Origin of the sequence: Methyloversatilis sp. XJ19-49, assembly GCF_024580145.1 — a bacterium.
Lineage (GTDB): Bacteria > Pseudomonadota > Gammaproteobacteria > Burkholderiales > Rhodocyclaceae > Methyloversatilis.
Window position 1 is genome coordinate 56,531 of sequence record NZ_JANINI010000009.1, and the last position, 52,830, is coordinate 109,360.

Genomic DNA, 52,830 nt, shown 5'->3' on the forward strand with positions numbered 1-52,830 from the left:
CAAGCTCGCCGCCATCACCACGCAGTTGCTCGATGCGCTGAAGGCGCGCTCCGAACTGACCGGCATGAACAGCTTCTTCCGCGTGTCCTCGCCGCAGCTCAGCGTCGAGGTGGACGAGGCGAAGGCGATCGCGCTCGGCATTCCGATCGACGCGCTGTATTCGACGTTGCAGGCGACGATGGGCACGCTGTACGTGAATGACTTCAATCGCTCGGGCAAGACCTACAAGGTGCAGCTTGGCGCCGATGCCGCCTACCGCATGAAGCCGGAAGATCTGGGCAAACCGTATGTGCGGGCGACCACCGGCGCAATGATTCCGCTGTCGGCGGTGATCACCGTGAAGTCCGTCGTCGGTCCGGAGATGGTCGAGCGCTTCAATGGCTTCATCGCCGCCAAGATCCTCGGCAATTCGGCACCGGGTCGCAGTTCGGGCGAAGCCATACAGATCGTGGAGGAGGTGGCGCGCGACATCCTGCCGGCGGGCTACGCGCTGGAATGGACCGGTCAGGCGTATCAGGAAAAACGCACCGGCCTGACGTCGGTCATCGCCATGGCTTTCGGCATCATCATGGTGTTCCTGATCCTCGCTGCGCAATACGAACGCTGGTCGCTGCCGCTGGCGGTCATCCTTGCGATTCCGTTCGCCATCCTGGGTGCGCTGCTGGCAGTGTGGGTGCGCGGCATGCCGAATGACATCTACTTCCAGATCGGTCTGGTGGTGCTGGTCGGGCTGGCCGCGAAGAACGCCATCCTGATAGTCGAATTCGCCGCGCAGAAGCAGGCCGAGGGCATGAGCGCCATCGAGGCGTCGCTCGAGGCGGCGCGGCTGCGCTTCCGCCCGATCTGCATGACCGCGCTCGCCTTCATTCTCGGGGTCGTGCCGCTGGTGATCGCCACCGGCGCCGGTGCGTCGGCCCGGCGTTCGATGGGTACCGGCGTGTTCGGCGGCATGCTGGCGGCAACTTTTGTCGCTACGATCTTCATCCCGCTCTTCTTCAGCTGGCTGAGCGGCCGCAAGACGGCAGCGCGCAACACGGAAACGCCGGAGGCCGTGCAATGAAGAGTGCATTCCGCTCGCCGGCCCTGACTGCGCTCGCGGCGTTGCTGCTGTCCGGCTGCATGGTGGGCCCGGATTACGTACGACCGGAACTGGCGCTGCCCGCGCGCTTTGCGGCGTCGGCCGACGGTCAGCCCCAGGTTGCGGTGGCGCGCGGCTGGTGGAAGCTGTTCAACGACGACACGCTGAACGCGCTTGTCGACCGCGCACTGACCGACAACAGCGACGTGCAACGTGCCGTTGCGCGTATCGAACAGGCGGACGCCGTGCTGCGCGAAGTCGGTGCGGCCCTGTTTCCGGACGTCGGTGTGGGGGCGGCCGCGAGCCGCTCACGCATCAGCGGCGTGGCGACGCCGATTCCGGCGGGGGCGCCGCTGTATCGCAACAATTTCCAGGCTGCGATCTCGACTTCGTTCGAGATCGACTTCTGGGGCAAGCTGCGCCGCGCCAGCGAGGCGGCACGCGCGCAGGCGCTCGGTACCCGTTACGCGAAGGATACGGTGGAGCTGACACTGGTGAGCCAGCTGGTCGGCAGCTATCTGAACCTGCGCGCGCTGGACGCCCAGCTCGCGCTGTCGCGCGACACGCTGACGACACGGCGCGACAACGCCACCATCCTGCGTACGCGCGCCGAACGTGGCCTGACCAATGATCTCGAACTGCAGCAGGCGCTGGGCGCGGTGTCGGTCATCGAGGCGCAGATCGCCGATCTGACGCGCAGTCGTGCGATTGCCGAAAACCAGCTCGGTCTGCTCAGTGGCCAGCTCGATCTGGCGATCGCCCCGGGCGACCTGCGCTCGCTGCCCCTTCCGTTGCAGCCGCCGGCCGGCTTGCCGTCGTCGCTGCTCGACGCGCGGCCGGACATCCGTCAGGCGGAAGCCGAACTGGCCGCGGCCAGCGCGCAGATCGGTGTGGCGAAGGCTGCGCTGTACCCGTCGATTTCACTGACCGGCAACTACGGCTCGCAAAGTCGCGAACTGTCCGATCTGTTCAGCGGACCGGCCAATATCTGGTCGCTGGGCGTGGGGCTGGATCTGCCGCTGTTCGACGCCGGCCGGCGCAGCGCGCGCGTCGATCAGGCCAGTGCGCAGCAGAAGCAGGCGCTGGCGAGCTATGTGTCGGCCGTGCGCAGTGCCTTCACCGATGTGCGCGATGCGCTGGTGGCGGGCGAGCAGTACGCGCAGAGTGTGGTTGCGCTGCAGGCGCAGTTCGACGCCGCAGCACGCAGTCTTGAGCTTGCGCAGAAGCGTTACGACGCGGGCTATTCGCGCTACCTTGAAGTGCTCGATGCGCAGCGAAGCGCGAATGACGCATCGCTCGCCCTGGTGCGCGCTCGCCAGTCGCAACTGGCCGAAGTGGTGAATCTGTATGTCGCGCTTGGCGGCGGGTGGGCCGACGCGATGGCGGAGCAGGGCGAGGCCGCAGCGGCCGCACCCTGACCTCCGGTTCATCCGGCTTGTCGTTTCAGCCCGCGAGCGCGCTCAGTACCCGGCGCTCGTCGGTCGGCAGCTCCTTTGCCGGCCGCGAAGCGTCCTTGCCTGCGGCGGTCAGCGATTTCACGTCGCCCGATATTTCTCCGCCTTCCTCGATCAGGATCGAGCCGTAGCGGATCTTGCCGCTGACCCGGCCGGTCGCATGGACGATGAGCCGCTGGCGAGCGGTCAGTTCGCCATCGAAATGACCGTGGATTTCCGCGATGTCGATGCCCACCGTGCCCGAGTACGCGCCGTGCTCGGCAATGCGGATGACCCGGCTGTCCATCGTCGCCTCGACGCGGCCTTCCACCACCAGCGTGTCGCAGTCGAGAATTTCCGCGCCCTTGAGCTTCACATCCGGCCCGACGATGAGGCGACTGCCCTGCTCGGTCGAGCCCGCGATCGCCGCATCACGCGCGGCGGGCGTGGCGGCAAGGGCGGCGGGCGTGTCGCCAGGAAGCGACACTGGCGGCGCATTGCTTGGCTGCGTGGCCGACAGGCCACCTGACAGGGACGATTGTCCGCCCGGCCGCAAGGTACGGCCAGTCTGGCTTTCGGCGGGTTTCGGAAATGGACCGGGTTTGCTGTTGAACATGCGTTCTCCTTGAATGATCGGGCCATCGAAGCGGTGCCCGACGGTACTGAGCAATGCTCGTGCCGGCAAAAATAAGTTCATTATTTCAATTGGTTGGGCGTGCGTCGAGCAAGCGGACACCCGAAATCCCGCGTTGACTGTCGCCGCGGCACGACACACCGTCGGCGAACGGGATGGTGGACATGCAATGGTCATTTACTTTATTTTGCATTTGCTTACGACGGCTTACCGCACGGGCTTTTCGTCCTCCCTAGACTCGCGCCTTCATCTTGGCCGTACTTCGTCCGCGCATGCCGCACCTTTCCTTCCGCAGCACCCTTCTCATCGCTGTGCTGCTGATCGCCGGCGCGCTCGGCGCAGCGGCCGGCAGTGGCTGGGTGATGATGCAGGACTTCGCGCTCGCCAGTCGGCAGGCAGGCTCCAGTGCCCTCAAGCTGTCGGCTGCGATGCAACAGATCGACGAACGCAGCGCCGACATGGAGCGCAGTGCGCGTCAGTACGCAGTGCTGCAGGCACCCGCGCTGCGCGAACGCTTTGACGAAGCTTCCGAGCAGGCGAAGACTGCGCTTGTCGACATCGAAGCTGAATTGCCTGCCTCAGCCGTCGCGACGCAATGGCGCGAACATGCCAGTCGGCTTGCTGCCGGATTCGATCAGACGGCGCCCCCGGCGGATGCGGTCGACGCAGATTCGGCTCTGGCCAGCGTCAACGACAGGCTGGCGGCCGCAGTCCGCAGCCACATCGACCTGCGCAACACCACGCTGCTCGATACGCTGGAACGCAGTCGCGACCGGCTCGCCCTGCAGATGCTGGCCGCCGTCGCGCTCGCGATGTTGCTGGCGCTGGCCATCGGCTGGTGGATATTGCGACCACTGAAGCACGTCGAACGCGCGATCACGCGACTGGGCGAAGGTAGCTTTGCCGCACCTGTGGTGGTCGGCGGACCCGCTGACCTGCGCCAGCTCGGTGACCGGCTGGAATGGCTGCGTCAGCGCATGGCCGAACTCGAGGCGCACCGCAACCGGGTGCTGCGCCATGTTTCGCACGAACTGAAGACGCCGCTCGCGTCGTTGCGTGAGGGCATCGCGTTGATGCAGGACGGTGTGCTCGGCGGCCTCAATGCGGAACAGCTCGAGGTGAGCCGCATTCTCGACACCAATGCGCGCGCGCTGCAGGAACGCATCGAGCAGCTGATCGGCTACAACGCGACGCAATTCGACGCGCAGCACCTCGATCTGCGGCCGACCGCGTTGCGCGCGCTCGTGCGCGACGTCACCGCCGACCTCAAGCTGCAGGCCAAGGTGAAGGACGTCCAGATCAACGTGTCGGGCTACGCGCCGCCAGTGCGCGGCGACGCCGCCAAGCTGCGCATCGCGCTGATCAACCTGGTCAGCAATGGCATTGCATTCAGCCCGCACGGTGGAACGGTCCGGCTTGAGTTGAGCGCCGATGAACAGACCGCCCGCATCGACTGCATCGACGAAGGGCCGGGCGTTGCGCCGGACGAAGTCGATCGCATCTTCGAACCGTTTTTCCGTGGCAGCCGACGCGCACCGCGACCGGACAAAGGCAACGGCCTCGGCCTGGCCATCGTGCGCGAATTCATCGCCGCCCACGGCGGCACGGCCATCGTGATGCCGGCCGAACGCGGCGCCCATTTCAGGATAGAACTGCCTCATGCCCCTCAAGCCGTCTGATTTCGCCCACAGCGCTCCGCGTTCCCCATACAGGCTTGTGTGTTTGCTCACCCTCGTCGCGTTTTTGTTCGGCTGTGCTGCAACACCGGAAGTACCTGCCGATGACGAGGAGATCGGGCTGAGACCTGTGTGCTGCCAGCAGCCGCTCGAGTCATCACCGCTGAGTCAGGTTTTGCCGGCTGCGCACCCGCGCACCGGCAACGCGGCACGCGCGAAGGCGTTGCTCGAAACCCTTCTGGCGGCAACGGATGACGCGTCGCGTGCGCAACATCCCTATGCGCGCACCTTGCTTGATCAGATCAACGAGCGACAGCGGCTCGATGCGGCTAATCAGCGACTTCTCCTGCAGGCCGAACGACATGCGCGGCAATTGAAGGACAGCCAGCTGCGCACAGACGAGCTGCAGCGCAAGATCGATGCGCTGGCCGACATCGAACGCACGCCGCCGTCCCGCACCCCGAAGCGGGCGCTGGCACGATGAGCGGCGCGCACCGGCTGCTACTTGTTGACGACGATACGGGTCTGTTGCGTCTGCTGTCGATGCGGCTAAAGGCCAGCGGCTATGCGGTCAGCACCGCCGAAACAGCCGAGGCAGCTTTGTTGCGGCTCGCGGTTGAACGCTTCAGTCTCGTTGTGTGCGATGTGCGTCTGCCGGATCGCGATGGTCTGTCGCTGTTCGGCGACATCCGGCATCAACATCCGGCGCTGCCGGTCATCCTGCTGACTGCACACGGCACGATTCCGGACGCAGTCGAAGCGACTTCGCAGGGCGTCGCCGGCTATCTGACCAAACCTTTCGACAGTGCGGTGCTGCTGGCGCAGATATCGCGCGCACTCGAGCACGCGACACCACCCGGCGCGAGCGCCGCCATCGACGACGCCTGGCGCGCTGACCTGATCAGCCACAGTGCGCGCATGAACACGCTGCTCGATGAAGCCCGGCTGATCGCGGCGTCCGACGCCAGCGTGCTGATCCGCGGCCAGAGCGGCACCGGCAAGGAGTTGCTGGCGCGTGCCATCCATCGCGCCAGCCCGCGCGCGGCAGAACCTTTCGTTGCGATCAACTGCGGTGCGATTCCCGAAGCGCTGCTCGAATCCGAACTGTTCGGCCATGAGCGGGGCGCCTTCACCGGCGCGACCGGGCGCCATACCGGCCTGTTCCGTGCGGCGCACGGCGGTACGCTGTTTCTCGACGAAATCGGGGACATGCCGCTGGCGCTGCAGGTGAAGCTGCTGCGTGTGCTGCAGGAACGCGCAGTGCGCCCGGTGGGTGCGACGCAGGCTGAGCCGATCGACGTGCGCATCGTGTCGGCAACCCATTGCGACCTCGACGCCGCGCTCGATCAGGGCCAGTTCCGCGAAGACCTCTATTACCGCATCAATGTCGTCAGCCTGATGCTGCCGTCGCTCGACGAGCGGCGGGAAGACATCCCGCTGCTCGCCGATCACTTCCTGCGCACGCTGGCGAAGAAGTACGGCAAACCTCTATACGGCTTCGCACCCGATGCGCTCGAAGCGCTGGCAACGGCCAGTTGGGCCGGCAATGTGCGCCAGCTGCAGAACGTGGTCGAACAGGCGTGCGCACTGGCCACCACGTCACTTGTACCGCGTGCGCTGGTCGACCGAGCGTTGCGCGTGAAGCCTATGGAAGCGCTTGGCTATGCCGAAGCCAAACAGCGCTTCGAACGCAACTATCTGGTGCAGTTGCTCAAGCTCACGGCCGGCAACGTGAGCGATGCGGCGCGCATTGCCGGGCGCAACCGCACCGAGTTCTACCGGCTGCTGCAGCGCTGCGGACTTGATCCGGTTCTGTTCCGCAACGATGCCGCGGACGCGGCACTCGGCCGCCACGGCTGACCGCTGCGGTGTCGCCTCAGAGCGACGCCGCAGTCGCAACCCGCAGTGGCAATTTACTGATCAAAAAAGGAAAAGCGTGTTGGCGCGACATCTGCTTGAGGGTCAGGCAGGCGTTCCAGCTACACGACCCGACTACAAGGAGGAGACCTCATGATCACCCGACAGCGCATCGTCACCGTACTGACCACCACGGCCATCGCCTATTCGATCTGCTCGCCGACCCAGGCTGCCGGTCTGGTGGGTGCCGCGCGCCTGCAGGCGCGCGAGCCGACCACCGAAGATGTCGATCACTCCTTGCAGAAGGCGATCCAGGTGGCTTTTCGTGCCGATCACGCGCTCGACGGCATTGATGTTGCAGTGTCTTCGCACGCCGGTGATGTGACCCTGTCCGGTACCGTGCGTAATGCCGCGCAACTCGCCCGCGTACTGCAGACGGCCCTGTCAGTCGCCGGCGTGAGGCGGATCGACAATGCGCTGGCCGTGGCAGAAGAACGCCCTGGCGACTCGGCGTGAGAGCGACTTCTTTCCCTTCGCCGGAAACGAAAAAGCCCCAGCCGCGCAAGGCTGGGGCTTTTGTGTCTGGTGGGCCCCCCGAGAGTCGAACTCGGCACCAACGGATTATGAGTCCGGGCCGCTTTGCTCAGCCGATCAATCGGTTACGTTCGATCCTTACGCACTATCACGACAAATTGAGTCACGGTTCTCTGCGGGTTTGCCGGCGTCCACTGAACGAATAGTGAGCGCTCTTTCGGCGCTGCTCTCTCCCCCGTCTTTCAGTCGCGCGAAGTCGCCAGTCGGCGCGGTCTTCGCGCGCCTCGGTCGACCGAACCCCACTCAGGCGCAGCGGATTAGCGCCGGCGAAAGATCCAGGAGCGGGCGGACTGGATTGACGGGCTGTCGAATGCGGCTCAGAGATAAAGAAATACGACGTATCCCAAAGACGTAGTTTCCGCGCGCCCGCGTCATTCTATGGACGGTTTGCCGTGCAATAGCGCAGCGCGCCGTCGCTATCGACCGCACAGCTAGACAGCATGCGGCCGACATCCACGCAAGTTGCCTGTCAAGGCTATTGCGGCGTGAAAGGACATGATTCAATACTTGCCAGCACGTTCGAAAACGCATTGATGTTGAATGGCTTTCAAAAAAGCCATCCACAAGTAATCCACAGCTTGTTGTCTTGTGCGGAAAAAAAGCGCGTTTAGAATGTGTTTCATGCCTACCGCCACTAAATATGGTGTTCGCCGCGCAGGTTTGCCCTGCCGGTAGTGGTCGGATGGATGGGTGGCAGCCGAGACGTAAGTCCCGGCCGCCTGAGCCGTTTGCACAGCTCGCCTTGGAAAGTGGATTGTGCGCCGGGTCTGCCTATGTCGACAACCCCTTCAATGGGAGATGGCTATGCCTCCGCCACCACGATGCGGGTGACTGAGTAGTCACCCCCCGGGCAGCTTGCTGCCCGGGTCATTTGCCTGTGAAAGGACGATATATCAACCCACTACCCACTATGGTTTTTGTCGACGGCACGAACTTGCTCGTGGAGTTGATCAATCGTTACAGCCTTGAAGAGCGAGCCGAGACGCCCTCCGATGAAGTCATCAATTTGGCCTCTAAGTTGATCAGCCAAGCGTTGAGCGGATCTCTGGGAACGATTGGCGCATGTCGAGTCGTGAGGAAGTATTGGTTTGGATCCCGCCAGGGGAGTGATGAAGACATTCAGACGCTTCGGATTCTCTTGAAGCGGTATGGCTACGACTCAAGTATTTATCCGAAGAGGAAGGGTCGGAACGAGAAAGGCGTTGATCTGGCGGTCGCACGCGAGATGTTGATGCAGGCCTTCCATCGGAATTATGAGGTGGCCGTTCTGGTAGGCGGTGATGCGGACTATGTAGGGCTTGTTGAAGACGTGAAACGGCTCGGCCGAACATGTGTTGGTGTATTCCCAAACGGGAATTCGATGTCGGACAAGCTGCTCATCAGTTTGGATCGTTACTTCGAGATTGCTGGACCTGCGGAGGTTTTGACGTACCAGCTCGCCAAGGCTCGCGCGCAGTCAGCAGACTGATCAACGTCCGACACAACCCCATAAGCATTACTGCGATCCGTCGCCAAGTGTTGCGATCGGAGCGCAGTCGCGCGCACTCAGTGCAGGCGGGCGGCCGATTCATTCAGGACGTCGTACGCTCGTTCGCAGGCCCGTCCCGCTATTCCTCTGCGGTCAGTTTCTTCAGCCAGTTCTCGACCCGCGATCTCCATTTCGCCGAGCACGTCGGCGAGCAGATCGGGATCGCTTCGGGTTGCCTCGCCTGCAACGGCAGATCCGGGATCGTCGGGGCTTCGACGACAACCGGCGGTGATTGCGGCGACACGCTGGCGCAGCCGCCCAGCAACATCAGATGCAGCAGCAGCGTCAGCACGAACGGCTTCGAGTTGGGTTTGCGTGGCATTGGTGATCTCCCATAGGGCGGTAAAGCGGCGAGCGTCTTCTGCGCGTGCATCGGTCTCGGCTTCGCGACCGGTGCGTTCGAGGGTGGCCATCTGCTGCGCGTGGTCGCGCTGCGTGCGGGCGTGTGCGGTTTGTTCGCTGGCCAGCCGGTAGGTCTGCAGGCCGGCGAGCGCGAGCGCGCCGAGCAGCAGCCACGGGACGCTCCGAGTCAGGATTTTCGAGAGCATCAGCGCGCTCCCTTCGTCGTCTCGATCAGCAGCTGGTGCTCGCCGAGGCGCAACACTCCGCGCAGATCCCCCAGGGCGATCTGACTTGAGATCACGACCGACTCGCCACTCTGGGTGCCGTGCTTACGGCCGACGGCAATGCAGCCGATCACGTCGCTGACGCGGTTGCCGGCGTGGATAAGCACTGCCGATCGGCCCCAGCCTTGCGCGCGCGGTACGTCATGCGGCTGGTACCACACGCCCAGCGCCGGGTTGATCAGCGCCCAGACGCTGGGAAACCGCTCGCTGCTGTGCTGGATCAGCCGGTACTCGCCGTCCGGTACGCACGAGATGCGCGGCTTTCCACCCGGGCCCGCCGGGTTGGGCACCCATGGCCGCTCAATCGTGGCCAGCTCAAGATCGCCAGCGACGAGGCGGCCGAGCGTGCATGTGTGGTGGTACGCGAAGCGGGTGAGGACGATGTTCATTGTTTGTCACCCACACCGAAGATGCGATCGCGAAAGCGCTCGTACTGTCCGAGCGCGCGCGTTCCCATATGCGCACTGATCGCCACCAGCAGGGAGCGCGTCATGCCGTCCATGCCTGCTGTCTCGCACATCATGTGTGTGATGAGGCCGACGAATGTGCAGACAATCAGATCCAGCAAGGCATTGCGCGGGCTCCACGGCTCCCCTGCACGAATCTTCTGCGCGACTTGCGCGGCGGTCGCGAGCGAAGAGAGAAACAACGTCGAGAGCCACGGCAAGACGGGGCGCAGCACGTCGAGTAGCGAAGCGAGAAATGCGGAGGTGTCTCTGTCGTGCATTGGCGTTCCTTTCAGACGTAGCAGACGGGTGTGCTGTAGGTGGTGCTGATGGCACCGGTCAGCGGGTTGATCGCGCGCCACCAGGTAGTCGGCCCGCCGACAAGGCGGCCTGCGCCGTCAGACGTCCAGCCACCGGAGGCGGCGGCCTGTGCTGCGGCGCTGGAGTCAGGTGAGTAGGCCGACGTCCACGTGACGACGCCGGCGCGGCTGATGCTGAACAGGCCGATGAGCTTCTTCGAATACAGCCAGAGCCCGGTCTGGGTGCGATCACGGGAAATGACCAGCAGAGCAGCCTCGGTCGGATCGGCGTAGCTGGTGATGGGGTAGAGGCCGTCGACGTTCCAGGTCAGGTTTGTGCCGCCCTGGTAATAGACCTCCGGGATTCCGCTTTCGAGTTCGACGCTGTCGGCCGGGAACGGGTCATGCGCGATCGACACGGAGGCGACTTCGGTCCCGTCGCGGCTCAGCGTGTAGGTGATGTCACGCGTGGTCTCTTCGTCCCTTCGCGCGAAGAATGTCGTCCCAAAGCCCGGCACGCTGATGTTGAATTCCCCGAAGTCGCGCACCAGCTCGAAGTCAAACGTGTAGCCGATGGTGAATTCCTTCGGCACATCGGATTCACCGAAGTACATCGAGACGATGCGGTCGCTGACTGCATCGTTGCCGCTGAGCGTGACCGTGCCCGTGCGGAATCCCTCGACCGTCGGCAGGTCTTCCCAATCGCCGGCCGGCACACGCGATCTGGTGCCGGAGACGGTCCCGAGCGTTGCGCGGTGGTTGCGCAACGTCGTCAGTGCGATCGACGGTGTTGGCGAGCCGTCGCTTACCTCGATGATCAGAAAACCCAGTGCTGACTCGACCGGTGCGGGCACTACGAATTCGGATCCGTAGCGGGGCCTGTAGCTGGTGCGCCGTGGATCTGCGAAAAGCCCGACGATTACTTTCGATCCGCTGGAATTGATGTCGCAGATCCGAAGCAGCGTGTCGGTCAGTTCGGTGTTGTTCGTCGTCGCCAGCGAAAGCGCAATTGCGCCGTCATCGACGGTGTGCGACAGGTCGGTATCGACGGCCGTGAAAGCAGGTTCGCCGATCCGGCCGAACTTGCGGGCGCGCACCCGAATCGATGTCTGGTAAGTCGCCAGACGAGGCAGCGAAAACTGCCAGCACACTCCGGCGCTGTCACGCCAGATCCAAGCGGGCGCATCGCCGGTCAGCCGCTTGCCATAGACCTGCGTCGCGGCGCCGGATATCACGAGCTGCTGAAGCCACTGATGGCCAGCCGCATCGTCCTGGAGAAGTTCGTCTTCGGTGCGCTCAACGGCGGGCACGCCTGCAAGCGTCACCGCCCAGGCGTCTGCGCTGTTCGGCTGCAGGTATGCGCGGGTCGTGCTGTTCGGCAGCGTCAGCTGCGATAGCGACACGGGGCCGTGAAAAGGATGTCCGAAGGAACCGAACTTCGCGAGTGGACCGAACGGCGTGGTGAAAGAGTCGATCGTCACGGCGTCGGGTCCGCGAAGTCAATCCAGTTGCCTCCCTGCAGCGAAACACGTCGGATCGGCTTCACGATCCAGGTGAACGCGCCGTCGGTGCTGGTCACCGTTTCGTCTGGCCAATACGTACGCGACGCGAACGACGTCTCCACGAGCACGTCACCGCTGCCGCCGCTTGCAGCGGGCGTGCGCCCACGGCCGATGGCGGGAGGCTTTGCGCCCTGCACTGGTTTGGGTTCGAACGGAGGGCGAGAGCCCTGCGTCATGCCGCCGCCTGCCAGCTCGCGAGCACCGATTCTCATCAGGGCCTTGCTGATGTCACCCATGATCAGACATCCGTCTCTGCCGTATTCGGCACGTCGAGGCCGAGATCGGTGTATGTGGTTCCGACCGTCCCTGCGCTGGCGTCGATCCGAATATGCACAGGCTTCGCGTTGCCTGCGCCTGACAGGACCGTGTGGCCGATCGCCAGAGCAGTGCCACCCGTAGCGCCAGCGAGGCCGCCGTTCGTGGCCGCGAGCTTGATTGCTGCGGCTGCCAGGCCACTGCCGCCAGCGCTGTCTGTCACGACGATTTGCAGATTCGTCACTCCCGGGTTCGTCGCGTCCTGCAATTGCTTGCCTGCGGCTGGCGAGCCGAAATAGATCAGCCGGTCACCTTGCGTGCTCAGGTGCCGGGTCGACGCGCCGAGCGGTATCGAAAGGCCGGCATCGGCGAAGAATCCGAAAGTCATAGCGCTGTGATCTCCAGTAGATCTTGAGGGATGGCGACCGCGTAGCTGGCCGCCTGCGTCAGCGTGATGGGGTCACGCACAGCCGCCTCGATCTCCGGCGCCTGGACACTCAGGGCGTAGGGGTAGGCGGGCGCACCGGCGTCGAATTCAGATCCGGCTCGCGCGTTGGTGCTGAATCCGATCATCAGCGCCTCGTCGAACTCGGGCGCGCCGGACACCTGACCGACATACATGTCGCAGATGCACCCGTAGGCGGCAGATCCGGGCGCGGGCGTCGGATCAGTGGGCGCGGCAGGCGCGTCCGGTTCGTCGTCGTCCTGTAGCCCGACCGCCGAGAATCCTGAAATGGCGACGGCGAACTCCGTGTCGTGCTCGCCGGCGTCGATGTCCATCCGGTGCGTCAAGCCGATCACCTTCCCGAGCGCGCTCAGGCGCGGCGTATCGATCTCGATCCGCTGATTCAGGTCGATGCCAGCGTGCAGTGGCGTCATCGCAGAGACGTGCGTGTCTCGATGCGACGACAGGATCTCGTTGCGCGCTTGAGCGACCAGTGTCGCCGCCGCGTTCTGTGCAGCAGCTCGATCGGTTCGGCCATCGCCACCGTAATCGAGGCTCACGTCACCTGTGGTCGGCAGCGTCAAGGCGGGCTCGGCATCGGATTCGAAAAGCCACGCGCCGTCGTCGAACTCGGCATCGAGTACTGCACCGTCGAACGTAGCGCGCGAGAGTCCCAGCGCATCGATCGACGCCTGGGCAGCGACGTTCAGTCGGTATTCCTCGGTCACCCATTGAACCCAGCGATTCGAGAACCGCGCCGCGAACCCGAGCGCCAGCTGCGGCGCGTCAGTGGCGCTGATCACCGTGTAGACGGTCCCGCCGCTGCCGCTCGACTCGTAGCTGCCGGGATCGACAGGGACGATGTTGATGTCGCCGCGCAGTTGCCAGCCGCTCATGCCGGACAGTGCTTGCTCGATCATCGCGCGGTTCGGAATGTCCAACCCCTGCGACGTGTATTGGTTGATCGTTCGTTCGAAATTGACGGACACGACACGGGCGCGCAGCCGCGGAAAGCGGTACTGCAGAACCGTCTCGACCTCGTTACGGATGTTGGCCCGGCCCGCGAGCTCGACGCGCAGCGATCCATCGATGATCGAGCTCTCGGTCAGCGTCAGGATGGCGGCGCTGTCGATGGCCCACGGTGTGACGCGTGCCGACTGGTACGGATCGAGATCCAGCGACGCGGGGACGCTGGCCAGCCGCGCATCCGCGTACTGCAGCGTGTCGACAGGCTCGCCGCTGACCGCCTCGCTGTAGAAGCCGCCCACATTGGTATCGATCCACTCGCGGGGCAGACTGCGGACAACCTGCTGCAGCTGATCGGTGCATTCGAACGCGACGAGCTGCTCAGCCACGTCGAGATCCGGGACGTCGACAACGCCGGTGAAGAGGCGGCGCGCGTCGACAGCATTGCCGATCGAGTCCTGTTGCGCGATGTCGATGGTGACCGCCGCGCCGGTCCAGTCAGGCAGCGTCAGCGGACCCGGTGCGGGCCGCATGATGAAGCTCGCCGTGCGTGCCTCTCCCTCGTCCGCATCGATGCGGATCTCGCCAGTTATGCGCTGGCTGACGTCGACACCGGCGAGCGTGACGACGGGCTGCCACTTCTGCGGGCTGGTGATGGTCGCGGACTGCACGGTGATGTCGATCGATAGGCCAATGTCCAGCGCCTCGATCGCAACGATTCGAAACCCGAGCGAGATATCGGCGGCCTCGAGGACGACGACGTCGAAGCCGAGTGCGATATCCGCTGCTTCCACGACGACGATCTCGAAGCCCAGCGACACGGACGCACCCGAGGGCGGTGCGGGCTCAGGTGATCCTGGAGCCGCGCCGTAGGGTGTGGTCCCGTAGGGTGCTGCGCCGTACATCAGGCGCCTCTTTGCTCAGTCGCGCGCACGGTCGCGGCCCAATACCAGGTTTCCCCGCTCGCCGCGCCCTGGGCGTTGACCTGAATCGTGTTGCTCACGACGGACAGGCTGCAGTCGCAGGTCAGGCCGCCGGAAATGTCGGTCTTCGCCTGTCCGATGATGGTCGGGGCACCGGCGCCGCTGCGCAGCACAAGTGCGCGGATCGTCGCGCCGTAGGCGCCGGCAGAGGGCGCGGTGCGCCGGCCGACTACCTGCACCTCAAGCACATACGCCGAAGATGCCGCGGGCGCGAAGCTGCCGGCGCCGTTCGTCACGGCGACCGATGTGGTGCCGGCGGAGGTGTTGCTGCCGGTGAAGTCGAGGGCGTGGCCGCGCGGGTTGCCGGTCTTGCCGTCGCCGCTGGTCACGGCGCCTGCTACCTGCGCAACGGTTCGTGCGCCGAGCGCGGTCGAGAAACTGGCGGAAGCGTTTGCTTGGCAGCCGAGCGCGGTCGAATACACGCTTCCCGCGGTGGCGGCCGCGCCTGCGGCAAGCGCGCCGTAAACTTCGGTTGTGATTTCAGGGCCGACGGAGTAGTTCGCGACGTCCGTTGCTGCAGTGGCCAGGATGGACGAAACCGCGAACGGCACGCAAAACAGTAGCCCCGTTCCTTCAGCGTCGATGTCGATACGGCTGCCGGCATTGCTGCTGCGGATAACCAGGCGGCGGTCAAATATGTCGCCGATGCCGATATCCGTTGTTACGTCGCCGATGCCCTGTTCCCATTGTCCCAGCGCGTCGGTTATCAGGTAGGGCATTTCAAAAATGTCAGCCACTCCGGCGGCGGCGCGGTAGGTTTGCAGACCGGCCAGCGCCGCGCCGAGTGCCATCACGCGGTCAGTTCCTGCACTGTCTATCGCCTGGCCGACTCGATCGAATATTCGCATGTCACTTTTCCTCGGTGTTCAAGGCCCATCCCGATACGCCGCTGGCACTGTCCGTTGTGTGCTCAGGCGGGTCAGCAATGACGACCAGCTGCGGGAAGTAGATGACGCTGTAGCCCACAGCACCGGCCACGGCGACGAGCGTTGCCGTGTGCGAGGCGATCGAAATCGATGTCTGGACCTCGTTGCCGTTGGCCAGGTGAGCGCGTGCCGTCGGGAGGTACGGCGCATCGGTTCGGCGCGCGACCGGCAGTGCGATGACGTTGCTGTTGCTCAGCACCGAGTGCGGCTCGCCGCACTTCAGGACAAGGCCGGCCGGGTTGTCCCAGTCAAGGGCATCGACGCCCAGCGGGCACCAGCCCTCGCCGGACAGCTGAACAGCCAGCTTTCGGTAGTGGGTCTGCTTTAGGGCGTCGCCGTTCATCATCCGGCGCAGCGAAGAGCCGCCAGGCAGAGGAGCGATGCGCTGCTGGATGTCGCCGGCCACGGTGTATGGCACCGCGATTCCGCCGAGCTCGAATGCGATTCCGTTCATCGGCCGGTCTTTCTCGCTTCGCGACGCAGCTCGCGCGCAAGCGTCGCCGCGGTGCGCCGCTCGACACGCGCCGTGACTGGTGTCATGCCGGGGAAGTTGAAGGTCGCAGACACCGTGCCGGGCGAGTCATTCGCAGCGGCGCGGATGCCAGGCGTAACTGGCCCGCCGTCGGCGAATCGAGGCAGCTGCATCGAGTTGAGCCGGTGCATGAAGTCGTCGCCGTAGTGGCGTGAGGCCTTGGCGTTGACCATCCATTCGCCCGGGCTACCCCACAGCAGCAGGTTGTCGCTTCGATCGCTACCCGGGCCGCTCAGCTTGCCGCCAGATGCGAAGGCAGGAAGTGCGGCGGTCGCTTCGGCAGGCGTACCGGTGGCCGCGACCGTCTGAACCGTGACGGTGACAGTCTTGTCCGGTATGGCAGCGAGCCTTTCGGTCAGAAGCTGGATCTGCTTCTCGGCTTCGGCGATATCCGTCTGCAGGGACACCGGCTTCGCAAGCTCCGCTTTCACTGCGGTAATGCGTTCCTCAGCCAGCTTGATCTGTTGCTGGATCGAGACGGCAATGGCTTCAAGGTCAGCTGCTTCGCGCTCTTTGGCCTGCGCCTGCGCTTCGCTGATCGTCTCCTGCACACGAGACAGGTCTTCCAGGGCACGCGCTGCGTCGTCGTCGTCCTGAATGGCATCGGCTGCCCGCTCGGCTCGCTCGGCCAACTTCGCGGCATCGGCCGCCAGCCGTGCCGCTTTCTTCAGGTCGCCATCCCGTGCCGCTGACTGTGCACGGCCTGCTGTGAGCGTCGCCTGCGACGTCAGGCTGCTCGCGTTCCGTCGGTTCAGGTCTTCGCGTTCGCTGTCGGACAGGCCACGCGCGCGGCGAGATACCGCGCGATCGCGCAGGTCGGTGCCGGCGTTCGCGCCCTCGGATCGGATGCTTGCAGCTTCCTCTCGCGCCTTGCGCGCATCGTCGATCGTCTTCAAGTAGGCGTCGCGCAGCTTGTCGGCGCCGGCCTCCTCCGCCTTGAGCCGCTCTTTCAGCGCCTGCTCGGCGATCTTGTTGCGCTCCTCGGCGAGCTGCTTCTCGCCCTTCAGGATGTCGGCTGAGGCCTCGCCGGCTGCCACCTTGCGGAGGTTCTCCAGCTTGGCGCGCTTCTCGGCCAGATCCTGCTCGATCTCGACACGCGCGTTGCCGTTGTCGCGTGCGTTGCGAAGGCGGTTTCGCTGAGCCGACAAGGGCTCATCGAGGATGGCGCGTACTTGTTCGTCGATCGCACGGTATGTCGCCAACGCGCCGTCGAGATCACCGGTCAGCGCCTGTTGAATGGCGAGCGTGTAGCCGGCAATCCCGGAGCCGACGACCCTGAACAGTCGCGATATCCCGTCGATCGAATCGACGGTGAACTGGATCAGCGGAACGAGCGTGTCGGTCAGGAAAGGCTGCAGGCGCTCCAGTCCGTCTGCCAGCTCGACAATTGCTCCAGCCAAGTCGGCTGACGCGCCGGACGCTTCGTCGGTGCGGCCGACGAACAGCAGCAGGCTGTTCGATGCCACGTTGCCCGCCTGAGCGACCGTGAGATTGATCTCGGCAAAGTCGGCAGCGACGCTGTCCTTGACCTTCTCCATCGCCCGCGCGAACTGCTCGGCCGTGATCTCGCCGGCTTGCGCAAGCTCCTTAAGCTTACCGACAGGCACGCCGAGACCATCAGCCAATGCCACTGCCAGCGGGCGCGCCTGCTCGAGAATGCTGTTCAGCTCTTCGCCGCGAAGCTCGTTCGCGCCGAGACCTTGCGCGAGCTGCTGCAGGGCGGCGCTGGTCGCTTGCGCCGATGAGCCACTGGTCGCCAGGGCCTGCGACACGACGCGAAGAACGCCGACCGTGCGTTCGCTACCGATTCCGACGGCGTTCAGGCTCGGCGCAACGCTGGCGTACAGATCGACGATGTCATTGAGCGGCGCACGTGTCTCGCGCGCCAGTGCAATCAGCTGGGTTTGTACCTGCCGGAAGTCGCCTGTGTCCTTCGTCGCGACTCGCAACCGTCCCGAAAGCTGCGAGTACGAGTCAGCGAGCGTAACCAGTTCGCGGACGCCCAGCGCACCCACCGTCGCACCGAAGATGTTCCTGACGCTCGCGCGAAGGCCGTCGAGCTGCTTCGTCAGGCTGCCGACACCGATGTCGCTGAGGCCGCGCCGGCCTTCTTCCGCGGTCTTCTTCAGATCCGAACGTAGGCCCTGGAGCTCGTTGCGCAGCGTGGCAACGCCCGCATCGCCGAATGAAGCCTGCGCATTGCGGCCGGCCTGCTGAAAGTCGGTTCGAAGACCCTGCAGCGCTGACCGGATCTCCGCCAGGTCGGCGGACACCTTGAACGAGATATCACCGGCCATTTGCGGCGTTCTCCAGGTCCGAGGTGAAGCGGCGCCAAGCGTCCTTGTTGCCGTTCGTCGCAATACGAATCGCGGTTCCGATCCGTAGCGCACGCCGCGCTTCCTCGCGAGCAATCGCGCGCCTGTAGCCTTCGACTTGAGCCAGGGTGTAGTTCATGGCGTCTGCCCGGGTGTGTCCGTTGTTGAGCAGTGACTGGATTACGTCGAACCAGTCCGGCTCCCGGCCAGGTGCGCGACGCGCGCCAGCAGTTCCGGGTTCATCCGGCGCGCGAAAAAATCCCGGTTCACGCCGATGACGGCGGCGATCACTGCGATGAACTCGTCGGGAGGAAGTGCAGCGATGCTCTTCGCGTCCTGACGGGTGGCCACGGCGCACGCTTCGATGATGGCGTCGCCGTGCTCCGCGATATGGAACAGCATCGAGTCGGGATCCGTGCCGTCGGCCACCGCGAGCAGCAGGCCGCCGCACTGTCGGATTGCGCGGGCGAATGCCGGCAGTTGTCCGATGCGCAGCGGCTCGACAGTGATGTCTCCGGCCGATGTCGGAACGGTGCGGATGTCGCTCGGCTCGATCGCCTCCAGCGGCTTCTGCTCGGTGTTGTTCATGTTGGGGTCCGGTGAAAAAAGGGGCCGGCGCCGTGGTCAGCAGCGCCGGCAGAATTCCGCGGGGTCCAATCCGCGGCAGGAGGTTTCCGTCAGCGCTCGATGTCGGCCTTGAAGTACTGCGAGATACCGACGCCGGTCTTCGTGGTGTCCTTCAGGAGCTTTCCGGTCACGTCGAGCGCGGCGTATTCGTCGCTGAGCAGTCCGACGGCCTGGGCGACGCCCGGCTTGTAGCGGAAGGCTTCCAGGCGCGTGCGCTTGCCGCTTCGCGCCTCGTTGAGGCCGTCGAATACGACTTCGTACTCTTCGCCGCTGGTCACCAGTGCCTGCACGACGTCCGTGTCGACGCTGGTGTAGGCAGCGGTCCACGTCTCGCCGGCCACAACACGACCATCGAGCACGATGATTCCGCCCGGACGGATGTCGTAGTCGGTGCCGGCCACCAACGTTGCGCGGCTCACGCAGGTCAGCACGGCAGTACCGTCAGTCACGGTTTCGCCGATCGCCGTCGGGAAGGTCGGAGCGCTTCCGCCGGTGGTGCCGGCCGTGGTGACCTTGTAGAGGAAGCCATTCGGCGTTGCCGGGACGATGTACTCACCCAGCGTGACCGGATCGGTCGTTGCGTGTGTCGTGCTTGCAGGCGGTGCGATGGTCGGCGCAGGCGACGAAGCCGGCAGATGTGAGAAGGGGCTGTACTGGCCGGGCCCGACTGCAATCGATTCGCCGGTGATCGCCTCGCCTTCGTAAGCGCTCGTCGCGCCGTACAGCGCACGCGCCAGATTCTCGGGGCTCAGCTCAGCAGCAATGATCTGAAGCGCGCACGACTCGATCCGGCGCACTTCGTTGAAGGTTCCGCCGCCCGGCTGCGTGCGGTCGGGCTTGGTGATCTCCTGCTCGGTCGTGTTGATGTTCACGCCATCGCAGTTGCCTACTTCGATGAATCCGCCGGTGCTGCCGATCTTGCGCAGGTAGATTCGGCCGGAGCCGATGTAGCTGTAATCCATCGTCGTGTCCTCTCAGGTGTCATGGTCGCCACGCATCGTGGCCGTGTGGGTGAAGATCAGCGGTAACCAGCAGTACCCCGATTCAAACTCAGGGCCGGGTGACTCAGACAGCTGCAGATATTTGCCTTGGCCAAGATGGAAGCCAGCCAAGGCGCAGATGACGCTCGCTGCAAGGCGGCCGGCTTCGACCTTCGCCGCATGGTTGTCGCCGGCGCCGATCGCGGACTCGGCTGAGCACACGATCACCCACTCGTGACGGACCTGAACTACACGTCCGTTCTGTGATCCCTCGCCTGTTGGGGTGAGGCCGTCATAGGCGACGAAGACTGCTGGCGACAGCTGACGCAGTTCAGGCTTCTGGTCTGCCTGGTCGAGTGCGAGAACGTGAACACCGTCGGCAAGCTTGCTGCGCAGTCGCGCGAGGATGGTCTGTTCGTGTTCGGCAAACATCAGCTGGCCTTTCTGAGTAGGAACGCTCGAATGCGGGCAACGATGCTGGTCACCCAGGAGGTGGGCAGCGCGAGGATTCCGGTCTTATCGAGGGGCAGGAACGCGCGGCGTGGAATGACTGACTTCTTGGCGAAGATCAGTGCACCGTTCGGCCCGGGGAAGATCAGGTACTTGCCCTTCTTCGGCAGGATCACGGCGCCGAACTGATGAACAGCTGCGATGCTCGCGCCGCTTTTCGCGCGCAGGTTCGTGCCGACGGTGACGCCATCGGGAGCGGCCTGGTACGTGATGCTTCGCTGTAGCCGGCCGGTGTCGCGCAGCGGCTGTCCAGCGCGGCCGGATCGATTCGCCTGGGCTTGTCTCCGACCGGTGCGACTGATCTTTCCGCCGTCGTCGGATCTGCGCAGCCCACGAAACTTCAGGGGTGCCCACTGCTGGCCGTACGGATCCCGCGAGAACTTGAAGCCAAGGTCAATCAGCGTCTTCAGACCCGCTCCGACGCTGTCGTAGAGCTCGGCTGACTGTCCCGCGGAAATGAGGCGCTGCAGCTTCTTCTGGGCGCCGTCGCCATCGACATCGACCGTGACGCTCATGACTGAGCCTCAGTAGCCGCAAAGCTTGTCGGCGGTGAAGATCCGTTCCGGTGCGAAGGCGGCCGTCTTGATCGACTGCACCGGTTGAGCGTCTCCGGTGATTGCGTCAGGTGGCAACGTCAGCAGACCCTGCGCGAACATCTTCAGCTGGTCCAGCGCGTCGTCGTACCGGTCCCTCACCTCTTGCGGGGCGTTTCGATGCCAGAGCTTGAATCTGGCCACGTCGCACGCGATGGTGACCAGCACGGCCGGGACGCTGGCCAGCGGCAGCGAGTAACGGGCCGAGAGGTGTGCGTTGATCAGCGCATCGGCGTCAGCGATTGCCCGCTCGGTCACCTCGGTGTCGGGCTGGCCAGTGCGAAGCGGGTCGCTCAGCTGGTCGATCTCGACGTCGCCGAATCGCTTCCTCAGCTCGTTCTCGTCTGTGTAGGCCATGGCGTCGGTTACCTGTTCGCGCAGCGGATGGTGATGGAGCGCTCGTCCGTGCGGCCCTGCGCAGTCGTGATGCGGCAGGCCGCACGGTAGGTCGCGCCAGCGGTGCCGCCCGACAGCCACGCCGTCGTGAGCGTGCCCGCAGCGCATATCAGTGACGCGCCATGCGAGGGCGTCGGCGCGATCGTGATGGGCGCCGCATTGACCGCACTGCTATCCAGCGTGATGCCGTCCGGGACTGTCCAATCGGCAGCGGTGACGTTGTCGCCATTGGCCAGCCAGTCGCCCCAGTAGATCGAGTAGTCGACGACGGCTTCGGGGTCTTTCAGGAAGTGGCCGTTCATTGCTGCATACCCGGGGCGGCGACAAAGAAGGTGCGCGATTCGCGCGGCGCGACATAGACGAAAAGGGGCGGGAAGTTGCTCGGGTCGCCGACGCTCCAGCGGAACGTGATCGCACGGCCGGTGGTACCTGCCATGTCCCAGCGCAGATCCACGGTGCGTGCAGCGAGGGCGGTGATATCCCAGCGTGCAGTTATTTCGCGCACGGTCGCGGTCAGCATGGCCCAGCGCAGGCTGGTGTCGCCATTCACGAATTCGAGCAGGTTCCAGCGCGCATCGATCGACTGCTGCACGGCAGCGATCAGTGACCAGCGCAGCGACAGGGAGGCGGCGACGGTGCCGAGGCTTGCGGCAATATCCCAGGCGAGCGCCGCGTCGCGCGAGACCGCTTGGACGAGGTTCCAGGCGAGGTCGGCGTCGGCGCTCACCGCTTGGATCAGCGACCAGCGCAGTCCGACGTCGCTGGCGATCGCCTGCACCATCGACCAGGGCAGCGCCTGCTCGCGTGCGACGGCTTGCAGCAAGTTCCAATGGAATTCGGCGTCGGCGCTGACCGGTGCGAGCATCGACCAGCGGGCGGCGAAGTCGCGCGAAACGGTGCCGGTCGCGCCGGCCATGTCCCACAGCAGGGTGGTGTCCGAGGCTACGGCGGCAAGCATCGACCAGCACAGATCGGCGTCGGCCTGCACCGCTTGCACAAGCGACCAGCGCAGGGTCGCGTCGGCGTTCAGGGCGGCGACCAGCGACCAGCGGGCGATCGCTTCACGCTGCGCGGTCTGCAGCAGCGACCACATCAGCGTGGCGTCGCGCTGCGCGAGGGCGTTGAGAGACCACCGCAGTGCCTGGTCGGCGTGCACGGCCGAGGTCAGGGACCAGCGCAGCACGCCGTCGGCGGAAACGGTCGCCGCACCCGAGGGGACGTCGAAATACAGCCGGTGGTCGGTCGCTTCAAAAATGCGCCACGGGTTCTGTGCGATCGCCCGGATTTCGGCTGCGGACAGCGTGCGCGGGATGTATGCGACGTAATAGATTGCCGCCTGTCCGCGGTATGTTGCGGTGTTGTTGCCGAGTATCCAGCAGTCGCCCGGCGCGACAGTCGCGGCCTGCAGCCCGGCGGCAAAGCTGGTGACGAATTCTCCGTCGACGTAGGCGCTGACCTCGCTCGGCGTTCCGACCATTGCGTACAGGTGGTCGTCGTTCGCCGTGGTGCTGATCGGCAGGCTCTGAAAAGCCCCGAGTCGCCGATAGGTCATGCTTTGGGCGGAAATGAACCAGCCGCCGCCCGTGCTACCTGCGCCACCACAGAACGGGGTCGTGGTGTCGCTTGGGCGTGCGAAGCAGAGCATTGTGAAACTGGTCGACCGGATGAAAAACGGCACGCCGGAGTTAGGCGACGTGACGTTTTTGTTCGTGGTCGATGTCCCAAGCCACGCGCGGCGGCCTTCAATCCGAGTGAGTTCCGGGTTGCCTATTTTCGTCCAGTAGTTCCCGGGGTGCGCGATCGCCCACGCGCCGCGGCCGTGTGCGGGGCCGCGTGGCTGTTTGAAACGTCGCCGGGTTGCGTAGACGACCGGCATTTATACAGTGCTCGCAGACGAAATTTCGCTCAGGAACGCTTCGATGTTCACGCCTTGCCCGGTGTTGCCGGTGAATTCCGTCTGCAGGTGCATCACGCCGGGTGGCACCTCGAAATAGTCTTCGGCGACGGCGCTGTTTGCTGCGCCGGCAGTGAATGACCACAGGGTTTTCCAGTCCGCACCCGCGGCGGCAGCTGCAGGCGTGGAGCCGGCGTTGTGCGCGGCAAGCACGCGCAGTTCGCACGGCAAGGTCGGACCGGTGGCGCCGTTCGCGATTTTGAAAGTCAGCAGGCCGCCGTGCGTCGTGCGCATGTCGAGCACGCCGCGCGTGGTGGCGCCGGCTGCGTTCGTTGTGCCGGCGGCGACAAGGGTTCGCGGGGTCTTGACGAGTGTTGTTGTGCTCATATCGCGAGGCTCCCGTCGTCATTGAGCACAGCGCGGCGCACGTCGTACTCGCTCAGCGGCTGTTGCTCTTCGGCCAGCGCCTTCACGGCCTGCACGGCGGCTGCATCAAGCAGGCCGAGCGCGGCCATTGTGTCGAGCAGCATGCGGACGGTGCTTGAACTGGCGTCGAGGCCGTCGCGCTTTAGCCAGGCCAGTTGCCGGGCGATGCCTGGCTGGTAGGTTTTCAGCGGGTGTTCGGCGGGTAGGTCGGCAACGGCGAACGATTCCAGCGCCTGCAGAAAGGTTTCGCCCTCCATGATTCCGAGCGCATTCACGATGCCGCGCTCGGTCACGAAAGTTTCGCGCAGCGTGACCACGGGCGGCAGCGCATCGGCGATGCCTTGCCAGTCGGGGATCATGGCCGCCAGCGCCGGGTTTGCAGCAAAGGCGGCGCGGATCGCTTCGGTGCTCATTTCGGGTCATCCTTTATCAGTTCGCGCGCCCAGGCTCGGTCGTTTTCGTGGCTGATGCGGCAATGCTCTTTCTCGAACGGCGCGAAAATCCGGTCGATGAACCGCACGGCCGCGGCGTGGTTTTGCCTGTAGGCGCGGCTGCTCAGGCTCTCGTTCTGGTGGCCGCGGAACAGCACGACGTTGACCAGTTGAGAGCCGACAGCAAGCACGCGCGATATCAGGCTCATGCGGCCGTGTCGCCCTGGATGCGGATCGTGGCCTGGTCGTCGGTGTAGGCGGCGGCGCCGGCTCCGACGATGCGCTTGACCCACACTGCGCGGTGCTGGCCGGCCGGCAGGTTGCCCAGCGAGAGCGCGGCGCCCAGGTTTGCAGCTGCAAAAAACGTGACGCCCGCGGGCGCGGTGCTTTCGTCCGCTACGGCGGTTTCGGTTCCGTTGACGGCAGCTGCGCCGACGCCGATCTCGACCGAGGTGTCGCCGCTCGGGGTGTTGCTCTGAATGAAGACCACGGCGTTTTCCAGCGTCAGCGAGCCGTGTCCGTTGTGCGCATAAAAACAGCGGTACTCAGTGTCGCCTGCGGTCGTTTCGGCGCTGCCCACGACGTCGAACAGGTTGTGCAGGCCGGTGCCGATTTCGGTCGAGCTTTTGATGCCGCCGATTGAAGCGTTCGGGTCGGTGTTGCTCGCGCCGCCGGACAGGCGGTACTTGATGTCTGTGCTTATGATCGGCATGGCTCAGTCCTTCAGGTGGCGGGCGGGCTGTCAGCGGTGCCAGCCGTTGCGGCAGCTGCCTCGGATTCTTCGGTGGCCTTCTTTGCAGCCGCTTCCGCTTCTGCTTCAGCCTTCGCACGTTCTTCGGCCTCGGCCGCAGCAGCTGCCTCCGCTTCCGGATCTGCCTTCGGGGTGGCTGCAACGATCGCGCCGCTGGCCAGAAACGGTGCGGCATCTTCATCGTTCAGCGGTACCTCGTCACCGACGGCGTATCGCGTGCCGTTGTGCTTGATGTCCCACTGAACGGCGTACAGAACCGCGCCGACTGCGGCGGCCGCGGCCATCCTTGCCTTTGATCTCGTCATGGTTTTCGCTCCATTCGCGGCGGCCCGACCAACGCCAGGCCGCCCACTTCTAGGGTCAGATGGCGTCCTGGATGAAGTAGCCGCAGTCGCTGGCCGTGATCAGTTCCTTCACGGTTTCGCCCACACGCACGCGGGTCGATCCCTTCAGACCGATCTTCGGTTCGTCCATGGTCGAGGCGAAGCGGGTGCCGTGCTCCGCGGTTGCGCCGAACGTGATGCCATTGCCGCGCAAGCCAGCCAGCGGGTTCTGGTGGAGCATGGAGAAGTGGTTGCCCCACACACGGGACAGCGACAAGGTCTGGCCGGGCTTGTTGGTTGCCTTGTATGCCCGGCCCACGAGCACGCGCTCGAACTCGAACAGCTCGGCGAATTGCTGCAGCGAGAGGATGCCGCCGCCGGACGCATTGACCGGGAAGAATGCAGCCAGCAGCTTCGGGTGGCGACGCAGCGCGAACCAGACGGCCTCACCCATGACGCAGGTGTTGTAAGACATCAGGGCCGCTTCCTTGCCCGTGAGGATGTCGGCGACGGGGTCACTGTTCGCCTCACCGTACTCATTCCACTGGTCGGTGGTGCTCAGCTGGACCTTGTTGCCGACCGGGTAAGTGCCAGCGGCGAAGACGAGATCGGCAGTGCGGATTTCGCGGTCAAGCATGATGAGGTTCGAAATGCCTTCGGTCGCGCGGCCGAGCGGATCCAGGCCGGGCTTGCTGCGGGCAGCTTCGATGTCCTCACGCGGCACCACGTCGTCCAGGCCGTAATCGCCCACGCTCGAGGTCTCTTCGGTCGCGGTGAATTCGACCTCGTTCGGCGAGCCCTTGCGGCCGACCAGAGTGGAAGGCACCTGGAACAGGTCGGACTTCGTGTGCTTGTCCCACTTGAAGCTGCGTTCGTTGACGGTGATGCGCGGCAACACCTCGTCCGCGATCATTTGGCGGTTGGTGTAGGCGAGTGCGATCGCCGTGTATTGCGGCGCGGGTACGAAAGGGAAGTTCATATCGGTTTCCTTTGGTCAGGCAGTGCCAGGGTTTTCGGTCGGGTCAGACGGAGCCGGGGGCGATGCGCACGGAGCCGATGTCGCCCGACACGCCGGAAAGCATCGCGATGCCGATGACTCGGTTCGATGCCGTGGTGGTGGCGATGGCCTGGCCGTTGGCGTCGCTGGTGAGCAGATCACCGGCCGCCACGTTGCCGCCGTACTTCACCAGTGCGATGCCGTCGACGATCACGTCGAACGTTTCGCCACTCGCCGCGCCCAGGTTGTCGGAGACGCCCATCGACTTGTCCGTCGCCGCCGCTGCCTGGACCGCTTGGGTGTCAGCCGAGCCGAACTTGACGATGCGGTTGGGATTGACCGCCGCGCCGGCGATCAGGGTTTTCTGCAGGCCTTCGTTGCGCATGGTGCTGTCCTCTCTTCCGTGATCTGTGGGCGCCGAATCAGCCGGCAGTGCTCATGACTTGCGAGACGGCCTCGGTGTAGCTGAGGGGCTTGCCGGCTTCCTCGGCCTTCTTGACGAGATCGCGGGCCTTGTCCGCGATCGCCTCCGGGCTGGAGGCATCCGCGCCTGCTGCGCCATTCGCCGGCGCGCGCTCTTCGTAGTCGACGACCTTCGGGCCGGCGGCCACGTCGCGCAGATAGGCTTCGCGCTGCGTGACCTTCTCGGCCTTGTCGCCCTCGCCGAAGTCGAAGACCGTTTCCTTGTCGGCAAGCGCCATCGCGAAGTCGACGACGGCCTTGCGCTTGGCGGGCAGCACGCGACCCTCCTTGATGAGCGCATCGACGCGGGCCTCGACTGTGGCGCGCGCGGCGGCGGCTTCGCGCTCGTTCAGCGACTTTTCGCGCTCGCTGAACTCGGCTGCCTGGGTCTTCAGGGTGGTGTTCTCGCCTTCCAGCGTGCTCACGCGACCCTTCAAGGCCTCGTTCTCCGCCTGCATCGCGGCGATCTGTTCAGGTTTCATTGCGTTGTCCTCTTCATAGGAAATGGCCGGAGCTGCGTCCGGAGTTGCGGGGGTGAGGTGTGCGCGCTGCAGGTCTTCGACGAGGTACTCCGGCGCGACCATGTCGGCGGTCTCGACGTCGAACTTGGTGATCAGCCATTCGCGCAGATTGCGAAACATGCGCATGACCGGCCAGGCGGGTGCGTCAGCGAATTCGACGGTGATCGAGCCGTCTTCCTGGTCCGCAGAGAACTGGATTTCCTTCAGGCCCTTGACGGCCGGCGGCTGCGCGCCGAGGAATGCGACGTGCCGGACGTAATAGACGCCGGGCTTCGGGTTGTGCGGGCTGTCAGGTGTGTAGAAGCTGGCGCTGCGCTTCTTGAAGCGGCCGGCCGCGACCATCTCTTCGAACTGGACTTCAACCTGATTGGGGGCGGCTATGATCCGGCCGTCGTCATACGAGAGGGCACTGATCCAGCCGTATGCCGGCAGGTTGTCCGCCGGGTGACCCACGGTTATCGGTGCCTCGTGAATCTGCGGGTCATAGGCTGCAACGGCCTCGCGCAGGTCATCCTCGCTGAACTGCAGGACGGTTCCGTTGCTGGCCGTCTGCTGCCCGGCCTTGAATATCTCGAAGGGTTTCATCGACGCACACTGTTGTTGTCGTGCGTCGCATGGTGTCTTTGCTGCAGGTCGCTCATAACCTGCAGTTTTTTTAGAACAACAGGAGGTGCGCTATGTGGGTATTTCTGAACAACGCTTTCGTCTCGATCGTTCAGCACCGCGAAGATTCGGGCCTGCTGCTGGTGCGCGGTCGCACGGATGGTGATGTGCAGCGCTTCATGGGCGCGCACATGCCCGAAGGGGTGAAAGTCGAGCGCACACCGCGCGCGGACTACCTGTTCCGTGCTGTCGTGCCACGCGAGTCGGTGGATGCCGCAATGCAGTCAGCGGTTCGCTCGATCGACTACCCGAACTTCAAAGATTCAGTCGCGGAGGAAGCGAGGCACCACGCATACACCGCGTGCTGGTCGGCCATGTACCGCCTGCAGGTTTCTCAGGATGTCGTCCAGAAGGCGCGGACGATCGCCGAAGGGTATGACGAGACGTCAGAGCGTCTCGGCCTTTCCTAGGCCTCGATCTCGTCGCTGGGTCCGAACACGAGTGCGCGAACGCGCTCGCGCTCGGCTTCCCAGGTTGTGCCGGCAGCGTCCAGCTGCTGCCTCATGAAATCCATCTGATCACCGATCTGGTCGGCGTCCTCTTCCGGGCTGTATTCGGCAAGGATGACCGACCAGGTTTCCCCATCGGCCCGGATGTTGTAGGCCTCGCCGTACTTCGTCAGCTGAGCTCCGACGGCACGATGTTCTGCCGGCGTTGGAGCGCCGTTCGGGTCGAGATACGAAGGCTCAACCCAGACGAGGCCGTCGCCGTCGCCGAAGACGAATGCAGCGCCGCGGTACATCGTCTCCGCGTCCATCTTCACGATGACCAGCGCGCCGGAACGCCAGAGGCTGGTGACTTCTTCAACTGTCGGCATTGTGCTGAGCCTTCGTAATGATTACTTCGTTCAGGGCACGACCATCCGGCCACTGACGGTAGCCGCGCGATTTCAACCATTCGATGGCCTCGGCCACCTCTTTCTTGCTCGCCAGCACTATCTTGTCCAGGTCGTCGAAAACCGACATCCCATTCTTGAAGATCGTTTCGTTCGAGCCGTGGATCGCAGCTGTGCGAAAGCTGTCGACTGTCTGACCGGAGCGGTTGGCTTCCATGCGTTCCGGCCTGGTGTCACCGAACATGTCCGAGTTGTAGGTGATGGCATCCATCCGGCGCAACGCTGTTGCTTTCCAATAGACACCAGTGCCTGTCGAGCCGGAAGTGCGTCGAGCAATTCGCGTGAAGTGGTACTCCCCGCCACCGGTTTGCAAGTCTGAGACAACCGAGGAGCCCGACAAAGCAACGCCGCGACGCACGCGGTCAGTCAGGCTTGCAAACATACCTCCGCCTTCAATGATCGGCTTCAGTCGTTCGAAAACGTCCTTTCCTGCGTCTCGTCCGAGCCCTTGCGGGTTGTGGTAGAGGACGTAGTCGCGCTGGAATTGCTGGAATTCTGGTCCGTCGAGGTCGGGACGCAGCTGGTACGCGCGGCCATGACCGAATGCCTGCCGCACGCCCTCGATCGTCTTCCAGCCGTCCGTGCGCTCGATATCGACACCGGTGGCTGCCTTCAACAGTTCGAGCTTCAGCCGCACGCCCTCGGCTCCTTTGTCGACGATCGCAGCGTACTGTCGGCGCGCCGTGGCGTCCCTGATGATTCGCAGGCGAGCGAGCTTGTTGAGGTAGAGGTGCTGACGATCCACTTCGGTGGATCTGCTCGAGTTGATACGGGACGCGTCCAGAGCTTCGAAGATCCTCCCCGTCGACGTGATGCTGCGGCCGGGCGCATCGATCTGGATGGTGCCCTGCATGGCATACGCGACGGTGTTCGTCGGTGGGAAGAAGCTGACCCGCGTTCCGTCCGGAAGCTCCGCCTCGTAGTAGGAAAGCACACCGTGCGCGGATCCGATCTCGTCGGTTTCCCGCGCGAAGCTGCGGTCGAACTGATTGATCCGGTAGGCGTACCCGCCGCTCACCTTTCGCCAAGCGAGCGCTTCGGCGCTCTGCTCGACTGACCGGGCGAACGACAGCTCTTCTGGGAAAACTGCAGTGGGGAATGCGACCTGCAAGCGCTCTGGCACTCGGTTCAGTTCTACGCGTGACGCGAGGGTGCCGCGCCAGTCAGACAGCAGCTGGATCATCAGCCGGATCTTGTCGGGTTCAGAGGCAACGCTTGCCGCTCTCTCAAGATCTCGAATTGCATCGCCTACCAGCCGGTCGGCTGCCGACATCTTCTCCACGACGCGATCGTCGATCGGCATTCCCTTGTCGGCGCGGTGATTGATCGACTTCGCCACCGCAAGCATCGCGTCGCGGGCAGCGCCGATCTGGACGGTGATTCCAGCGCCCGACGCTTCCTTGATCCGGTTCAGCAGATCCTCGGACGCCGACGTGGCCAGCTTCAGCCACCCGCGCGTGGTGTCCGATCCGTCTGCGCGCTTGAAGGTATGCACCACGACCATGTGATCCTCGATCTGGTCGGCGTCGGTGCTCATTCCGTAGCCGTTCACCCGGCTATCCTCGATCGCGCGCTGCTCGCCTGCGGTCACACGATCAGATGCTGGCGGCTCCATTTCGGCGCGGCCGTTCAGCTGCGCAGCTCGGCGAGCAGCTTCGGGATAGCGCTTGGCCAACGTGCGCTTGCGGGCGATCAGCATGTCGGCCAAGGCGGTGCGCTCGGCCTTGTCGCGCGGCCCGTTCTGTTCGACCAGCTGGAGGATTGCCTGGTCGTCTGTCTGCAGCACGCGCACGACTCCCGCTTCGATCTGCTCGGGCGTGAGCCGGCCGAAGACAGCGCGCGCGTTCGCATTCTTGGTCGCGTCGCGAAGCGTCTCGATCTCGGTGACCTGGTCATCCCAGCCGGCGCCCTTCAGGCCGCCCTGGGCACGGTACCGCAGGGCGCCGCCGGTATCGACGCGCACCGCACGCGCGCCCTTGATCAGCAGATTGTCGAAGCCCAGCCCGATGACGTCCCAGTTCGCCAGCCATGCGTCGACGGCGAAGCCTTCTGCAGTGCCAGCAGTGGTGGCCAGCTTCTCCGGCGTTGCCTTGCTGAGCCCATCGACGATTCGAGAGGCTACTGTTGCCCGGCCCTCGAACTGCACGAAATGCAGCTCGGGCACCTCGACGCCGGCCAGTTCGTAGAGCTTGCCGGCCAGCACTTCGTTGCGGGCAATGTCCTCGGACGCGGGCTGCTTGAGATACCACTGCAAGCCGGTGTCGGTGTCCAGGTACAGACCGCCGGGGTTGCTGCCTCGCTGCTCGCCGATCTTGGTGAGGGTACGCAGGTTCGGCGGCGTGCCGCTGGCCAGCGATGCGGATTGCTCAGCCGCCTTGGCTTGCGCGGCAGCCTGCAGCGCGGCCTTCTCCACGTCGATCTTCGACAGGAAATCTGCCTGCTGCGCCTCGTCCAGGCTGTTGAACGCCTTCACAAGCGCCGGTGATGGAGTCTTGCCGGCGAGGACTGCCTTCTTGTACCCGCTCAGGTTGGCCGACAGCTTCTTCGCCGCCTGGATCTCGGCGGCCTTGGCCTTCACGGATGCCAGCTGCTCTACCGGCGTCAGATCTTCGAGCACGCCCGACTTCGTGAGCTGCGATAGCGCCGCCTGCTGGGTCTTCAGTCCGCTGACCTCGGCGGTGCCTGCCTTGATCGAATCGATGGCCGACTGAGCGGCCGCCTGCTTCGCCTTTTCAGCAGCCATCGCCTGCGCGCGCTTCAGAGCGGCTTGCGCTTCAGCATTGGCGAGCGCTGCCTGCGCCTCTGCCGTTGCCTTGGCGATCTCTGCTGCCTGGGACGCCTTGTCGACGCTCGATGCCGCTGCTTCGCGCATGCTCGCAGGCAGGCGCGCGACCTTCTCGCCGAGCAACTGCTTCAGGTCGTTCAGATACGAACGACCCACGTTGTAGTTGAAGCCCGGGTCGATACCCTGTGGGATCACTTCAACCGCACCGGTGCGCGGGTTCTTCCACTGGTAGTTGCCGTCGGAGGGGGCCTGCTGGTCGATGCTGAGCCCGAGCGCTTCCGCTTCTTCCGCGGTCAGCTGGATGACGCCGCACCTGCAGTTCCAGCCGTTCGGCGGGTAGTGCGTTGCCCACCATCTGTGGTTTGCCGGCAGCAGCTTGCGGTCCCACGACCGGTGCAGCGGCCGTGTGCGGAAGTCGTCGACCGCGTCGTACATCAGGAAGGGGGCGATGTCAGCTTGCGCCTCGATCTGTCGCCATTGCCCGGCCGCATAGGCGCTCTGCATGTTCGTTCGGAAGATCGTTTCCAGGCGCGAAGGGGTGCCGAGCCGCGCGCTCACCTTCTCGCCGGTCAGAGGATCCACGACATCCTTTCGGCCCCACCAGCCGGCTGCCTGCAGAGTTGGCATCAGCTGACTGGACCAGTCCTTGAAGGTCATGCCGTTGGCCAGCGCGTCCTCGAGGCTGCCGCGCACCTGAGCCAGCAGATCCACGTCCATCATCTTGGCGACGGTGAACGCATGCTGGTTCGCCTCGGCGGTCATGTCGGCGTAGCTGAACGACGGCTGCAGACCCTTCGACTGGAAGTAGCCAATCGCTTCCTCGGGTGGCAGATCGAACGAAGCCGCGATCGGTGCTTCCAGGAACGACAGGATGGATGCGGCGTCCGCCGCTCGGCGATACCTACGCATCAGAGCGCTGCGCGCGGAACGCCCCGAGCATGCGCGAGAAGATCGACGCGCGCGTCACCTTGTCCAGTGCTTCGGGCGCCGGCATCTCTGCTGCCATTTCGTCTATCCGCCGGCGGAAGGTTTCGAAATCCTCGCTGTACTGCAGCGCGTCGATCAGCGCGCCGACTCGTCGGCCAATGATCGTGTCGTACTGCTGCGCGAACTGCACTGCCGCCTCGACGATTGCGTCCTGGTCGCCACGGCGCGCGGACATCAGCGCGGCGAGCGCCGCGGTCTCGGCGAAGTCTTGAGCCTGCGGTGGCTGCTGATCGCCGGGCTGACGCGGCACGGCGCCGGGCATTGCGGGCAGCTGGGGCGGGGGGGCCTTCTTCTTCCAGCCTTCGCCGTAGGTCTCGGTGATGTAGTTCTCGTCCGGCTCGAAGCCCAGCGCGTGGATCTTCGTGTCGCGCTCGGCGCGTGTGTTCAAGTCCTCAGCGGGCTCGACCTTCCGATACACGCGCGGGGCCGCTACACCCGGGAAGTTCCAGTCCATCCACCAGCGGACTACCTGACGATTGAAGCTTTCGCAGATCAGATCCGCATCGGCTTTCACGACGTCGTCGCGCACTGACTTCTGGGTGTCGTCGCTGCCGAGCTTGCCGGGCGTGCCTTCGGTGCTGGCCGTCTGCGACAGCACGACCTTCGCGATCGCCTTGTCCATGTACTCGCACATGCTCGAGTAGTCCGCTGTGCCGCTCCGCGTGGCCTCGAGCAGATCGATAATCAGGTTGTCCGGGATGACCACGCCGCTGTCGGTGGCGATCGAATCCAGCACCTTTTTCGCTTCTGCGATCGTCTTCGGGTCGTCCATCATGCCGGCCGGTACCGTTGCCCGCGCCGTCGGCTGCCCGAACCGCTCCAGGAAGACCAGCCAGAACTTCACGCCATTGCGCTTGAAGAACACCGGCCAGTAGATCGAGTGCGCCAGGCCGAGGCCGTACGGGTCGTCGTGGCTGTCGCCGCCCGCGTTCATCGTCCAGAACTTGCGCTCGGGCATCTGCTCGAGCGTGGCGCCGTCACGCAGAAGGTAGAGCGCGCCGCTGTGGCCGAAGCGGAATCGCGCCCGGTCGCGCACCTTCACGTCGGCGATCTGCACGCGGCCATTTCCCGGTGCCCACATCACCTCGCCGATGCCCCACCCGTAGAACACGCTGAATAGCGCCTTGTCGGTGATGTCATCCCATCGCATGGCTTTGAGGTCTTCTCGCAACGCTTCTGCGGCTTCCTCTGCTCGGCTGTCCTCAGCGCCTGGTTCGACAACCCACTCTTTCGCCCACACAGCCGTACGCCGCTGCTGCAGCGTGCTCCGGACCTGGTCATCGCGCAGCAGCTCCTTGTAGATCTGCAGCTGGCCGATGCCGCCGCCCTTCGTCTGGATGATGGTGTCGGTCGGCGCGAGCACGTCCATGAAGCCGTTGATCCGGCTGCCGACGCGAGAGAACGCGCCAAGGTGATCCGGCTTCGCAAGCTCCTGAGATTCAGGTTTCGCGGGCTTCGGTGCCGTGGTCGCTGTGTCTGCCATGTCTCAATACCCCGATGTTTCGGCGCTCGCGCGCCTGGTGGTTGTGTAGCCGCCGGTGCGGTTCATTTCGGCCAGTGCCACTGCGGATTCGCGAGGGCCTGTCGATGCGCTGCTGATCGTGAAGGTCCAGTTCTCGACCCATTTCAGGAACTGCGTCAGCTGATCAACCTGGTCGTCGTGCGTGGCCAGCGGAAAGGAGAAGAATTCCCGCTCGAAGTCGGCAAGCCAAGGTGCAGATTCCGGCAAGTGCACAAGCCCGGCCTCTGTTGTCGGGCTGACGTCGTCGGCACGGAAGAGCTTCGACCCGCACGGCTCGATGGCGATGACGGGGATGCTGGTGCTCGATCGCAGATCCTGGATAAGGCTGGTGCCGCTGCCCTTGTCCTCGATGAGCACGGCGCGCGGGTTGTCGCGCTTGGCGTAGGCGATGACCTTCCGCTTCAGATCCGGGTACTCCAGACGCTCCGCTGTGACCTCGGCGAGGTAATAGCCCTGCACACCGCGGCCGAGCCGATACACGCCGCCGGCGGTCGGATCGTTGCGTTCGCCGTCCTTCTGCGCGGTGTCCCAGCTGTGGACGCAGACGTCCGCGGCCGCCGGGATCGCGCCGTAGCGATCGCGGAACCACTGGCGCTTGAACGTGCCGCCTTCGCCTGGAGCGGGTCGCTGCTGGAAGAGCGCCGACCACGTGCGTGCGTTGCGCATGAACGGTGACCAGTGATCGGTACCGAACCACTCCGGCCAGATGAACTCGCCAGGCTTTCGGCCCAATGGATCATCCCAGCGCTCGCACTGCGCCGGCAGGCACAGAACCTCCCAGTCGTCGCCGTCATTGCAGCGGATCAGGCCGCTGCGCCCGTCGTAGCCCTTCGGGAGAAGCCGGCCGGCGATGTCGTCTTCGTGCCAGCGTGTCTGCACGATCACCACGAAGCCACCCGGGATCAAGCGCGTCAGCAGGTCGTCGTTGAAAGCGTCCCACGTCGTCTGCCGGATCGTCTCGCTGTCGGCTTGCTGGCGGCCCTTGATCGGATCGTCGACGAAGATGCCGTGCGCGCGGTTGCCGGTGATGCCAGACAGAATGCCGCCGGCCAGATATTCGGATCCGTTGGTCAGCGCCCATTCATGCGCGGCGCTCGTGCTGGTGCTGATCGTGCAGCCGAACAGGGAGGCGAAGCTGGGCGAGCGCGCGATCTGGCGGGCACGTCGGCCGAGGCGACGGGCAAGCGGTGTCGCGTAGCTGGCCAGGATGAAACGGCGTTCGCGCTGCTGCGCCATCAGGTAGGCCGGCGCGACCACGCTGCAGTACGTGCTCTTCGCGCTGCCCGGCGGCATGAAGACCATCAGCCGGCCGCGGTGCTTCTTCGCCGTGCGCTCGATGGCCTGCAGTAGCAAAAGGTGGTGAAGGGCGAGGCCCGTTTCCACCGGCAGGAACAGCCAGTCGTCTGCGTCCTCGTCTTCGCTGACCGGCTTGCCGGGTATCTCGATCGCCTGAGAGAACCCGACCAGACTGTCCCGGCCGCGCCGACGGCGCAGCAGCTCAGCGGCCGCCGCTTGCGGCGACAGCGGCGAGCTCATCGTCAGTAAATTCTGCTGCGCTTCGGGTTTCTTGCTTGATCGGCGGGGCGTCGGGATCTCCACCCAGGCCAATGCGCTGCGGAGCGTCCAGCCCTTCGAGCCTCGCGCGGCGCTCCATGATCTTCAGTATGCGATCGATTGCCGTTGCGTTGCCTTTGCGGGCCTTCTCCCAGAGGAAGCTCTGCAGGTCGTCGAGCCGCTGCATCTCCAGCGCGCGCAGCTGCTCCGCGGTCTGGCCGGTCTTCGTGCGCACCTCGAGCAGCTTCCTCTCGAAGATCTGGTGCGCACGCTGAGCGGTCACGCCCAGAGCGGCGCCGATCTTCTCGAACGTGGCGCCGCCCTTGCGCATTTCGAACACTTCGCTCTCACGCGCTGCACGTGTGGCCTTGCTCTTGCTGTTTGCCGCCCGCGTCATTTCAAGTTCCTATGGATCAATGCTGCCGAACAGATCGGCAACACGAGAGTCGTCTGTCGATCCTTCCCTTGCCTGCATCTTGGCCAGCACGGCGTCGATGCCAGGGCGGGTGAGTCCCCACCGGTGCGACAGCCTCAGCACGCTGGCGCCGTCCTTCCATTCCTTGAAGATCAGTTCGTTGCGAAGGTCGATGGTGGCGTTTCGCTCGATCGGCAGTGAAAGGGTGCAGCAGGGGAATTCGGCGCTGAGCTTCTGGGCTGCCTCGAACCCGATGGCGAATGCGATCGGATGCTCGCGGCCGATGCTCTCGGGCACGTACAGGTCGCGGCCTCCCCAGCGGGAAACGAGTTCCAGGCACGCCGGCAGGCCGATCACATCCGCGATTTCCCTGAGCACTTTCTGCATGGTTCAGCCTCCCGGTCCAATCTCTCGGATCAGCACGTCGACGCCGGGAACGTTGCTGTAGCGCTTCTGCTTCTGGACCGAGACGACCTGAACGTCGTCCTTCCACACCACACCGTTCAGGCCGTCGAAGATCGCCTTTTCGACGTTGTCGATGTCGGGCTTCTTCGTCGGATGGACCTTGCCGTCCAGCGCCATCAACCGCTTGCGGTTCGACCAGCTGGAGGGCACAGGCAGGCGGATGTCGAGATTCACGAAGACCGCGCCCTCGATCAGCGGTCGTCCGGCCATTGCGGCATGCCCGCTGTGTGCGACAAGTCCTTCGTAGTTCGCCGTCTTCTCGGGCGTGTAGAGCTGCGCGAACTTGCCGCCGCGGCTGGCGACCTTGGGGCGGCCTTTGCCTACGGGCGTGCCGGGCACGACGAACTCGACGACTTTTTTCGCTCCAGCCAGCGTGCATTCACGGCCTCGCGAAGCTTCTCCGCCTCGGTCAGAGACAGCGCTTCGTACTGCGCTTGTCGCGCATGCCGCGGCAGATTCGAAACCCAGCGCACCTTGCATTCCCAGCACTCCGTCATTCGGTACCATCCTGACTCACCTCCGTTTTGTTCCGCCCTTGCGCAGCAGTCGCACGTCACGCTGCCGTCATTCTTCGAATCAATGCCTGCACCTCGGCCATGTTGCGCTGACGTGCCGGGGCGTCCGGGTGCGGCGCCTTGAGGAGCGGTGGCAGCCCGTTGGGCTGCTGACGGCAGAGCTCCAGAAACTCCGGCAAGGTCGGTGGCATCGTGCGGTGCCGGCAGGCGTCGATCGCCTTGGCGATGCGTTGCTGGCCATCCTTGTCGGCGAACCCGGAGAGCTCCATCGCCCACTGCGCCTTCGCCAGCAACATGCCCTTGTCTGCCTTGGCGCCGCCGGGCAGTTCCATCGTCTCGCCGGTTCGCCATCGGTCGAGCCAGAGCGAGCCGTACAGGCCCTGCAGGCGGTCGAACAGCCGGTCGACAAGCTTGGCGTCAAGGGGCGGGCGCTTCGATGTGCTGGACATCGGTCGATCCTCCGTGGAGCTGGGTTGCGGCCAGTGCGTCGGCCAGGCTGGTGCCGGACGCGAGCGCTCGGCCTTCGTCGCGGTTGCGGGGTGCTCGGGGCGTGCCGTCCGTGGTCGCGCTGGCTGTGACGTCGCGCAGTATGGCGCTGAGGTATCCGGCGTTGATCGCTGCGGCGCTGCCGCTGTCGTGTCGTCGCTGCTGCGCGATCTCCAGCGCCTGAAGGGCCTGGGCATCGGTGACGCCGCGCGCTGCCCAGTCGCGGACGTTCGGGTCACCGGTCTGCAGCGCTGCGCCTCTCGGCCTGAGCAGCATCACGAGCTGCAGCGAACGCTCGGTGACCGAATCGGCTGGTCGAGCTCCAGGCAGCGCAGCAGCGTGTGCCGCCCCACGCTCCTCTGGTTGATCCATTGCTGCTGCTTGTTCACTCTGGTGTCTGGTGTCTGGTGCCTGGGTAGACGTGTTGTCACGCGTGACAGGTGGCGTGACATCTGGTGACTTGTCACGCTTCGTCACGCGTGACAACAACGCTTCAAGCTCGCTTGTTTTCGTGTCGAACGCAGGTACGAATCCGTGACCGCGGAGCGCTTCGAAGAGCTCCTTTCGGCGTGCGCGCGCCCTTTTCTGGCGTTCTCGTGCGTTGTCTCGCTTCGCCTCGCGGTCCGGAATCGTCTCCAGGTAGCGATCGATTTCTTCGTCGCACCTGTGCTGCCGATATCCGTCGTCCGTGAGTTCGAAAAATTCGTCGAGGATCGTCTGCACCGCAGATTTTTCTTCACGACTGTGCGCGCGAACGCGTCGCTGGATGAGCTTGATGTCGGCCGGCAGCGGCGACTCGCTGGCCATGTACCAGCGAATCAGGCGGCTGTAGATCCCGTCCTCGCACGCCGTCAGATGCGCCGTGGCCTGGTCGTAGTCGCCGATGTGGTGCTCGTAGTAATTCAACGAAAGAGCTCCATCTGCACCGGCTCCGGCCAGAGCCAAGCATTGCCCTCTCGCAACCGGCGAGCGATGTCCTGGCGTGTTTCAGTCGGATCGGATTTCGGCCACTGTCGCATGTGCATCGCGAAGTGCATGCTGAGCTGGTAGGCGGCGTTCATTCGACAAGGTCGCTCAATGCGAACCACGCTTGTCCGCGGCGCATGCGGTTCAGCGAAAAGCCTGCGCGTTCAATCCGCCGACGAGCCTTGCGCCGCTGCCGAGACGAGCCGGACAGGCCGACGTCAGCCCAAACGTAATCCGCCCACAGCATGCGCAAGCGGGGAAATTGTTGAACGATTGGCTGGGCGCGATTCATACCGAGCCCTTCAGCGTCGGCAGCAACGCAGACAGTTGCGCCAGCAGTTGCTCGGTCTGATGGATTGCGCGGGCGTGCCGCGTGATGTCGGTTTCGAGATACTTGGCGCTCAGGTACTCCACCACCGCGGCCGCGTCACCCGATGCCCGGATCCAGTTCTCGAGGTCGTCCACGTTGAACCGCTGCGTGTCGTCTTCCTTCGGGTTGAGCTTGCGCGACAGCATCGACGGCGACAGATCCATGTCCATCGCTATCGACTTTGCCGGCTTCTGATTGGCCGATGACCGGAACGCGATGTACTCGCGCAGCGTCGGGAAACGCTCGGGCAGCGCCGGGTCGAAATTGAGGGTGAGCTGGCTGCTGGAAACTGACGTCATCGCGTGTTTCCATCTATTGCCATCTCGGCACGCCACAAAAAAAGGAAGATGAGGGCATGAAAAGGGCGGTTTCCCGCGATGCCGATAGAATGGAAGTTCCACCAACCACCCATCGATAAAGGGGAAACCATGGACAAACAGCGAGCCACAGCGCGAGCGAACGAGCTTCTGATGACAATCCTCCAAAGCCAACCGGGATTGATCGAGAAGACGACAGTCACTCCAGCAGGAGGCACCGCAGCAGGGGCATTCATCACGTCGCTCCGCGCTTCTCTGATTGCGATGTACGAGGCTGACCAAGAAGGCTGATCTCTGTCGCGGCCGTGCTCGGGGCGATGTGGCCCCGAGCAACCGCGCGGATCGTGGTGAGCTTGAGCAGAAATCGTTCCAACCACGTCGGGTTCATGGCGATACCTCGATTGGATTGGAAAAGAGACTGGTGCTCATGCGGCGGCCGCTTGCGCCGATGAGTTTCGGATAACCGCCCAGTCGACGTCAGTACGCAGATCCTCGACACGCACGGCGCCACAGGACTCTCGCTCGATGTTGATGCAAGTCGACTCGGCGATCTTCTGGCCGCTGCTGATGGCTTTTCGCAGATATCCGACAGACGTTCCGCACCGGGTAGCGAAGTCGCGTTGCTCGGCGGTCGGCATGCCGTTCAGAAGAAGACGGAGCTTTTCCATTGGGGGACGAAGTTGATTTGCGTCCCTTTACGTTACCTTGAGGTAACACCATGGTCAATACCTTAAGGTTATTTACCGAAAAGTAACGCCCGGAAACAATGGTGCATGGACAGAGAACAGCGAAAAGAGCATCGCCGGCAGCGCTTCATCGCCCTGATCGACGAGAAGTTCGGCGGCAACCAGGCGCGCTTCGAGTCGAAGACTGGAGTGGCGGCGAGCCTTGCGTCTCGCTACATCAGCGGCAGCAAAGGCATCGGCGAAGACATGAAGGCGAAGATCGAGGAACAAGCCGGGGTTCCAGGATGGTTCGATGATTCAGAAAGCACGGCTGAGCTTTCACCAGAGCGAGGGCTACAGATCGACGTGTTGAGCGTTTCCGGATCCATGGGTTTTGGTGAACCGATACCGGATCATGAAACGGTGATCAACCGCCTGAACGTCGAGCTCGAATGGGTGCGGAAGCATCTCCCGTCTGTATCGAGCCCTGGAAACCTCAAAGTGATCAGTGGTTACGGTGACTCGATGGCGCCGACCTACAACGACGGGGACATCCTGCTGGTCGACACCGGGGTGCGGTCAGTCATGATCGACGGCGTGTATGTGCTCAGCGCTCACAACCGGCTGTACATCAAGCGGGTGCGCCAGCGCATGGACGGTCAGTTCGAGGTGTCGAGCGACAATCCCACGGTCAAGACGGTCGATGTACTGAACGGAGAGCACGAAGTGACGGTGCACGGCCGTGTGATGTGGGCCTGGAACGGAAGAAAACTCTGAGGGCATGCACTTGCAGAAACTGCTGAAGATTGGTCAGGTGGTGGGCGTTTTCGTGATGGGTCTGGGAATCGCTGGCGCGATCATCCCGAACGCAGGTATGGCGATGCTCCTTTTGCCGGGAGCCCTGCTGTACGCCGGCTGCCGCTTGACGCTGTGGATCAAGAGCGGGAAGGACTGAGATGAAGAAGAACCCCCTCGCAGATCTGGCGGCCTACCGCAAAAGCTTGAACGAGAACCAGACCGAGTTCTGGTCCCGCTTCGGCGTGACTCAATCTGGCGGTAGCCGGTACGAGAGTGGGCGCTCGCTACCGACCCCGCTTGCATTGTTGGTGCTAGCGTTCACCCGAGGCTTGTTGGATGATGCGGCGCTGAACGTGCTACGCAACAAACTGTCGTTACATTGAGCGCCTCGGTTAGTGATGCACGCAAGCTGCGTAGTGCCAAACAGTCGCTTATGTGGCAAAGAGGCAGTTGCTAAAATTTCGCCATTCTTACGAAGAGTATGAGGCCTAGGCTAACGAGCATAACTGTTCCTTCGATCGGATCCATATGAGTGCCTCATGGAATGCTGACCATCTGGTCACCGTGCAATCTAATAACTTAGATCGCTACAAGAAGAACTTTCTGCAACAAGCTGTGTGTGAGCTGAGATTTCCGACTCTTATGGAGCTCGGAGAGTCGCGTCCACCATCCGTATTGGTTAACGCGCTACGAAAAGAGTATCCACACCTCGAGCTAGCCAATGAATTCACAATTGGCCCTGGCGCTTCCAGTACCGGGGCTAACAATTCGCATATTTTCCGATCAGCTAAACTGAACTGGACGATTTCAATTAAAGAAAGTGCTTTGTCGATTGAAACATCGAGTTACTCAGGCTTTCCTACGATGCGATCGAAAATTCTCCAAGCGGTAGAAGCTGCAAAAGAGGTTATCGATACCGATTTCTTCACCAGAATCGGATTGCGTTATATAAATATAATTGAAAGTGGGGACGAGCCGGTTACGAGTTGGATAAATCCAGCTTTAGTTCAGACGCTTTTAAACGGGCCTTTCAAAAGCGTTTCGGAGTATGCGGGAAGGCTCCATCTTTCCGCTGACGACGGAGGCTGTTTGCTGCAACACGGAATCAGATATAAGCAAAATGCTAACAAGAGCTCCCCGATTTTGCCAGACTATACTATCGATATAGACGCGTATCGAAATACTGTATCAATTGCCGATACTGAGAGCGCCATCGACAAGTTGCATGAGCAAGCATTTGCATTGTTCGACTGGGCCCTTGCTGAGCCAGCCCGAAAATTCCTAACTTCTTAACTGAGATTAAGACATGGACTACGTCAGCCTAGCGCCAATTAACTCTGCTCAATCTGCATGGATTCAGTACGCGCCGTATGAACCCCCAAGGTTGAAGAACCATGAGGTTTTGTCAACCGGCACTGGCGCCTCGAAAAAATTCGAACTATTCGAGCTTAAGGAGGGCCCTACAGCGCCCACCATGTTTGTAGCTGATAAAGATTCGAAGACAGCTGCAGGTCAGGCAACGAAAGCAGAAGTTTCGATCAAAGTTAAATCGCAAGAATCGAATAATCAGAAGAGTTTTTTTGAAGCGTCGGATGTCACGATCGTTGCAAGGCAACGTGTCAAGCTCATGGCGGCGCGGTATGTACTTGATCATGAGTCGGTTGAAGTGCTGGCGCGGCTTGAGATATTAAACCGAAAGCTGATTGAGAAAGCCCCCAGAGTTTCTGCGGATCAAGTCGCTGCTCTGGAGGCCGCCCACGATACTCTTGCGCAAGTTAAGGCGAAGAAGGATGCTCGCGCCGCAAGATTTGGAATATCGGCCTAGCAGCATGACTTTGTTTCAGTATCCGAAAGACAGGCACCGGCGCACGCTCAATCCACGCCAGTTCAAACGTTATCGGACATACAAGCGCTATCTGCAGGTCGAGTTCAAGAGGGTTTGTGTCTATTGTAGGCAGCCGGACAGTTCTGCCCCTAACTTGAATTTTGGCGTTGATCATTATCGGCCAAAATCAGTGCCGAGATTCAAATCTTTGGTTTGTGAATACCAGAATCTTTACTATTGCTGCGGTGGTTGTAATACTCGCAAGAATGATTATTGGCCGATTGACGATGCAAAAGGCCCGTTTATTGTAGCGCCGTGTGAACACGAAATGGCTGCGCATTTGCGTTTTAATAGTAAATCTGGCCGAATCGAGGCGCGGTCGATTCACGGTGCGCATACCGAAGACCTGCTTCAATTAAATGATGAGGCGCTTGTTAGTTATAGATTGGGGGCTTTGAAGATAGTCGATTCGTTAAGGCGTGTAATGTCAGAAGCCGAGTCACTTATGAAAAAGCTCGAAGCAAAGTATCGGTTGGGGGAAATTACCTCGAAAGAGATCGACGAGGCGCGTGACGAGCATTTTGAAGAGCTTAACCAATTAAGAACGTTACTCGATGCGCATGAAGGGAGTTCGCCTACAAAGCCGATTCCTAAGAGTCGTTTAGGGGTTGCACTCTAGTAGGTACTTTTTTCCGATTTGTCGCCCTACGGTAGTCTCGGAAATTAATGCCTGACAAAGTTAATCTTTTAATGGTTTTGCTGAGAGTGAGTTTTGCGTCTCTCTTAAGCTTATACGCATAACCTCTAGGTTTGACACGAAAAGCTGGATAAAGAGAGCCCGCGCACACGCGGGCTTTTTTTCGTCAGCAGTCTCGCTTGATCTGGTTCTGCAGCGCAGGGATGCGCGCCTTCGCGCTGTTGTATTGCCAGTGCACTGCGCCGTTTCAAACTGTTGATTCGGCGACGTCGAGATCGCGCTTAAGGTCGCTGCAACGGCGTTCCTTGCGATCCGCCGCGAGATTATCCAGAGGTCTATTCGCTTCTCGGATTTCCTTCAGCCGCTGCTCGTTCTCGGCTTCGGCACGCTCCCTCTGCTTCAGGTTTCGGAACTGGCGATCCCACGCTTCGTCGCGCCACCCGTCCGGGGTATCACCCCGAGGCGGCTTGACGTTGACCGGCTGGGCGCTCGCACCCCAGGGCATGTCGGCAAACACGGTGTTGCCTTTCGCATCCTTGCACTTGTGAACCTGACCAAACGCCGGCGCGCAGACCAGCGCCAGCAGCAGCACGCCACTTCGAATCATGTTTTTACCCTCCCTTCGGTGCGAGCAAGTATAGGGGCGACCCTCTGGCCACCAGGCTCCCACCCGTATCACTTTCGTAGTCATCCGAAAGGATGAGGCAAAGAAAAATTACCCAAAGGTATTGACTAAAAAGTTACCGAAGGGTAATGTTAATCCCGTAGCGAACGCCAACGAACGCATACGGGGGGTGAGATGGTCAGCACGAAAGAAGCCGGACAGCCCGGCGAATACAGCTTCAAGGTGCGCGAGGACGTCGACTGCATGGTCACGGCCGCGTGCAGCGAAAACCCGGCGCTGATGCACATCGGCGAGCAGGGCGGGTTCGACGCGGTGATGCAGACGCTGCTGGTGGCTGGCTGCATGTACATGCGCGGCGCCCGCGGCATTCAGCCGGCCGACGATGCCGCCGTGATCGACGTTGCGAAGGCTGCCCAGGTGCTTGGCTTCGCACTCGTGACCCGGCCCGATGGCTCCATCGTGGTGGCGACGCCAGACGCTGGCCGCCCGGTCGGTGTGGTGGAACGCGATGCGCGGGTGACGGCATGACCTCCGCCCTGATTCTCCTCGGGGTAGTCGCGTTCGTCGCCATCGGCTGGTTCTGCGCGCGTGGCTTCGGCCAGTGCGCCGACGAAATGGGCGGGCCAGACGATGAGTAAGCGCGCCTTCAAGTTCCTGACCGACACCTTCTACTACCTGCGCCGCGGCTACGGCATCCGCAATGCCGTGCGGCTGGCGCGCATCACCCTCTGACCTCACAGGAGAACCACACGATGGGCAATGAAATCGTGGCGGGCAAAGCCTCGTCTGCAGGCTTCCTCGCCAACCCGCAGAACTTCGATGAAGCGATGCGCATAGCGCGCGTGCTCGCCGATTCGGACATGGTCCCGAAGGACTACAAGGGCAAGCCTCAGAACTGCCTGGTCGCTCTGCAGTGGGGCGCGGATGTCGGGCTGCCTGGCCTGCAGGCGCTGCAGAACATCGCGGTGATCAATGGCCGGCCGTCGATCTGGGGTGATGCAGCGCTCGCGCTCGTTCAGTCGCACCCGGCTTATGTCGGCCATCGGGAATGGATGGAAGGCGAGGGCGAAGCGCGCGCGGCGTGCTGCGCGGTGACCCGCAAGGGCGCACCGGAGCACATCCAGCGGTTCAGCGTCGCCGATGCGAAACGGGCCGCTCTGTGGGGCAAGACGGGGCCTTGGACGCAGTACCCGGACCGGATGATGCAGATGCGTGCTCGCGGTTTCGCGCTTCGCGATCGCTTTGCCGATGCGCTGCGCGGGCTGTCGATCGGCGAAGAGTCCCAGGACATCGCCGAGGTGGACATGGGCACTGCAGAGCGAGTGCCGGCGCCAGCAGCACCGCCGCAGCGGACGGAACCACCTCGTGCTCCCGCGCTGCCCGACTACGCCGATGACCGCTTCGCCGAGAACCTGCCGACATGGAAGGACTTGGTGGCCGCAGGACGCAAGAGCGGTGCCGACCTCGCTGCGATGCTGAGCACGAAGGCCATGCTCTCCGAAGCGCAGCGCGCCCAGCTGCTCGAGCTTGATAACTTTCCGCCCGCCGATCCCGCACCCGCTCTCACCGCTGATCAATCCGACTTCGTCGGCCAGATGGAAGGACACGACCAATGAAAACTCTGAACCTCATCCAGGGCTCGCCGGAATGGCACGCTCATCGTGCAACGCACTTCAACGCGAGCGACGCGCCGGCGATGCTGGGCTGCAGCCCGTACAAGACACGCACGCAGCTGATGGCAGAGCTGCATACAGGCCTGCAGGGCGACGTAGATCCGGCGCGCCAGCGGTTGTTTGACGACGGTCACCGCTTCGAAGCACTGGCCCGCCCGCTCGCCGAGCAGATCATCGGCGATGACCTTTACCCGGTGGTCGGCGAGGAAGGTAAGTTGTCGGCGTCGTTCGACGGCCTGACCCTCGACGAGCAGACCGCGTTCGAACACAAGAGCCTGAACAACGAGCTGGTCGCGATCCTCTCTCGCGAAGGTGTCACCGGTGCCGATCTGCCGCTGTATCACCGCGTGCAGATGGAACAGCAGTGCATGGTGTCCGGCGCGAAGCGCGTGCTGTTCATGGCCAGCCTGTGGGACGAAGACGACCAGCTGGCAGAGGAAATGCACTGCTGGTACTACCCGGACCCGGCGCTGGCGATGCAGATCGCCGCCGGTTGGTCGCAGCTCGAGCATGACCTGCAGAGCTTCAAGCCGGTACCGGTCGAGGTGAAGCCGGCTGGCCGCGCACCGGAGACGTTGCCCGCGCTGCACATCGAGGTGACCGGCGCTGTTACCGCCAGCAACCTGAAGGAATTCAAGGCGCAGGCGCTCGCGGTGTTCAAGGGAATCAACCGCGAGCTGAAGACCGACGAGGACTTCGCCGACGCAGAGAAGACGGCGAAGTGGTGCGGCGACGTCGAGGACCGGCTGAAGGCAGCGAAGCAGCACGCGCTGAGCCAGACGGCGAGCATCGACGAACTGTTCCGCGCAATCGACGACATCAGCGAAGAAGCACGCCGGGTCCGCCTGGATCTGGACAAGCTGGTGAAGGCGCGCAAAGAGTCGATCCGCGAAGAAATCGTGGTTGCCGGCATCGACCTGTTCCGCGATCACATCAAGGCGCTGAACTCGCGCCTTGGTAGCCCGCTGATGCCGGCGATCCATGCGGACTTCGCCGGTGTGATCAAGGGCAAGAAGAACCTCGAGAGCATGCGCGACGCAGTCGCCACCGAGCTCTCGCGCGTGAAGATCGCCGCCAACGAGGTGGCCGATCGGATCCAGATGAATCTGAGCAAGCTGCGCGAGCGCGAAGAACTGTCGTTCCTGTTCCCCGACGTGCAGCAGCTTGTGCTGAAGGCGCCGGACGATCTGGCCGCGGTCATCGCCATGCGCATCACTGATCACGAACGGAAGGAAGCGGAGCGGCGCGAAGCAGAGCAGAGCGCTGCCGAGGCGATCAAGCGTGCGGCTGAGCCGGTACCGGCTGCTGCTCCGGCGCCGGTTCCTGCACCGGCGGCCACTGCGCAGCCGGCCGCCGTCGCGCCGCAGCCCGAACTGATCGCGCGCACCGAAGAGCAGCCGACGCTGAAGCTGGGTGTCGTGTGCGAGCGCCTCGGCTTCAACGTCACTGCCGACTTACTCACAGGACTCGGCATCCAGGCGCACGTCGAGCGCAGCGCAAAGCTGTACCGCGAATCCGACTTCTCCCGGATCTGCGCCGCCCTGGTGGCGCACATCCAGAGCGTCGCGCAGCAGCCGGCAAAGGTCGCCGCCTGAACCGTCGTCTCACCCCAACACTTGGAGCACACCACATGAACACCACCACCATCGAAATGATCCCCTGCGACTCGTCGCAGATCGAAGCCTTCGGCTATGACGCCGAGTCGCAGATCCTCGCCATCCGCTTTCCGGGCCGCGGCGCGACGCCGGGCAGCGTCTATCACTACGCCGACGTGCCGGCGAACGTGTTCGAAGCTATGAGCGGCGCCGAGTCGAAGGGCAAGTTCTTCGGCGGCCAGATCCGCGGGCACTACGCCTACGAGAAGCAGCCGGACGCCAATGGCGTCGTCTTCGGCCTGACCACCAAGCAGGAACCGAAATACACGACGGCGACGAAGGACGGTCGCCTGGTCAATCGCGCCACCGGCAAGGCGATCCCGGACGACGAACCAGTGTTCGTGCTGCGCGCTCAGGACGCGCTGGCTCTTCCAGCGCTGGAGGCCTACGCGGCGCTGGTCAGTGACCACACGCACGCCCATGCGGTCGAGCAGCGAATCGACGCATTCATCAAGTTTGCCGACGCTCACCCCGAGCGAACGAAGCTGCCCGACACCGCTGCAGCCTGATCACCACCCGACACCGAAGGACCACACACATCATGTTCAGCCTCGATAAGCAGGAATCCACCCTCACCAGCGTCAATCCGCGCGCCGAGCTGCACGGCGAAGACAAGCACCTCGCCGTCGACTTGGGCTTCGCGATCACTGTCAGCAACGACGTGCTGAGCGAGTTCGACCCGGCGCTGAAGAACGCGCTGTATCGCGTGGCTGATGCCAGCGACAGCGACATGTTCAAAGATGAACCCGGCTACCTGCCGAAGCTGCGCTTCCCTCTGCTGGGCTCGCTCAAGTGGGGAAAGGAATATGCCGGCTACTCCATCACTGTCCATTACGGGGTCAGCGGCAACGACATTCACATGGGCGACTGCGACGTCGACAAGTTTCGCTTCGACTGCAAGGACGGTGGATCCGTCGGGGTGTCGTTCCGCGTGATCGCGCACCCGAAGTCAGAAGACCTTGGCCGGCTGTGCGAAATGATCCAGCAGGGTGTCACGCTGTCCCTGGTGGCGCCGGCGGATGACATGGCCGGGGGCGACGAGTAATGATCACCGAGACCATCGAATGGATCACCGACGAAGCGCTGCCGGACGCCGAAGAACTGGTGCTGGTTGAGATCGAGGGCGAAGGCGTGTGGCCAGGCAGCTGCGACGGCCACCACTGGATCAACGCTGACGGGTTCCCGATCGAGAGGGAACTGATCATTGCTTGGGCGCGCATGCCGCTGGGCTCGAAGGACGGTGTTTGATGCACGCCGACCGTGACGTGATCACTGCCGCCCGCGAGGGCGAGTTTCTGGACGACATCGGGCAGTTCTTCGCGCCGACTTCGACCGATATGGTCGACGGACTGGTGGCCGGCTATCGGCAGGACCGCGCACGGATCGAAGCGGCTGCTGCGTTCATCAACGGTCCGGAGTGCGCGTGCGTCCTGAACTACTTTCTGGACGGAAATTCCGATCGGGATCGTGGCCGCATGTCGCTGTCGTCGGCGGCGAGCAAGCTGTTCCAGGAGGAGGGCGCTGTCGCTGCGCTGAACTCGAAGTACTGGTCCAAGGCGCTCGCGCTGACTGATGTCTACGACGCCATGCCGCAGGACCGCAGGAACCAGTGGAACGCAGTCATCGATGGACAAACCGCGCCGGACTTTGAAGAAGAGGCTGTCCGCGCGACGCTCTTGGATCTGCTCAACAGCCGCGCCAAGTTCCTTGCCGAGCGCGTCGACGGCATCTTCCGCGCGCTGTCCGGCAGCCACGTGACGAACTGCCCGGAGGGATTCGGGCGCCGGATGATCATCGCTCACCTGATCACCAGCTACGGCACGACGAACACCGACCGCGTCGGCTACATCAATGACCTTCGCTGCGTGATCGCGAAGTTCATGGGCCGGGATGAACCTAGCTGGAATGCCACGTCGGGCGTAGTCGGGATGGCGCGCCAGCAGCGCCGCGGCGAGTGGGTAACGCTGGACGGCGGCGCGCTGCGCCTGCGCGCCTACAAGTGCGGAACCGCGCACCTTGAAGTGCATCCGGACATGGCATGGCGACTGAACTGCGTGCTGGCTCACCTGTATCCGCTAGCCATCCCCTCGCAGTTCCGCCAGCGGCCGAAGAAGAACCCGAAAGACTTCGTGATGATGGGCCGGCCGCTTCCATTCCGCGTCGTCGAGGCGTTGAGCGGACTGGAGGAGGCCTACCTTATGGAGAAGAACACCGGACCGCAGGCGTGGCGACAGGAGTTCGTTCGCAAGCGGATACGCAACGGCTTGCAGCTGCGCTATGGGCGTGTCGACGACAACGTTCTTCAGGCGGAAATCGACCGCGTGATGGCTTACCTGGGCGGCGTGAAGACGGAGAACGACCGCAGGTCGCATTACTACGCCTTCGATTACGACGCGCACGATGTCGTCGCCGAGGTGGTCGCATCCGGCTGCATCCCGGACCAGAAGTCACACCAATTCTATCCGACCCCTCCGTCCGTCGCTCAGGCGGTCATTGAGGCTGCGCAGATCGGCCCGGAGCATATGTGCTTGGAGCCTAGCGCCGGGACGGGAGCGCTGGCCTCGCTGATGCCCAAGGATCGGACGACGTGCATCGAGATCAGCGCGCTGCACTGCGCTGTGTTGACGGCAAGGGGCTACTGCGCCGTTCAGGCTGACTTCCTGAAGATCCACGAAAGACAGCTATACGACCGCATCGTGATGAACCCGCCCTTCGCCGACGGTCGAGCTCAGGCGCACACCGAGCACGCCTACTCCCTGCTGAAGACGGGCGGCCGCCTGGTCGCCGTCCTGCCAGCGTCGATGCGTGGCCGGGACTTCCTGCCGGGAGTGACCGATTGGTCGCGCACCTACGATAACGAGTTCGCCGGCACCAGCGTGTCGGTGACCATCATGACAGCGACCAAACAATGAAGCGCAACGACGTCCTCACTCAGCCGGGTGCGGTTTCAGTGACGTACGGCCGAATTGAAAACATCGAGTGCCCAGGAGAGCCTACGCTGAATACTCAAGAGGTCCGACTTGGTTCCTTCGCTGTAGACCAAGCCACGTCCTCGAGCAGCTTCCGAGAGTTGATCGACAATATGCAGCATGAGCTTTACGTCGCGGCGAGTGCGCAGCAACTGCACTCGGAGCCGCGCGTCTGTGATCGTGTGTATATCGAAGGTCTCCAAAGCTTCGAAATTGCACTGAAGCGTAGTCCTGTCGAAGGCCGTCCGCAAAAAAAGCTCTCGCATCCGCACATCGTCAAACACAAAGAGTACGTCGCTCACCAATTTGTGCGTTTGCTCGCTGAGTTCAATGATGACTTTGAGCGCGATGTTCCACTCATCGTTGGCAGCATCTCGAGCACGCTTAGCTTCAAGACGATGCTGGACGTGGATTGCATAGATCGCGCCGATGATGGCGACTATCGATCCAATCGCTTGAACCCACGCAGCAACATCGGACGAATCCGAGCCCGCGTGGAAGGCGATCATCAGAAGGAAGCTGAGTACGAGTGCGAGGCATGCGACTGCAAATGGGAGATAGTCTCGATCAAACATTCGCAGTCAGTTCATTTTCGGAAGGATCTGCAGCGTCGGCGTTGGCTTGCCGTCCAAATCCACGCTCTGCAAGGTTTCGTGATTGCCCTTCGTCGTAGTGACAACGACACGGTCCCCCGGTGCGTAGGTACCACTCGCTTCGTCCCAGTGCAACGTCACTGCAGTGTCTCCGCCGACAAGGTTGTTGACCAGATCGTCAAGCCCCAACGGAAGAAAGTCGGTCGTGGGCAGCAAACCAGGCGGGGATTCCGGATCCGGCTGCATGAATCCCACGACGCATACGTCGTCGATCGAGCCGTCAGCATTCAGACGCACATGGGTTACGCCGAACTTCGCCATAAGAATCTCCTGGACTGGACAGTTCGCTCAGTTTATTCCCATCGCCTACAAGGCGTGCGGACCAGTCCGACGCCAGGGGATAGCGCGCCATGACCGAGCGCGCAGCCCTCATCCGCGCCGCCCGGATCTATCTCGCGCAGTCCCGCCACTTCACCGGCCGTCACCGCATATGGAGCTTCAAGCTCCTGGAGTGGGCCGCTCAATGCCGGCGCCGGGCTGCCGCCGTGCGCAACGAGCCCGCACAGGGCGATCTATTTGGAGGAACCGCCTGATGGCATCAGTCAACAAGGTGATCCTGGTCGGCAATCTCGGCCGCGATCCAGAAACACGCCATACCCCTAGTGGCGACGTGATCTGCAACATCACCGTCGCGACCACCGACAGCTGGAAGGACAAGGCCACCGGCGAGAAGAAGGAACAGACCGAGTGGCATCGCGTCGCCTTCTTCGGCCGGCTGGCGGAGATCGCCGGCCAGTACCTGCGCAAGGGATCGGCGGTTTATGTCGAGGGCAGCCTGCGCACCCGCAAGTGGCAGGACAAGGACGGCAACGACAGGTACACGACCGAGATCCGCGCCGACTCGATGCAGATGCTGGGGGGCAAGCAGAACTCCGGTAGCAGCGGTGATGGTGGTGGCAACGGCGGCGACTACAGCCAGCCGGCGCCGCAGTCCAGCCAGCTGAGCCGGCAGCAGCGTCCAGCAGCGCCGCCTGCGTCGTCTGGCGGCTTCGGCGGCATGGACGATGACATCCCATTCTGAGGTGACGACCATGAACATCGAATACGAACACTTCGGCCTGTACCCGAAGGGCACGCAGATGGCCATGACCGGCGAGGACTGGACCAGCGAGCAAGACAAGAAGAGACGGGCTAAGGCTGAAGCACGACGGAAAGCAGCGGCAGCGCACTGCGCGAAGAAGCTCGAAGTCGCCGCCGACTCGCTCCGAGACTTCTTGCGAGCCTGCAACGAATGCAACGACGGCAGCGGTGACGAAAAAATGGGCGCCGCGGACGGACGGCTGCGCCTTGAGTCCGATCTGCGCGAGTACGCCTCTTTCCTTGACGGGAGGTTCTGACCATGAACATCACAGCACTGTCCGCAGCGAACTTCGCGTATCAGACTGCGGACATCAAGAAGGGCCAGCGAGTACTGCTCGCCGGCGACGTTGTCCCGTTGCTCGACTCGTTCCAGCCGGTCGCGGCGCAGGTCACGTGCCTTGTCGGAGACATCGCGCTCGTCGACCAGCTGCGCGCGCGTGGCTTCCGGGCCCTGAGAGCATCGCTGCTCACCTGGACGGACGCGCAGTGGCTTGATGGTGAGCTGTTCGACGTTGCGGTGATCGGCCTCTTGCCGGCTGACATCGGCTTTGCTCGATCGATGCGGGATGCTGCCGCACTCATTACGACCGGTCGGATCCTCGCCGTGATGCCCTTCGGAGACATGGGGCTGTCCGGGGAATGGATCGGTGGTTACGACTGGCGCGGGAAGCCAGCCGCGGTCTGGATGTCATCAGCTGCAGAGGTGTGCTCATGACCGCCACCGCGTTTTCCGACCATGTCCGCTGGGCCAGCGCCAGGCATGCAGTGCCGCGCACACGCGCAAGCGCGAGGCCGCAGAAGCTGCTGGCCATGGTCCGAGACTTGCGAAAAGTGACCACTGCCGAGCTCTGTGAGGCCGCCGGCCTGACGTCATCGATCGTATGGGGAGCGCTCAGCTATCACATCCGTGTCGGCCGGGTCCGCTTTCACGATGGGATGTGGGAATGGATCTCCGGCGTGGTCACCGACGATGAGAAGCGCGCTGCTCAGTTTCTGCGATCACGAGGCTGGAGTGTTCAGGAGCCGAACGAGGACGACGATGATGGGATCTGACACGTATCTATCAACCGCAGAACTGCGCGAGCTGACTGGCTGCGCACACCGCCGCCGTCAGCAGGCGTGGCTCACGGCACAGGGCTGGCCGCATGCCGTGGCCGAAACCGGTCATATCCGTGTGCTCCGCG

Annotated in this window: 69 protein-coding genes (2 of these 69 only partly in view); 27 read left to right on the forward strand and 42 right to left on the reverse strand. The window is 63.3% G+C overall.

Annotated elements, in window-relative coordinates; genetic code table 11:
- Both NMQ16_RS11875 and NMQ16_RS11880 read left to right on the forward strand, forming a co-directional pair.
- Positions 1-1,060: the 3' end of an efflux RND transporter permease subunit gene (locus tag NMQ16_RS11875; RefSeq protein ID WP_257080877.1), read on the forward strand. 2,051 nt of this gene lie to the left of the window's left edge; the window shows 1,060 of its 3,111 coding nt (coding positions 2,052-3,111); the start codon falls outside the window, past its left edge; the stop codon is at positions 1,058-1,060.
- A complete protein-coding gene (locus tag NMQ16_RS11880; protein WP_257080878.1) occupies positions 1,057-2,496 on the forward strand; it encodes an efflux transporter outer membrane subunit in 1,440 nt (479 codons plus the stop codon). Before NMQ16_RS11875 ends, NMQ16_RS11880 begins: the two co-directional genes overlap by 4 nt.
- A gap of 25 nt (positions 2,497-2,521) precedes the next feature.
- Here NMQ16_RS11880 and NMQ16_RS11885 read toward each other — a convergent pair whose 3' ends face one another.
- Positions 2,522-3,127: a polymer-forming cytoskeletal protein gene (locus tag NMQ16_RS11885; protein ID WP_257081074.1), complete on the reverse strand. Its 606-nt coding sequence runs from the start codon at positions 3,125-3,127 to the stop codon at positions 2,522-2,524.
- 290 nt (positions 3,128-3,417) lie between these two features.
- Here NMQ16_RS11885 and NMQ16_RS11890 point away from each other — a divergent pair, with 290 nt between their 5' ends.
- The 5 genes from NMQ16_RS11890 (at position 3,418) to NMQ16_RS11910 (ending at position 8,740) form a co-directional block, all read left to right on the forward strand.
- Positions 3,418-4,824 (forward strand): ATP-binding protein, encoded by a 1,407-nt coding sequence (locus tag NMQ16_RS11890; protein ID WP_257080879.1) that lies wholly within the window; start codon positions 3,418-3,420, stop codon positions 4,822-4,824.
- 37 nt (positions 4,825-4,861) lie between these two features.
- Positions 4,862-5,305, forward strand: a complete 444-nt coding sequence (locus tag NMQ16_RS11895) for a hypothetical protein (protein ID WP_257080881.1) — start codon at positions 4,862-4,864, stop codon at positions 5,303-5,305.
- Complete coding sequence (locus NMQ16_RS11900) at positions 5,302-6,681, forward strand: sigma 54-interacting transcriptional regulator (RefSeq protein WP_257080885.1); 1,380 nt, start codon at positions 5,302-5,304, stop codon at positions 6,679-6,681. Before NMQ16_RS11895 ends, NMQ16_RS11900 begins: the two co-directional genes overlap by 4 nt.
- Positions 6,682-6,831: 150 nt before the next feature.
- A complete protein-coding gene (locus NMQ16_RS11905; RefSeq protein WP_257080887.1) occupies positions 6,832-7,194 on the forward strand; it encodes a BON domain-containing protein in 363 nt (120 codons plus the stop codon).
- Between the two features lie 988 nt (positions 7,195-8,182).
- Positions 8,183-8,740, forward strand: coding sequence for an NYN domain-containing protein (locus NMQ16_RS11910; RefSeq protein WP_257080888.1), 558 nt, complete (start codon positions 8,183-8,185; stop codon positions 8,738-8,740).
- Between the two features lie 77 nt (positions 8,741-8,817).
- Here NMQ16_RS11910 and NMQ16_RS11915 read toward each other — a convergent pair whose 3' ends face one another.
- The 26 genes from NMQ16_RS11915 to NMQ16_RS12040 form a co-directional block, all read right to left on the reverse strand.
- A complete protein-coding gene (locus tag NMQ16_RS11915) occupies positions 8,818-9,348 on the reverse strand; it encodes a DUF2514 domain-containing protein (RefSeq protein WP_257080889.1) in 531 nt (176 codons plus the stop codon).
- A complete protein-coding gene (locus NMQ16_RS11920; RefSeq protein WP_257080891.1) occupies positions 9,348-9,815 on the reverse strand; it encodes a DUF5675 family protein in 468 nt (155 codons plus the stop codon). Before NMQ16_RS11920 ends, NMQ16_RS11915 begins: the two co-directional genes overlap by 1 nt.
- Complete coding sequence (locus NMQ16_RS11925; RefSeq protein ID WP_257080892.1) at positions 9,812-10,153, reverse strand: phage holin family protein; 342 nt, start codon at positions 10,151-10,153, stop codon at positions 9,812-9,814. Before NMQ16_RS11925 ends, NMQ16_RS11920 begins: the two co-directional genes overlap by 4 nt.
- A gap of 11 nt (positions 10,154-10,164) precedes the next feature.
- Positions 10,165-11,652 carry a hypothetical protein gene (locus NMQ16_RS11930; protein ID WP_257080893.1) on the reverse strand — a complete coding sequence of 496 codons (1,488 nt, stop codon included), beginning with the start codon at positions 11,650-11,652 and terminating at the stop codon, positions 10,165-10,167.
- A complete protein-coding gene (locus NMQ16_RS11935) occupies positions 11,649-11,969 on the reverse strand; it encodes a hypothetical protein (protein WP_257080895.1) in 321 nt (106 codons plus the stop codon). The genes NMQ16_RS11930 and NMQ16_RS11935 overlap by 4 nt, the downstream gene beginning before the upstream one ends.
- Before the next feature lie 2 nt (positions 11,970-11,971).
- Positions 11,972-12,376, reverse strand: coding sequence for a hypothetical protein (locus NMQ16_RS11940; protein ID WP_257080896.1), 405 nt, complete (start codon positions 12,374-12,376; stop codon positions 11,972-11,974).
- Positions 12,373-14,220, reverse strand: a complete 1,848-nt coding sequence (locus NMQ16_RS11945) for a hypothetical protein (RefSeq protein ID WP_257080897.1) — start codon at positions 14,218-14,220, stop codon at positions 12,373-12,375. The genes NMQ16_RS11940 and NMQ16_RS11945 overlap by 4 nt, the downstream gene beginning before the upstream one ends.
- An 83-nt stretch (positions 14,221-14,303) precedes the next feature.
- The gene (locus NMQ16_RS11950; protein ID WP_257080898.1) at positions 14,304-15,230 is read right to left on the reverse strand and encodes a hypothetical protein; all 927 of its coding nucleotides are present in this window, start codon (positions 15,228-15,230) and stop codon (positions 14,304-14,306) included.
- Between the two features lies 1 nt (position 15,231).
- The gene (locus NMQ16_RS11955) at positions 15,232-15,714 is read right to left on the reverse strand and encodes a hypothetical protein (protein ID WP_257080899.1); all 483 of its coding nucleotides are present in this window, start codon (positions 15,712-15,714) and stop codon (positions 15,232-15,234) included.
- Between the two features lie 44 nt (positions 15,715-15,758).
- Entirely contained in the window at positions 15,759-18,137 is a 2,379-nt protein-coding gene (locus NMQ16_RS11960) for a tape measure protein (protein WP_257080900.1), read from the reverse strand.
- Positions 18,127-18,294: a hypothetical protein gene (locus NMQ16_RS11965; RefSeq protein ID WP_257080902.1), complete on the reverse strand. Its 168-nt coding sequence runs from the start codon at positions 18,292-18,294 to the stop codon at positions 18,127-18,129. The genes NMQ16_RS11960 and NMQ16_RS11965 overlap by 11 nt, the downstream gene beginning before the upstream one ends.
- A gap of 41 nt (positions 18,295-18,335) precedes the next feature.
- Positions 18,336-18,743, reverse strand: coding sequence for a DUF6631 family protein (locus NMQ16_RS11970; protein ID WP_257080904.1), 408 nt, complete (start codon positions 18,741-18,743; stop codon positions 18,336-18,338).
- Between the two features lie 89 nt (positions 18,744-18,832).
- Complete coding sequence (locus NMQ16_RS11975; protein ID WP_257080905.1) at positions 18,833-19,744, reverse strand: hypothetical protein; 912 nt, start codon at positions 19,742-19,744, stop codon at positions 18,833-18,835.
- 12 nt (positions 19,745-19,756) lie between these two features.
- On the reverse strand, positions 19,757-20,194 hold the full coding sequence (locus tag NMQ16_RS11980) for a hypothetical protein (protein WP_257080906.1): 438 nt from the start codon (positions 20,192-20,194) through the stop codon (positions 19,757-19,759).
- On the reverse strand, positions 20,194-20,787 hold the full coding sequence (locus NMQ16_RS11985) for a phage virion morphogenesis protein (RefSeq protein WP_257080907.1): 594 nt from the start codon (positions 20,785-20,787) through the stop codon (positions 20,194-20,196). Before NMQ16_RS11985 ends, NMQ16_RS11980 begins: the two co-directional genes overlap by 1 nt.
- A 9-nt stretch (positions 20,788-20,796) precedes the next feature.
- The gene (locus NMQ16_RS11990; RefSeq protein WP_257080908.1) at positions 20,797-21,222 is read right to left on the reverse strand and encodes a gp436 family protein; all 426 of its coding nucleotides are present in this window, start codon (positions 21,220-21,222) and stop codon (positions 20,797-20,799) included.
- Positions 21,223-21,230: 8 nt separating this feature from the next.
- Positions 21,231-21,563: a hypothetical protein gene (locus NMQ16_RS11995; RefSeq protein ID WP_257080909.1), complete on the reverse strand. Its 333-nt coding sequence runs from the start codon at positions 21,561-21,563 to the stop codon at positions 21,231-21,233.
- On the reverse strand, positions 21,560-23,137 hold the full coding sequence (locus tag NMQ16_RS12000; RefSeq protein ID WP_257080910.1) for a hypothetical protein: 1,578 nt from the start codon (positions 23,135-23,137) through the stop codon (positions 21,560-21,562). Before NMQ16_RS12000 ends, NMQ16_RS11995 begins: the two co-directional genes overlap by 4 nt.
- On the reverse strand, positions 23,138-23,542 hold the full coding sequence (locus NMQ16_RS12005) for a hypothetical protein (RefSeq protein ID WP_257080912.1): 405 nt from the start codon (positions 23,540-23,542) through the stop codon (positions 23,138-23,140).
- On the reverse strand, positions 23,539-23,994 hold the full coding sequence (locus NMQ16_RS12010; protein WP_257080913.1) for a hypothetical protein: 456 nt from the start codon (positions 23,992-23,994) through the stop codon (positions 23,539-23,541). Before NMQ16_RS12010 ends, NMQ16_RS12005 begins: the two co-directional genes overlap by 4 nt.
- Positions 23,991-24,221, reverse strand: a complete 231-nt coding sequence (locus NMQ16_RS12015) for a hypothetical protein (protein ID WP_257080914.1) — start codon at positions 24,219-24,221, stop codon at positions 23,991-23,993. The genes NMQ16_RS12010 and NMQ16_RS12015 overlap by 4 nt, the downstream gene beginning before the upstream one ends.
- Complete coding sequence (locus NMQ16_RS12020) at positions 24,218-24,724, reverse strand: hypothetical protein (protein WP_257080916.1); 507 nt, start codon at positions 24,722-24,724, stop codon at positions 24,218-24,220. Before NMQ16_RS12020 ends, NMQ16_RS12015 begins: the two co-directional genes overlap by 4 nt.
- Before the next feature lie 11 nt (positions 24,725-24,735).
- Positions 24,736-25,068, reverse strand: a complete 333-nt coding sequence (locus tag NMQ16_RS12025; RefSeq protein ID WP_257080918.1) for a hypothetical protein — start codon at positions 25,066-25,068, stop codon at positions 24,736-24,738.
- 55 nt (positions 25,069-25,123) lie between these two features.
- On the reverse strand, positions 25,124-26,065 hold the full coding sequence (locus NMQ16_RS12030; protein ID WP_257080920.1) for a phage capsid protein: 942 nt from the start codon (positions 26,063-26,065) through the stop codon (positions 25,124-25,126).
- A 43-nt stretch (positions 26,066-26,108) separates the two neighbouring features.
- Positions 26,109-26,468 carry a DUF2190 family protein gene (locus NMQ16_RS12035; RefSeq protein ID WP_257080921.1) on the reverse strand — a complete coding sequence of 120 codons (360 nt, stop codon included), beginning with the start codon at positions 26,466-26,468 and terminating at the stop codon, positions 26,109-26,111.
- Between the two features lie 37 nt (positions 26,469-26,505).
- A complete protein-coding gene (locus NMQ16_RS12040) occupies positions 26,506-27,651 on the reverse strand; it encodes a phage protease (RefSeq protein WP_257080922.1) in 1,146 nt (381 codons plus the stop codon).
- 92 nt (positions 27,652-27,743) lie between these two features.
- On the opposite strand from NMQ16_RS12040, the gene NMQ16_RS12045 reads away from it, so the two are divergent.
- Positions 27,744-28,139 (forward strand): hypothetical protein, encoded by a 396-nt coding sequence (locus tag NMQ16_RS12045; RefSeq protein WP_257080923.1) that lies wholly within the window; start codon positions 27,744-27,746, stop codon positions 28,137-28,139.
- Here the strand turns inward: NMQ16_RS12045 and NMQ16_RS12050 are convergent.
- The 12 genes from NMQ16_RS12050 to NMQ16_RS12105 all read right to left on the reverse strand — a co-directional run bounded on the left by NMQ16_RS12050 (position 28,136) and on the right by NMQ16_RS12105 (position 39,674).
- Positions 28,136-28,546 (reverse strand): hypothetical protein, encoded by a 411-nt coding sequence (locus NMQ16_RS12050; protein ID WP_257080924.1) that lies wholly within the window; start codon positions 28,544-28,546, stop codon positions 28,136-28,138. The genes NMQ16_RS12045 and NMQ16_RS12050 overlap by 4 nt on opposite strands.
- Positions 28,533-32,318: a phage minor head protein gene (locus tag NMQ16_RS12055; protein WP_257080926.1), complete on the reverse strand. Its 3,786-nt coding sequence runs from the start codon at positions 32,316-32,318 to the stop codon at positions 28,533-28,535. The genes NMQ16_RS12050 and NMQ16_RS12055 overlap by 14 nt, the downstream gene beginning before the upstream one ends.
- On the reverse strand, positions 32,311-33,765 hold the full coding sequence (locus NMQ16_RS12060; RefSeq protein WP_257080928.1) for a DUF935 domain-containing protein: 1,455 nt from the start codon (positions 33,763-33,765) through the stop codon (positions 32,311-32,313). Before NMQ16_RS12060 ends, NMQ16_RS12055 begins: the two co-directional genes overlap by 8 nt.
- 117 nt (positions 33,766-33,882) lie before the next feature.
- Complete coding sequence (gene terL / locus NMQ16_RS12065; RefSeq protein WP_257080929.1) at positions 33,883-35,517, reverse strand: phage terminase large subunit; 1,635 nt, start codon at positions 35,515-35,517, stop codon at positions 33,883-33,885.
- Positions 35,417-35,869 (reverse strand): hypothetical protein, encoded by a 453-nt coding sequence (locus NMQ16_RS12070; RefSeq protein WP_257080930.1) that lies wholly within the window; start codon positions 35,867-35,869, stop codon positions 35,417-35,419. Before NMQ16_RS12070 ends, terL begins: the two co-directional genes overlap by 101 nt.
- A gap of 9 nt (positions 35,870-35,878) precedes the next feature.
- A complete protein-coding gene (locus tag NMQ16_RS12075) occupies positions 35,879-36,274 on the reverse strand; it encodes a Mor transcription activator family protein (RefSeq protein ID WP_257080931.1) in 396 nt (131 codons plus the stop codon).
- A 3-nt stretch (positions 36,275-36,277) separates the two neighbouring features.
- Positions 36,278-36,832 (reverse strand): RusA family crossover junction endodeoxyribonuclease, encoded by a 555-nt coding sequence (locus NMQ16_RS12080; RefSeq protein WP_257080933.1) that lies wholly within the window; start codon positions 36,830-36,832, stop codon positions 36,278-36,280.
- 73 nt (positions 36,833-36,905) lie between these two features.
- Entirely contained in the window at positions 36,906-37,316 is a 411-nt protein-coding gene (locus NMQ16_RS12085) for a hypothetical protein (protein ID WP_257080935.1), read from the reverse strand.
- The gene (locus NMQ16_RS12090) at positions 37,285-38,259 is read right to left on the reverse strand and encodes a YdaU family protein (RefSeq protein ID WP_257080941.1); all 975 of its coding nucleotides are present in this window, start codon (positions 38,257-38,259) and stop codon (positions 37,285-37,287) included. The genes NMQ16_RS12085 and NMQ16_RS12090 overlap by 32 nt, the downstream gene beginning before the upstream one ends.
- Positions 38,256-38,414: a hypothetical protein gene (locus tag NMQ16_RS12095; RefSeq protein ID WP_257080942.1), complete on the reverse strand. Its 159-nt coding sequence runs from the start codon at positions 38,412-38,414 to the stop codon at positions 38,256-38,258. The genes NMQ16_RS12090 and NMQ16_RS12095 overlap by 4 nt, the downstream gene beginning before the upstream one ends.
- A gap of 193 nt (positions 38,415-38,607) precedes the next feature.
- Positions 38,608-38,988: a hypothetical protein gene (locus NMQ16_RS12100; RefSeq protein ID WP_257080943.1), complete on the reverse strand. Its 381-nt coding sequence runs from the start codon at positions 38,986-38,988 to the stop codon at positions 38,608-38,610.
- Between the two features lie 443 nt (positions 38,989-39,431).
- Positions 39,432-39,674, reverse strand: coding sequence for a helix-turn-helix domain-containing protein (locus NMQ16_RS12105; protein WP_257080945.1), 243 nt, complete (start codon positions 39,672-39,674; stop codon positions 39,432-39,434).
- 105 nt (positions 39,675-39,779) lie between these two features.
- Here NMQ16_RS12105 and NMQ16_RS12110 point away from each other — a divergent pair, with 105 nt between their 5' ends.
- The 6 genes from NMQ16_RS12110 (at position 39,780) to NMQ16_RS12135 (ending at position 42,973) form a co-directional block, all read left to right on the forward strand.
- Positions 39,780-40,448 carry a S24 family peptidase gene (locus NMQ16_RS12110; protein ID WP_257080947.1) on the forward strand — a complete coding sequence of 223 codons (669 nt, stop codon included), beginning with the start codon at positions 39,780-39,782 and terminating at the stop codon, positions 40,446-40,448.
- Between the two features lie 10 nt (positions 40,449-40,458).
- The gene (locus NMQ16_RS12115; protein ID WP_257080949.1) at positions 40,459-40,626 is read left to right on the forward strand and encodes a hypothetical protein; all 168 of its coding nucleotides are present in this window, start codon (positions 40,459-40,461) and stop codon (positions 40,624-40,626) included.
- Between the two features lies 1 nt (position 40,627).
- A complete protein-coding gene (locus NMQ16_RS12120) occupies positions 40,628-40,852 on the forward strand; it encodes a DNA-binding transcriptional regulator (RefSeq protein WP_257080951.1) in 225 nt (74 codons plus the stop codon).
- Between the two features lie 145 nt (positions 40,853-40,997).
- On the forward strand, positions 40,998-41,762 hold the full coding sequence (locus NMQ16_RS12125) for a TIGR04255 family protein (protein ID WP_257080952.1): 765 nt from the start codon (positions 40,998-41,000) through the stop codon (positions 41,760-41,762).
- Between the two features lie 13 nt (positions 41,763-41,775).
- Positions 41,776-42,294 (forward strand): hypothetical protein, encoded by a 519-nt coding sequence (locus tag NMQ16_RS12130; RefSeq protein WP_257080953.1) that lies wholly within the window; start codon positions 41,776-41,778, stop codon positions 42,292-42,294.
- 4 nt (positions 42,295-42,298) lie between these two features.
- On the forward strand, positions 42,299-42,973 hold the full coding sequence (locus NMQ16_RS12135) for a hypothetical protein (protein ID WP_257080954.1): 675 nt from the start codon (positions 42,299-42,301) through the stop codon (positions 42,971-42,973).
- Between the two features lie 265 nt (positions 42,974-43,238).
- Here NMQ16_RS12135 and NMQ16_RS12140 read toward each other — a convergent pair whose 3' ends face one another.
- Positions 43,239-43,598 carry a DUF4124 domain-containing protein gene (locus NMQ16_RS12140; protein WP_257080955.1) on the reverse strand — a complete coding sequence of 120 codons (360 nt, stop codon included), beginning with the start codon at positions 43,596-43,598 and terminating at the stop codon, positions 43,239-43,241.
- 192 nt (positions 43,599-43,790) lie between these two features.
- Between NMQ16_RS12140 and NMQ16_RS12145 the strand changes: the two genes are divergently transcribed.
- From NMQ16_RS12145 to NMQ16_RS12175, 7 genes are all read left to right on the forward strand, one after another.
- Positions 43,791-44,144 carry a hypothetical protein gene (locus NMQ16_RS12145; RefSeq protein ID WP_257080956.1) on the forward strand — a complete coding sequence of 118 codons (354 nt, stop codon included), beginning with the start codon at positions 43,791-43,793 and terminating at the stop codon, positions 44,142-44,144.
- A gap of 224 nt (positions 44,145-44,368) precedes the next feature.
- Entirely contained in the window at positions 44,369-45,232 is an 864-nt protein-coding gene (locus NMQ16_RS12150; protein ID WP_257080957.1) for a hypothetical protein, read from the forward strand.
- Positions 45,229-46,884 (forward strand): YqaJ viral recombinase family protein, encoded by a 1,656-nt coding sequence (locus NMQ16_RS12155; protein ID WP_257080958.1) that lies wholly within the window; start codon positions 45,229-45,231, stop codon positions 46,882-46,884. Before NMQ16_RS12150 ends, NMQ16_RS12155 begins: the two co-directional genes overlap by 4 nt.
- 35 nt (positions 46,885-46,919) lie before the next feature.
- Complete coding sequence (locus NMQ16_RS12160) at positions 46,920-47,453, forward strand: KTSC domain-containing protein (protein ID WP_257080959.1); 534 nt, start codon at positions 46,920-46,922, stop codon at positions 47,451-47,453.
- A gap of 32 nt (positions 47,454-47,485) precedes the next feature.
- Positions 47,486-47,989 carry a hypothetical protein gene (locus tag NMQ16_RS12165; protein ID WP_257080960.1) on the forward strand — a complete coding sequence of 168 codons (504 nt, stop codon included), beginning with the start codon at positions 47,486-47,488 and terminating at the stop codon, positions 47,987-47,989.
- Positions 47,989-48,192: a hypothetical protein gene (locus NMQ16_RS12170; RefSeq protein WP_257080961.1), complete on the forward strand. Its 204-nt coding sequence runs from the start codon at positions 47,989-47,991 to the stop codon at positions 48,190-48,192. Before NMQ16_RS12165 ends, NMQ16_RS12170 begins: the two co-directional genes overlap by 1 nt.
- On the forward strand, positions 48,192-49,856 hold the full coding sequence (locus NMQ16_RS12175; RefSeq protein WP_257080962.1) for a DUF4942 domain-containing protein: 1,665 nt from the start codon (positions 48,192-48,194) through the stop codon (positions 49,854-49,856). The genes NMQ16_RS12170 and NMQ16_RS12175 overlap by 1 nt, the downstream gene beginning before the upstream one ends.
- Before the next feature lie 35 nt (positions 49,857-49,891).
- Here NMQ16_RS12175 and NMQ16_RS12180 read toward each other — a convergent pair whose 3' ends face one another.
- On the reverse strand, positions 49,892-50,422 hold the full coding sequence (locus NMQ16_RS12180) for a hypothetical protein (protein WP_257080964.1): 531 nt from the start codon (positions 50,420-50,422) through the stop codon (positions 49,892-49,894).
- Positions 50,423-50,494: 72 nt separating this feature from the next.
- Positions 50,495-50,827, reverse strand: a complete 333-nt coding sequence (locus NMQ16_RS12185; RefSeq protein ID WP_257080966.1) for a hypothetical protein — start codon at positions 50,825-50,827, stop codon at positions 50,495-50,497.
- A gap of 89 nt (positions 50,828-50,916) precedes the next feature.
- Here NMQ16_RS12185 and NMQ16_RS12190 point away from each other — a divergent pair, with 89 nt between their 5' ends.
- The 6 genes in view from NMQ16_RS12190 to NMQ16_RS12215 are tightly spaced (at most 10 nt apart) and all read left to right on the forward strand, a layout consistent with a single transcriptional unit that may run on beyond the window.
- Complete coding sequence (locus tag NMQ16_RS12190) at positions 50,917-51,099, forward strand: hypothetical protein (protein ID WP_257080967.1); 183 nt, start codon at positions 50,917-50,919, stop codon at positions 51,097-51,099.
- Positions 51,099-51,587 (forward strand): single-stranded DNA-binding protein, encoded by a 489-nt coding sequence (ssb, locus tag NMQ16_RS12195; protein WP_257080969.1) that lies wholly within the window; start codon positions 51,099-51,101, stop codon positions 51,585-51,587. Before NMQ16_RS12190 ends, ssb begins: the two co-directional genes overlap by 1 nt.
- Positions 51,588-51,597: 10 nt before the next feature.
- Positions 51,598-51,903 (forward strand): hypothetical protein, encoded by a 306-nt coding sequence (locus NMQ16_RS12200; protein WP_257080971.1) that lies wholly within the window; start codon positions 51,598-51,600, stop codon positions 51,901-51,903.
- Positions 51,904-51,905: 2 nt separating this feature from the next.
- Positions 51,906-52,361: a hypothetical protein gene (locus NMQ16_RS12205; protein WP_257080973.1), complete on the forward strand. Its 456-nt coding sequence runs from the start codon at positions 51,906-51,908 to the stop codon at positions 52,359-52,361.
- Positions 52,358-52,699, forward strand: a complete 342-nt coding sequence (locus NMQ16_RS12210) for a hypothetical protein (protein WP_257080975.1) — start codon at positions 52,358-52,360, stop codon at positions 52,697-52,699. Before NMQ16_RS12205 ends, NMQ16_RS12210 begins: the two co-directional genes overlap by 4 nt.
- Positions 52,689-52,830: the 5' portion of a DUF4224 domain-containing protein gene (locus tag NMQ16_RS12215; protein WP_257080976.1), read on the forward strand. 92 nt of this gene lie beyond the right edge of the window; the window shows 142 of its 234 coding nt (coding positions 1-142); the start codon lies at positions 52,689-52,691; its stop codon lies beyond the right edge, outside the window. The genes NMQ16_RS12210 and NMQ16_RS12215 overlap by 11 nt, the downstream gene beginning before the upstream one ends.

Coding starts and splice junctions, on each gene's coding strand:
- NMQ16_RS12150 (WP_257080957.1), top strand. CDS start 44,369: ATGGGCAATGAAATCGTGGCGGGCAAAGCCTCGTCTGCAGGCTTCCTC.
- NMQ16_RS12010 (WP_257080913.1), bottom strand. CDS start 23,994: ATGAGCACCGAAGCGATCCGCGCCGCCTTTGCTGCAAACCCGGCGCTG.
- NMQ16_RS12205 (WP_257080973.1), top strand. CDS start 51,906: ATGAACATCACAGCACTGTCCGCAGCGAACTTCGCGTATCAGACTGCG.
- NMQ16_RS12050 (WP_257080924.1), bottom strand. CDS start 28,546: ATGCCGACAGTTGAAGAAGTCACCAGCCTCTGGCGTTCCGGCGCGCTG.
- NMQ16_RS11925 (WP_257080892.1), bottom strand. CDS start 10,153: ATGCACGACAGAGACACCTCCGCATTTCTCGCTTCGCTACTCGACGTG.
- NMQ16_RS11920 (WP_257080891.1), bottom strand. CDS start 9,815: ATGAACATCGTCCTCACCCGCTTCGCGTACCACCACACATGCACGCTC.
- NMQ16_RS11960 (WP_257080900.1), bottom strand. CDS start 18,137: ATGGCCGGTGATATCTCGTTCAAGGTGTCCGCCGACCTGGCGGAGATC.
- NMQ16_RS12165 (WP_257080960.1), top strand. CDS start 47,486: ATGTTCAGCCTCGATAAGCAGGAATCCACCCTCACCAGCGTCAATCCG.
- NMQ16_RS12020 (WP_257080916.1), bottom strand. CDS start 24,724: ATGCCGATCATAAGCACAGACATCAAGTACCGCCTGTCCGGCGGCGCG.
- NMQ16_RS12095 (WP_257080942.1), bottom strand. CDS start 38,414: ATGAACGCCGCCTACCAGCTCAGCATGCACTTCGCGATGCACATGCGA.
- NMQ16_RS12105 (WP_257080945.1), bottom strand. CDS start 39,674: ATGGAAAAGCTCCGTCTTCTTCTGAACGGCATGCCGACCGCCGAGCAA.
- NMQ16_RS12120 (WP_257080951.1), top strand. CDS start 40,628: ATGAAGAAGAACCCCCTCGCAGATCTGGCGGCCTACCGCAAAAGCTTG.
- NMQ16_RS11990 (WP_257080908.1), bottom strand. CDS start 21,222: ATGGCCTACACAGACGAGAACGAGCTGAGGAAGCGATTCGGCGACGTC.
- NMQ16_RS12015 (WP_257080914.1), bottom strand. CDS start 24,221: ATGAGCCTGATATCGCGCGTGCTTGCTGTCGGCTCTCAACTGGTCAAC.
- NMQ16_RS11880 (WP_257080878.1), top strand. CDS start 1,057: ATGAAGAGTGCATTCCGCTCGCCGGCCCTGACTGCGCTCGCGGCGTTG.
- NMQ16_RS11980 (WP_257080906.1), bottom strand. CDS start 20,194: ATGTTTGCCGAACACGAACAGACCATCCTCGCGCGACTGCGCAGCAAG.
- NMQ16_RS11885 (WP_257081074.1), bottom strand. CDS start 3,127: ATGTTCAACAGCAAACCCGGTCCATTTCCGAAACCCGCCGAAAGCCAG.
- NMQ16_RS12170 (WP_257080961.1), top strand. CDS start 47,989: ATGATCACCGAGACCATCGAATGGATCACCGACGAAGCGCTGCCGGAC.
- NMQ16_RS12075 (WP_257080931.1), bottom strand. CDS start 36,274: ATGCAGAAAGTGCTCAGGGAAATCGCGGATGTGATCGGCCTGCCGGCG.
- NMQ16_RS11915 (WP_257080889.1), bottom strand. CDS start 9,348: ATGCTCTCGAAAATCCTGACTCGGAGCGTCCCGTGGCTGCTGCTCGGC.
- NMQ16_RS12070 (WP_257080930.1), bottom strand. CDS start 35,869: ATGACGCGGGCGGCAAACAGCAAGAGCAAGGCCACACGTGCAGCGCGT.
- NMQ16_RS11935 (WP_257080895.1), bottom strand. CDS start 11,969: ATGGGTGACATCAGCAAGGCCCTGATGAGAATCGGTGCTCGCGAGCTG.
- NMQ16_RS12035 (WP_257080921.1), bottom strand. CDS start 26,468: ATGCGCAACGAAGGCCTGCAGAAAACCCTGATCGCCGGCGCGGCGGTC.
- NMQ16_RS11970 (WP_257080904.1), bottom strand. CDS start 18,743: ATGAACAACACCGAGCAGAAGCCGCTGGAGGCGATCGAGCCGAGCGAC.
- NMQ16_RS12060 (WP_257080928.1), bottom strand. CDS start 33,765: ATGGACGTGCTCGCGCCGACCGACACCATCATCCAGACGAAGGGCGGC.
- NMQ16_RS12175 (WP_257080962.1), top strand. CDS start 48,192: ATGCACGCCGACCGTGACGTGATCACTGCCGCCCGCGAGGGCGAGTTT.
- NMQ16_RS12190 (WP_257080967.1), top strand. CDS start 50,917: ATGACCGAGCGCGCAGCCCTCATCCGCGCCGCCCGGATCTATCTCGCG.
- NMQ16_RS11975 (WP_257080905.1), bottom strand. CDS start 19,744: ATGGATTACAGCTACATCGGCTCCGGCCGAATCTACCTGCGCAAGATC.
- NMQ16_RS12030 (WP_257080920.1), bottom strand. CDS start 26,065: ATGAACTTCCCTTTCGTACCCGCGCCGCAATACACGGCGATCGCACTC.
- NMQ16_RS12000 (WP_257080910.1), bottom strand. CDS start 23,137: ATGCCGGTCGTCTACGCAACCCGGCGACGTTTCAAACAGCCACGCGGC.
- NMQ16_RS11890 (WP_257080879.1), top strand. CDS start 3,418: ATGCCGCACCTTTCCTTCCGCAGCACCCTTCTCATCGCTGTGCTGCTG.
- NMQ16_RS12085 (WP_257080935.1), bottom strand. CDS start 37,316: ATGTCCAGCACATCGAAGCGCCCGCCCCTTGACGCCAAGCTTGTCGAC.
- NMQ16_RS12025 (WP_257080918.1), bottom strand. CDS start 25,068: ATGACGAGATCAAAGGCAAGGATGGCCGCGGCCGCCGCAGTCGGCGCG.
- NMQ16_RS12155 (WP_257080958.1), top strand. CDS start 45,229: ATGAAAACTCTGAACCTCATCCAGGGCTCGCCGGAATGGCACGCTCAT.
- NMQ16_RS11995 (WP_257080909.1), bottom strand. CDS start 21,563: ATGAACGGCCACTTCCTGAAAGACCCCGAAGCCGTCGTCGACTACTCG.
- NMQ16_RS12125 (WP_257080952.1), top strand. CDS start 40,998: ATGAGTGCCTCATGGAATGCTGACCATCTGGTCACCGTGCAATCTAAT.
- NMQ16_RS11950 (WP_257080898.1), bottom strand. CDS start 15,230: ATGCGAATATTCGATCGAGTCGGCCAGGCGATAGACAGTGCAGGAACT.
- NMQ16_RS12160 (WP_257080959.1), top strand. CDS start 46,920: ATGAACACCACCACCATCGAAATGATCCCCTGCGACTCGTCGCAGATC.
- NMQ16_RS12040 (WP_257080922.1), bottom strand. CDS start 27,651: ATGAAACCCTTCGAGATATTCAAGGCCGGGCAGCAGACGGCCAGCAAC.
- ssb (WP_257080969.1), top strand. CDS start 51,099: ATGGCATCAGTCAACAAGGTGATCCTGGTCGGCAATCTCGGCCGCGAT.
- NMQ16_RS12110 (WP_257080947.1), top strand. CDS start 39,780: ATGGACAGAGAACAGCGAAAAGAGCATCGCCGGCAGCGCTTCATCGCC.
- NMQ16_RS12100 (WP_257080943.1), bottom strand. CDS start 38,988: ATGACGTCAGTTTCCAGCAGCCAGCTCACCCTCAATTTCGACCCGGCG.
- NMQ16_RS11965 (WP_257080902.1), bottom strand. CDS start 18,294: ATGAACTACACCCTGGCTCAAGTCGAAGGCTACAGGCGCGCGATTGCT.
- NMQ16_RS12180 (WP_257080964.1), bottom strand. CDS start 50,422: ATGATCGCCTTCCACGCGGGCTCGGATTCGTCCGATGTTGCTGCGTGG.
- NMQ16_RS11910 (WP_257080888.1), top strand. CDS start 8,183: ATGGTTTTTGTCGACGGCACGAACTTGCTCGTGGAGTTGATCAATCGT.
- NMQ16_RS12055 (WP_257080926.1), bottom strand. CDS start 32,318: ATGCGTAGGTATCGCCGAGCGGCGGACGCCGCATCCATCCTGTCGTTC.
- NMQ16_RS12005 (WP_257080912.1), bottom strand. CDS start 23,542: ATGAGCACAACAACACTCGTCAAGACCCCGCGAACCCTTGTCGCCGCC.
- NMQ16_RS12045 (WP_257080923.1), top strand. CDS start 27,744: ATGTGGGTATTTCTGAACAACGCTTTCGTCTCGATCGTTCAGCACCGC.
- NMQ16_RS12145 (WP_257080956.1), top strand. CDS start 43,791: ATGGTCAGCACGAAAGAAGCCGGACAGCCCGGCGAATACAGCTTCAAG.
- NMQ16_RS11985 (WP_257080907.1), bottom strand. CDS start 20,787: ATGAGCGTCACGGTCGATGTCGATGGCGACGGCGCCCAGAAGAAGCTG.
- NMQ16_RS12130 (WP_257080953.1), top strand. CDS start 41,776: ATGGACTACGTCAGCCTAGCGCCAATTAACTCTGCTCAATCTGCATGG.
- NMQ16_RS11905 (WP_257080887.1), top strand. CDS start 6,832: ATGATCACCCGACAGCGCATCGTCACCGTACTGACCACCACGGCCATC.
- NMQ16_RS11900 (WP_257080885.1), top strand. CDS start 5,302: ATGAGCGGCGCGCACCGGCTGCTACTTGTTGACGACGATACGGGTCTG.
- NMQ16_RS12135 (WP_257080954.1), top strand. CDS start 42,299: ATGACTTTGTTTCAGTATCCGAAAGACAGGCACCGGCGCACGCTCAAT.
- NMQ16_RS12080 (WP_257080933.1), bottom strand. CDS start 36,832: ATGCAAGGTGCGCTGGGTTTCGAATCTGCCGCGGCATGCGCGACAAGC.
- NMQ16_RS12140 (WP_257080955.1), bottom strand. CDS start 43,598: ATGATTCGAAGTGGCGTGCTGCTGCTGGCGCTGGTCTGCGCGCCGGCG.
- NMQ16_RS12185 (WP_257080966.1), bottom strand. CDS start 50,827: ATGGCGAAGTTCGGCGTAACCCATGTGCGTCTGAATGCTGACGGCTCG.
- NMQ16_RS11940 (WP_257080896.1), bottom strand. CDS start 12,376: ATGACTTTCGGATTCTTCGCCGATGCCGGCCTTTCGATACCGCTCGGC.
- NMQ16_RS12200 (WP_257080971.1), top strand. CDS start 51,598: ATGAACATCGAATACGAACACTTCGGCCTGTACCCGAAGGGCACGCAG.
- NMQ16_RS12210 (WP_257080975.1), top strand. CDS start 52,358: ATGACCGCCACCGCGTTTTCCGACCATGTCCGCTGGGCCAGCGCCAGG.